General features: G+C 65.9%; 46 protein-coding genes, 2 pseudogenes and 1 riboswitch (1 of these 49 running past the window's edge). Of the genes and pseudogenes, 17 read left to right on the forward strand and 31 right to left on the reverse strand.

The window, feature by feature from the left end; translation table 11 throughout:
* Positions 1 to 173 (forward strand): annotated as a pseudogene (locus tag E3O45_RS09650) (IS3 family transposase); the annotation flags it as partial.
* Positions 174 to 665: 492 nt separating this feature from the next.
* On the opposite strand, the gene E3O45_RS09660 reads toward E3O45_RS09650, so the two are convergent.
* The 4 genes from E3O45_RS09660 to speB form a co-directional block, all read right to left on the reverse strand.
* Positions 666 to 1,250 (reverse strand): helix-turn-helix transcriptional regulator, encoded by a 585-nt coding sequence (locus E3O45_RS09660; protein ID WP_134443211.1) that lies wholly within the window; start codon positions 1,248 to 1,250, stop codon positions 666 to 668.
* A gap of 133 nt (positions 1,251 to 1,383) precedes the next feature.
* Complete coding sequence (locus tag E3O45_RS09665; protein ID WP_198418244.1) at positions 1,384 to 2,223, reverse strand: nitrilase-related carbon-nitrogen hydrolase; 840 nt, start codon at positions 2,221 to 2,223, stop codon at positions 1,384 to 1,386.
* 10 nt (positions 2,224 to 2,233) lie between these two features.
* Positions 2,234 to 3,703: a cytosine permease gene (locus E3O45_RS09670; protein ID WP_134443212.1), complete on the reverse strand. Its 1,470-nt coding sequence runs from the start codon at positions 3,701 to 3,703 to the stop codon at positions 2,234 to 2,236.
* A 45-nt stretch (positions 3,704 to 3,748) separates the two neighbouring features.
* Positions 3,749 to 4,699 (reverse strand): agmatinase, encoded by a 951-nt coding sequence (speB, locus tag E3O45_RS09675; protein WP_134443213.1) that lies wholly within the window; start codon positions 4,697 to 4,699, stop codon positions 3,749 to 3,751.
* A gap of 568 nt (positions 4,700 to 5,267) precedes the next feature.
* On the opposite strand from speB, the gene E3O45_RS09680 reads away from it, so the two are divergent.
* Entirely contained in the window at positions 5,268 to 6,227 is a 960-nt protein-coding gene (locus tag E3O45_RS09680; RefSeq protein ID WP_134443214.1) for a cytochrome b/b6 domain-containing protein, read from the forward strand.
* Positions 6,228 to 6,237: 10 nt separating this feature from the next.
* Here the strand turns inward: E3O45_RS09680 and E3O45_RS09685 are convergent, their stop codons facing one another.
* The 3 genes from E3O45_RS09685 to mmsB all read right to left on the reverse strand — a co-directional run bounded on the left by E3O45_RS09685 (position 6,238) and on the right by mmsB (position 9,501).
* Positions 6,238 to 6,996 (reverse strand): EI24 domain-containing protein, encoded by a 759-nt coding sequence (locus E3O45_RS09685; RefSeq protein ID WP_134443215.1) that lies wholly within the window; start codon positions 6,994 to 6,996, stop codon positions 6,238 to 6,240.
* A gap of 87 nt (positions 6,997 to 7,083) precedes the next feature.
* Positions 7,084 to 8,568, reverse strand: a complete 1,485-nt coding sequence (locus E3O45_RS09690; RefSeq protein ID WP_134443216.1) for a CoA-acylating methylmalonate-semialdehyde dehydrogenase — start codon at positions 8,566 to 8,568, stop codon at positions 7,084 to 7,086.
* 30 nt (positions 8,569 to 8,598) lie between these two features.
* A complete protein-coding gene (gene mmsB / locus E3O45_RS09695; RefSeq protein WP_134443217.1) occupies positions 8,599 to 9,501 on the reverse strand; it encodes a 3-hydroxyisobutyrate dehydrogenase in 903 nt (300 codons plus the stop codon).
* A 112-nt stretch (positions 9,502 to 9,613) separates the two neighbouring features.
* Between mmsB and E3O45_RS09700 the strand changes: the two genes are divergently transcribed.
* Positions 9,614 to 10,516 (forward strand): LysR family transcriptional regulator, encoded by a 903-nt coding sequence (locus E3O45_RS09700; protein WP_241978756.1) that lies wholly within the window; start codon positions 9,614 to 9,616, stop codon positions 10,514 to 10,516.
* 79 nt (positions 10,517 to 10,595) lie between these two features.
* Here E3O45_RS09700 and E3O45_RS09705 read toward each other — a convergent pair whose 3' ends face one another.
* A complete protein-coding gene (locus E3O45_RS09705) occupies positions 10,596 to 11,981 on the reverse strand; it encodes an MFS transporter (protein WP_134443219.1) in 1,386 nt (461 codons plus the stop codon).
* A gap of 180 nt (positions 11,982 to 12,161) precedes the next feature.
* Between E3O45_RS09705 and E3O45_RS09710 the strand changes: the two genes are divergently transcribed.
* Positions 12,162 to 12,815, forward strand: a complete 654-nt coding sequence (locus E3O45_RS09710; RefSeq protein WP_134443220.1) for a hypothetical protein — start codon at positions 12,162 to 12,164, stop codon at positions 12,813 to 12,815.
* Positions 12,816 to 12,846: 31 nt separating this feature from the next.
* On the opposite strand, the gene E3O45_RS09715 is transcribed toward E3O45_RS09710, so the two are convergent.
* From E3O45_RS09715 to E3O45_RS09745, 7 genes are all read right to left on the reverse strand, one after another.
* Entirely contained in the window at positions 12,847 to 14,304 is a 1,458-nt protein-coding gene (locus tag E3O45_RS09715; protein WP_134443221.1) for an MDR family MFS transporter, read from the reverse strand.
* 173 nt (positions 14,305 to 14,477) lie between these two features.
* Complete coding sequence (locus E3O45_RS09720) at positions 14,478 to 16,946, reverse strand: excinuclease ABC subunit UvrA (RefSeq protein ID WP_134443222.1); 2,469 nt, start codon at positions 16,944 to 16,946, stop codon at positions 14,478 to 14,480.
* Positions 16,947 to 16,985: 39 nt separating this feature from the next.
* Positions 16,986 to 18,041 (reverse strand): hemolysin family protein, encoded by a 1,056-nt coding sequence (locus E3O45_RS09725; RefSeq protein ID WP_134443223.1) that lies wholly within the window; start codon positions 18,039 to 18,041, stop codon positions 16,986 to 16,988.
* Positions 18,034 to 19,401 (reverse strand): hemolysin family protein, encoded by a 1,368-nt coding sequence (locus E3O45_RS09730; protein ID WP_134443224.1) that lies wholly within the window; start codon positions 19,399 to 19,401, stop codon positions 18,034 to 18,036. Before E3O45_RS09730 ends, E3O45_RS09725 begins: the two co-directional genes overlap by 8 nt.
* Before the next feature lie 289 nt (positions 19,402 to 19,690).
* Complete coding sequence (locus E3O45_RS17695; RefSeq protein WP_174843078.1) at positions 19,691 to 19,864, reverse strand: hypothetical protein; 174 nt, start codon at positions 19,862 to 19,864, stop codon at positions 19,691 to 19,693.
* Between the two features lie 39 nt (positions 19,865 to 19,903).
* Positions 19,904 to 21,088 (reverse strand): acyl-CoA dehydrogenase family protein, encoded by a 1,185-nt coding sequence (locus E3O45_RS09740; protein WP_134443225.1) that lies wholly within the window; start codon positions 21,086 to 21,088, stop codon positions 19,904 to 19,906.
* A gap of 71 nt (positions 21,089 to 21,159) precedes the next feature.
* Positions 21,160 to 21,891, reverse strand: coding sequence for a TetR/AcrR family transcriptional regulator (locus E3O45_RS09745; RefSeq protein WP_134443226.1), 732 nt, complete (start codon positions 21,889 to 21,891; stop codon positions 21,160 to 21,162).
* A gap of 1,800 nt (positions 21,892 to 23,691) precedes the next feature.
* Between E3O45_RS09745 and E3O45_RS18410 the strand changes: the two are divergent.
* The 4 genes and pseudogenes from E3O45_RS18410 to E3O45_RS09760 all read left to right on the forward strand — a co-directional run.
* Positions 23,692 to 25,398: pseudogene (locus E3O45_RS18410) on the forward strand (peroxidase family protein); the annotation flags it as partial.
* Between the two features lie 378 nt (positions 25,399 to 25,776).
* Complete coding sequence (locus E3O45_RS18415) at positions 25,777 to 28,029, forward strand: fibronectin type III domain-containing protein (RefSeq protein ID WP_370450361.1); 2,253 nt, start codon at positions 25,777 to 25,779, stop codon at positions 28,027 to 28,029.
* Positions 28,030 to 28,125: 96 nt separating this feature from the next.
* Positions 28,126 to 29,814 carry a multicopper oxidase family protein gene (locus E3O45_RS09755; RefSeq protein WP_134443228.1) on the forward strand — a complete coding sequence of 563 codons (1,689 nt, stop codon included), beginning with the start codon at positions 28,126 to 28,128 and terminating at the stop codon, positions 29,812 to 29,814.
* A 116-nt stretch (positions 29,815 to 29,930) separates the two neighbouring features.
* Positions 29,931 to 30,797: a hypothetical protein gene (locus E3O45_RS09760; protein ID WP_134443229.1), complete on the forward strand. Its 867-nt coding sequence runs from the start codon at positions 29,931 to 29,933 to the stop codon at positions 30,795 to 30,797.
* Here the strand turns inward: E3O45_RS09760 and E3O45_RS09765 are convergent.
* From E3O45_RS09765 to E3O45_RS09795, 7 genes are all read right to left on the reverse strand, one after another.
* Positions 30,754 to 32,100 (reverse strand): sensor histidine kinase, encoded by a 1,347-nt coding sequence (locus E3O45_RS09765; protein ID WP_134443230.1) that lies wholly within the window; start codon positions 32,098 to 32,100, stop codon positions 30,754 to 30,756. The two genes, E3O45_RS09760 and E3O45_RS09765, sit on opposite strands and share 44 nt — an antisense overlap.
* Positions 32,093 to 32,806, reverse strand: a complete 714-nt coding sequence (locus E3O45_RS09770) for a response regulator transcription factor (RefSeq protein ID WP_134443231.1) — start codon at positions 32,804 to 32,806, stop codon at positions 32,093 to 32,095. Before E3O45_RS09770 ends, E3O45_RS09765 begins: the two co-directional genes overlap by 8 nt.
* Positions 32,807 to 32,929: 123 nt before the next feature.
* A complete protein-coding gene (locus E3O45_RS09775; protein WP_134443232.1) occupies positions 32,930 to 33,913 on the reverse strand; it encodes a BTAD domain-containing putative transcriptional regulator in 984 nt (327 codons plus the stop codon).
* A 101-nt stretch (positions 33,914 to 34,014) separates the two neighbouring features.
* The gene (locus E3O45_RS09780) at positions 34,015 to 34,260 is read right to left on the reverse strand and encodes a hypothetical protein (RefSeq protein ID WP_134443233.1); all 246 of its coding nucleotides are present in this window, start codon (positions 34,258 to 34,260) and stop codon (positions 34,015 to 34,017) included.
* Positions 34,239 to 34,628: a hydroxyethylthiazole kinase gene (locus tag E3O45_RS18220; RefSeq protein WP_370450358.1), complete on the reverse strand. Its 390-nt coding sequence runs from the start codon at positions 34,626 to 34,628 to the stop codon at positions 34,239 to 34,241. The genes E3O45_RS09780 and E3O45_RS18220 overlap by 22 nt, the downstream gene beginning before the upstream one ends.
* 77 nt (positions 34,629 to 34,705) lie before the next feature.
* Complete coding sequence (gene thiC / locus E3O45_RS09790; RefSeq protein ID WP_134443234.1) at positions 34,706 to 36,361, reverse strand: phosphomethylpyrimidine synthase ThiC; 1,656 nt, start codon at positions 36,359 to 36,361, stop codon at positions 34,706 to 34,708.
* Positions 36,355 to 36,462: riboswitch (TPP riboswitch) on the reverse strand. Its footprint overlaps the gene before it by 7 nt.
* Positions 36,463 to 36,627: 165 nt before the next feature.
* The gene (locus E3O45_RS09795) at positions 36,628 to 37,599 is read right to left on the reverse strand and encodes a response regulator transcription factor family protein (protein ID WP_134443235.1); all 972 of its coding nucleotides are present in this window, start codon (positions 37,597 to 37,599) and stop codon (positions 36,628 to 36,630) included.
* A gap of 113 nt (positions 37,600 to 37,712) precedes the next feature.
* Between E3O45_RS09795 and hxlB the strand changes: the two genes are divergently transcribed.
* From hxlB to E3O45_RS09810, 3 genes are all read left to right on the forward strand, one after another.
* On the forward strand, positions 37,713 to 38,297 hold the full coding sequence (hxlB, locus tag E3O45_RS09800; protein WP_134443236.1) for a 6-phospho-3-hexuloisomerase: 585 nt from the start codon (positions 37,713 to 37,715) through the stop codon (positions 38,295 to 38,297).
* A gap of 111 nt (positions 38,298 to 38,408) precedes the next feature.
* The gene (gene hxlA / locus E3O45_RS09805; RefSeq protein ID WP_092448092.1) at positions 38,409 to 39,032 is read left to right on the forward strand and encodes a 3-hexulose-6-phosphate synthase; all 624 of its coding nucleotides are present in this window, start codon (positions 38,409 to 38,411) and stop codon (positions 39,030 to 39,032) included.
* Positions 39,033 to 39,063: 31 nt separating this feature from the next.
* The gene (locus E3O45_RS09810) at positions 39,064 to 40,533 is read left to right on the forward strand and encodes an FAD-binding oxidoreductase (RefSeq protein WP_134443237.1); all 1,470 of its coding nucleotides are present in this window, start codon (positions 39,064 to 39,066) and stop codon (positions 40,531 to 40,533) included.
* A gap of 4 nt (positions 40,534 to 40,537) precedes the next feature.
* Here the strand turns inward: E3O45_RS09810 and E3O45_RS09815 are convergent, their stop codons facing one another.
* Positions 40,538 to 41,206 carry an HAD hydrolase-like protein gene (locus E3O45_RS09815; protein WP_092448097.1) on the reverse strand — a complete coding sequence of 223 codons (669 nt, stop codon included), beginning with the start codon at positions 41,204 to 41,206 and terminating at the stop codon, positions 40,538 to 40,540.
* Between the two features lie 112 nt (positions 41,207 to 41,318).
* On the opposite strand from E3O45_RS09815, the gene E3O45_RS09820 reads away from it, so the two are divergent.
* Positions 41,319 to 42,254 carry an aldo/keto reductase family oxidoreductase gene (locus E3O45_RS09820; protein ID WP_241985310.1) on the forward strand — a complete coding sequence of 312 codons (936 nt, stop codon included), beginning with the start codon at positions 41,319 to 41,321 and terminating at the stop codon, positions 42,252 to 42,254.
* Here E3O45_RS09820 and nucS read toward each other — a convergent pair.
* The 7 genes from nucS to E3O45_RS09855 form a co-directional block, all read right to left on the reverse strand.
* Complete coding sequence (gene nucS, locus E3O45_RS09825) at positions 42,251 to 42,946, reverse strand: endonuclease NucS (RefSeq protein ID WP_092448099.1); 696 nt, start codon at positions 42,944 to 42,946, stop codon at positions 42,251 to 42,253. The genes E3O45_RS09820 and nucS overlap by 4 nt on opposite strands.
* Positions 42,947 to 43,022: 76 nt before the next feature.
* The gene (dhaK, locus tag E3O45_RS09830; protein WP_134443238.1) at positions 43,023 to 44,018 is read right to left on the reverse strand and encodes a dihydroxyacetone kinase subunit DhaK; all 996 of its coding nucleotides are present in this window, start codon (positions 44,016 to 44,018) and stop codon (positions 43,023 to 43,025) included.
* 43 nt (positions 44,019 to 44,061) lie between these two features.
* Positions 44,062 to 44,694 carry a dihydroxyacetone kinase subunit DhaL gene (dhaL, locus tag E3O45_RS09835; RefSeq protein WP_134443239.1) on the reverse strand — a complete coding sequence of 211 codons (633 nt, stop codon included), beginning with the start codon at positions 44,692 to 44,694 and terminating at the stop codon, positions 44,062 to 44,064.
* On the reverse strand, positions 44,691 to 45,482 hold the full coding sequence (locus E3O45_RS09840; protein WP_134443240.1) for an HAD-IA family hydrolase: 792 nt from the start codon (positions 45,480 to 45,482) through the stop codon (positions 44,691 to 44,693). Before E3O45_RS09840 ends, dhaL begins: the two co-directional genes overlap by 4 nt.
* A 3-nt stretch (positions 45,483 to 45,485) precedes the next feature.
* Complete coding sequence (locus E3O45_RS09845; RefSeq protein WP_134380629.1) at positions 45,486 to 46,346, reverse strand: class II fructose-bisphosphate aldolase; 861 nt, start codon at positions 46,344 to 46,346, stop codon at positions 45,486 to 45,488.
* Between the two features lie 110 nt (positions 46,347 to 46,456).
* Entirely contained in the window at positions 46,457 to 47,749 is a 1,293-nt protein-coding gene (locus E3O45_RS09850) for a GAF domain-containing protein (protein ID WP_134443241.1), read from the reverse strand.
* 145 nt (positions 47,750 to 47,894) lie between these two features.
* Positions 47,895 to 49,112: an MFS transporter gene (locus E3O45_RS09855; protein WP_134443242.1), complete on the reverse strand. Its 1,218-nt coding sequence runs from the start codon at positions 49,110 to 49,112 to the stop codon at positions 47,895 to 47,897.
* 288 nt (positions 49,113 to 49,400) lie between these two features.
* Between E3O45_RS09855 and E3O45_RS09860 the strand changes: the two genes are divergently transcribed.
* From E3O45_RS09860 to E3O45_RS09875, 4 genes are all read left to right on the forward strand, one after another.
* Positions 49,401 to 50,438, forward strand: a complete 1,038-nt coding sequence (locus tag E3O45_RS09860) for an extracellular solute-binding protein (RefSeq protein ID WP_134443243.1) — start codon at positions 49,401 to 49,403, stop codon at positions 50,436 to 50,438.
* Positions 50,439 to 50,612: 174 nt separating this feature from the next.
* On the forward strand, positions 50,613 to 52,184 hold the full coding sequence (locus E3O45_RS09865; protein ID WP_134443244.1) for an iron ABC transporter permease: 1,572 nt from the start codon (positions 50,613 to 50,615) through the stop codon (positions 52,182 to 52,184).
* Positions 52,184 to 53,413 carry an ABC transporter ATP-binding protein gene (locus tag E3O45_RS09870; protein WP_134443245.1) on the forward strand — a complete coding sequence of 410 codons (1,230 nt, stop codon included), beginning with the start codon at positions 52,184 to 52,186 and terminating at the stop codon, positions 53,411 to 53,413. Before E3O45_RS09865 ends, E3O45_RS09870 begins: the two co-directional genes overlap by 1 nt.
* Positions 53,414 to 53,582: 169 nt before the next feature.
* Positions 53,583 to 55,007, forward strand: coding sequence for an amino acid permease (locus E3O45_RS09875; protein WP_370450359.1), 1,425 nt, complete (start codon positions 53,583 to 53,585; stop codon positions 55,005 to 55,007).
* A 50-nt stretch (positions 55,008 to 55,057) separates the two neighbouring features.
* Here E3O45_RS09875 and E3O45_RS09880 read toward each other — a convergent pair whose 3' ends face one another.
* Positions 55,058 to 56,380, reverse strand: coding sequence for an MATE family efflux transporter (locus E3O45_RS09880; protein ID WP_134443247.1), 1,323 nt, complete (start codon positions 56,378 to 56,380; stop codon positions 55,058 to 55,060).
* 382 nt (positions 56,381 to 56,762) lie between these two features.
* Between E3O45_RS09880 and E3O45_RS09885 the strand changes: the two genes are divergently transcribed.
* On the forward strand, positions 56,763 to 57,671 hold the 5' portion of the coding sequence (locus E3O45_RS09885; RefSeq protein WP_134443248.1) for an NAD(P) transhydrogenase subunit alpha. 207 nt of this gene lie beyond the right edge of the window; the window shows 909 of its 1,116 coding nt (coding positions 1-909); it begins with the start codon at positions 56,763 to 56,765; the stop codon falls past the right edge of the window.

The following is a 57,671-nucleotide window of genomic DNA, read 5'->3' on the forward strand; positions in this document are numbered from 1 at the left end:
TCAAAAATGAGCGTGTTTACCGCACCGCGTATGCCACGAAATCCCAAGCTCGCAGCGACGTCATCCGATATATCGAAGGGTTTTACAACAGTCGACGCCGGCACTCCGCGCTCGGTTACCGCAGGCCTAATGAAGTCCACTATGGTTATCAGCAGCCAGCATTGGCAGCGTAGAAGAATCCACTAATTCCGCTGTCCGAAATGCCCACGGCAGGTCAGTGGTCCTCGGCGGCCATTCCTCGGTCATCGATCCCTGGGGAAATATCCTCCTGGAAGCAGGAGACCGTGAGGGGATCTTCAGCGTAGACGTATCCGACGACATCGTGAAGTCCGTCCGTAGTGAATTCCCGGTGCTCGGCGACCGTCGCCCGGTACTCCCCTGAAGAGCAAAGAAAGTAATCGAGGAAATTCCGGCCTCGCCAACCCTGCTGAGCGTAGCTCCGCCCAATTACACAGTTCCACGGGCACCGTCGTAGGCTCTGCCGAACGCGATCAGGCTGCCTTCGGTTTTTCACGGTGTTGACAGGGCTGATCGGCTTCGTTGAGGTCGTGCCGACAGGGCTACCGCGTTCAGTGGGGACACCGGAGAACCACTACCAGTGCTAGCTCGCATTTTGTCGTTTGGGGCCAACGTTGGCGGCCCCAAATCGATGGAGGGCAGAAGTGCTAGACCGTGCCTTCCCAGGCGGCCGGGGCCAGGATCCACAGGAGCTCGGTCTCGGCCTCGGGGTCGGCCTGCCAATTATGAGGCTCACGGCCGTCGAAAGTGAGCGAATCACCCGGAGCCAGGGTCAACGTGCGGTCGCTGAATTGCACGGTTATGGAACCGGCCAACACGTGCACGACGTCTACCGGCGAGTTGATCGTGTAGAGCCTTCCCCCACCCGACCCCCCAGGGCTCACGGTGGAACGAACGACTTGCAAACGACTCTCGCGACGCGGGGTGAGCAGCCTCTCGTTGGCGCCGTCCCCGCCGAGGTTGATGCGCGGGGCGCCCGCGGCGGTTACGAGTTCAACGTCAGAGGATGCGAACAGGTCGCCGATATTGACATGGAGCACTTCACAGAGGGCAACCAGCGTCGAGACGCTCGGCGATGTCATGTCGCGTTCGATGCGACTGATGAAGCCTTTGGTGAGGTCGGTGGCCGTGGCCAACTGATCAATGGTGAGTTGCTGAGAACGCCGCGCGGCGCGCAATCTGCTGCCGATGGCCGCCCGCTGATTCGGGGGGTCGACAGGCATCGGGCGCATGATCACTCCAGAGGGACGTGGGCGGAACAGGTATCTATTCTGTCAGGGTTGGCAACGCCGCCTTGTGTGAAGCAGCAGAAGATGCCCGCCGAGCAGCCATTCGTCAGCGCGCCAGCGAGGCGATAGGCGGGGCTTAGCTATCGGTGACCCGGCTGTAGAGCGACGGGCGCCGATCGGCATGCACATCGTTGCGCGCGCTGATGCCCTTGGCGCGAGCTTCGGCGAGGTCGATATCTGCCAGCAGCATCGTTTCATCGCCGAGAGTGATGTGCGTGAGCGGAAACCCGTAGGCGTCGACGACGACGCTGCCACCGAGCCAGTGCTGCCCGCGTTCCGGCCCGGTGCGATCGGCGACGGCGATGAACATACGGTTGACAGCAGCATTGGCCTGGACCTTGACGATTTCGCTGGGACGTTCACCCGCCGGGCGTGGATACAGCGGCCAGTTAACCGGGCAACAGAGCAGCTCGGCACCATCAAGGGCTGCTGAACGCACCCACTCTGGAAATTCGAGGTCGTAGCAGATGGCCACCCCGATACGGCCCCAGGGGGTCTCGACGACCGGCGGTGCAGCAGACCCGGCGGTGAAGAGGTTGTCTTTTTCACGGTCCCACAGGTGAGCCTTGCGGTAGACGGCACGACGCCCGGTCTTGTCGACGAGCACCGCGGAGTTGTAAATCAGCCCGTCGTCGCCGGCCTCGGCGAAACCGACCACGATCACGAGATCGCGCTCCTGGGCCAGCTGCTCCCATTCCCGAACGGATGGCCCGGTCGCGGGTTCCGCCACGGCTCGCAGCTCCGCCAGATCGGCGAACAGATAGCCCGAGTTCGCCAGTTCCGGCAGCACGATAATGCGTGCCCCAGCATCCGCTGCCGCCTCGATGGCAGCCCGCACCCTGGCGCGGTTGCCGAGAGTGTCACCCACGGTCACGGAGACTTGGCAGCAGCCGACTCGTACCGGGGAAGCGGTCACTGTGGTGTCGCTAATCAGCTGCGCCTTCCAGCTCAAGTTCGCTGCGGAGGCGAGCTTCGGCCTCGGCCGCGTGGTCGAGGTTGCGCGAGAACAGAAGGTAGAGCCCGCCAGAGACGACCAGACCCACGACGAAGGAGATGTCAGCCCCGCCCAGCGCCGCTGAGACCGGTCCGACGTAGAACGACGTGTAGAAGAACGGGATCATCGCAACGAAGCCGACAAGATAGGCGACCATTCCACGCCAGGCCCAGCGACCGTAAATGCCCCGCGGGTTGAAGATCTCGGCGATTGCGTACTTGCCGCGCCGCACGAGGTAAAAGTCGACGAGGTTGACGGCGGTCCACGGCACGAGGAAATAGAGCATCAGAAGTACGAAGTCGTTGAAGCTGCTCAGGTAGTCGTCGGGGATGAGCAGGGCGATCGCGAGGGTGACGAGACCGACGACGGTGAGCCCGATCACGCGAAGGCGCACGGTGGCTGAGACTTTGCGGAACCCGTCGACGGCGGTTGTTCCGGTGAGCATTGCCCCGTAGGCGTTGACGCCCATGATCGAAATCAGGGCCACCGTTGAGACCAGCACGGCAAAGGTGCCGAACCCGGGGAAGAGCATGTCGCCGACGGTCTTGATGGCGCCGATCGCGTCGGCATCGGGGATGTGGCTGCTGAGGAGGGCGCCGAGCGACATGAGCCAGGATGCCGACAGCGCTGCGCCGAGGTAGGTCCAGCCGATGAGTTTGGGCGCCGAAGCGTTCTGCGGGAGGTAGCGGCTGTAATCGGAGACATAGATGGCGTAGCTGATGTTGTAGCCGGCGGCCAGCGAGAACATCACCAGGAAGGACGCTCCATTCCAGCCTGCGGTGCTCGCGGTCTCGGTGACCGTCGTGGAGTCGAAGTGAACGATGGCCAGCACCGTGATGATGACGAAGACCACGACGAGCAGGCCGGTGAGCCAGCGCTGGATGAAGTGGAGCAGATCATGGCCCACGACGGCGATCAGGATGGAGAGCGCGATCAGGAATGGATACCAGAACAGCTTGTCGCCCGGAAAGGCCAGCAGAAGGCCCTGCGTTGCCAGAATCGTGTCGAAAACCATGAAGCCGATGTAGACGAAGACACTCGCCGCGAACGGCACGATGGCACCGCGACTGCCGAACTGGGCACGAGACTGGATCATCTGCGGCAGGCCGGTGCGAGGCCCCTGATTGGCATGAAAGGCCATAAAGAACGTTCCGAAGCAGGCGCCGGTGATGACCGCAAGAACGGTCCACCAGACACTGAGCCCGATGACCGGTCCGATGAAGCCGATCACCATGGTCGGCAGCACGAAGTTGCCGGTGAACCAGAACGGCCCCTGGTGCCAGACCTTTCCGTGCCGCTCGGACCTCGGCACGTAGTCGATCGAGCGCTGCTCGATGACAGGGCGCCGCTCCTCGGAGTCAGTGCTTGGAGGCGAAGCGGGGTTCGTCTTGTTGATCGACATCATCGTCCTTTTGGTGTGCGGTGACTGCGTGAGGTATTGCGTGTGTTAAGCGGAGGGAGTCATGGCCGAGATGATCTCGTAGGCCACGTGAGAGGCAGCGACGGCCGTGATCTGTGCGTGGTCGTAGGCCGGGGCAACTTCAACGACGTCGGCCCCGACCAAGTTCACGGCTCGCAGGGCGCGAATCATGGCCAGCAGTTCCCGGCTGGTCATGCCGCCGGCTTCGGGGGTGCCGGTGCCGGGGGCGTGGGCGGGGTCGAGTACGTCGATGTCGACAGAGAGATACACGGGGCGGTCACCGAGCCTGGCGAGCATCCGCTCGATTGCGCGGGCGAGCCCCTCGGTTTCGAACTCATGACTGGCGATGATCGCGAAACCCAGGCGTTCGTCGTCGCGGAGGTCGTCGCGGGAGTACAGCGGGCCGCGGATGCCCACGTGCATGCTGGCCTGCAGATCGATCAGGCCTTCCTCCGAGGCGCGCCGAAACGGCGTGCCGTGCGTGACCGGAGCCCCAAAATACGTGTCCCAGGTGTCGAGGTGGGCGTCGAAGTGCAGCACGGCGACGGGGCCATGGCGCTCAGCAACAACCCGAAGCAGGGGAAGTGCAATGGTGTGGTCGCCCCCGATGACGACAAGGCGTTTGCCGTCGGCCGACAGCTCGGAGGCTGCCTGCTGGATTTGGGCCACAGCCTCGGTGAGGTTGAACGGGTTTGCGGCGATGTCTCCGGCGTCGACGACCTGCTGAGTGGAGAACGGTTCGACGTCTTGCACGGGGTTATATGGACGGAGCAGTCGGGATGCCTCGCGCACGTGAGCTGGGCCGAAGCGGGCGCCCGGGCGGTAGCTCACCCCGCTGTCGAAGGGCACGCCCACAACGGCGATATCGGCCCGGCGAACATCCTCGAGCCGCGGCAGGCGGGCGAAGGTGGCGATTCCGGCGTAGCGCGGAGTCAGGCTGGCGTCCAGGGGGCCGATTGGCTGCTCATCGTTGGACATCAGCATCCTGCTTTCGTGTGAATCGGTATTTAGTTTTACTAATATGCAACAAAATTTGCTCTTTGTCCAACTATTCCGCGGACTCGCACCCTCGCCGCCGGCAAGCCGACCGAAAAGGCCACCAGTTACCTGCATCGACTGTTCGATCTGCTGAAAATATCGGGCGCAAGTCTCCCCGCGAATGGGACAGGTTCACTTTTTCTCTGGTGAATGGATTCGGTTGGGCCCAGGAAACACCCTGACAGGGCTTTGAGCGCGCGGTTCATATGTCACTTGGTCGCTGAAGGATGACCCGTGTCGCGACTGCAACGGCATGACCGGAGCCGACGCAAGGCCTCCCGAAACGGCAGAAACACCCACCGCGGATTGCTTGCGGTTAGCAGCTCCATCCACGCGACCAGTCAGGGCGTTCGGGAAATCGGAGGCCCTGTGTCGTTATGGAGCGGGGAATTCGGATACCATCACTGGGAATGTGACCTACCGCGTCACTGATCGACACCGTGGCTGGGCGGGCAAGTAGCCTTGCGGGGACGCTGCGGGATTTTCGCCCCGGCGAGAACGGATCGCGATGACGACGGGCACCTTCCGACGCAGTGCCTTCCGGTTGCGTACCGTGCGACCGAACCGGTGGTTGCGGCTTGCCTGGATCGTGCCTGCCGTGCTAGTTGCCCTGGTAGTTGTCGTGCTCGCGGCGAACGGGCTGCGCACTCTTCCGTGGGTGGGATCGTTCCTGCTGACGTACCCCGGAACCTCGACCCACCCGGTCGCCACCCCGATCGGAGTGCCGGCCTGGCTGGCCTGGCAGCACGGGCTCAACGCCTTCTTCATCCTGTTCGTCATTCGCACCGGCTGGCAGGTGCGCACGACCAAACGCCCGTCCATCTTCTGGACGCGCACCAACACCGGCTGGTTGCGCACCAGGAATCCGCCGATCCGCATCACCCTCGACCTGTGGCAGCACATCGTGTTCGACACGCTGTGGCTGGTGAACGGGATCGTGTTCTACGTTCTGTTGTTCGCGACCGGGCAATGGCTCAAAATTGTGCCCACTAGCTGGGACGTCTTTCCCAACGCCGTGTCTGCCGGCCTGCAATACGCCTCGCTGAACTGGCCGACCGACAACGGCTGGGCGTACTACAACGCCCTGCAACTGCTCAGTTACTTCACGGTCGTGTTCGTGGCAGCACCCATCGCGCTCGTCACCGGCCTGCGCATCTCTCCCGGATTCTCCGCCCGGTTTCGGCGATTTGATCGGGTCTTTCCCCTGCCCGTCGCACGCAAGCTGCACTTCGCGGCTCTCATCTTCTTCGTGGCATTTATTGTCGTGCACGTTCTGCTCGTGCTCACGACTGGTGCCCGCGCCAACCTCAACCACATGTATGCGGCACGCAGCGACACGGGCTGGCTCGGCGTCTGGATCTTCGTCGGCTCGATCCTGCTGACGGTTGCAGTCTGGGTCGGGGCGCGCCCGGTCGTGGTGCGCGCCATCGCCGCGCGCAGCGGGCGCATCATTCACCGCAAGCGCTAAACCGCAAGCTCTAGGCGGTCCGGGCCTCGGCCTCAAGAACGTCCCGGCTCAGCAGTGCGGCGCCGGCAACCGCAGCGGGCATCACGATGACCGCCGCGCCCGGAATCAGGAACAGCAGGTAGGTGAGTACGCCGAAACCGAGGCTGCGGGATCGGCGGGCGCGCAGCATCCGTCGTCGCTGGCTGAGGGTGAAGCCACGGGCGTCGAAGGCGAATCCGGTAAGTTCAAGCGCGAGGATCCAGCCGCCCAAAACGGCCCCGAGAACGAGCGCGAGCAGCTGACCGAGACCGGGAATCAGGCCGCAGATAAGCAGCAGCAGAGCGACCAATGCCGCGAGGGCGATGAGTCGCACTGCGTCACCGATCGACCATAGCAGGCCGCGCTTCGCTTCGACCGGCGCGTCGCCAAGGCTGGTCTCGACCGCGCGCCAGATGCGCTCGTAGAAGGGGTCGCCGACCAGCAGCGTCACGGCCACAAAGGTGTACGCGAGCAAGAGGATGCCGGCCGCCGCGACCGCAACGCCGGTCACGACCCGCATCCCCGTGCGCCACGGCTCATCCCACCCGCTCGCGAATGGACTGATAGCGACGGCAATCGTCTCGAGGTTGACCAGCAGCACCACGATCCCGGCCAGATAGACGAGGCCGACGATGAAGGCGGGCAGGGCGCCGAGCAGCATCAGGCGGGGCGAGGTAATCCACATTCTGAGGCCGCGACCGAGAAATGCGGCTCCGGCGAGCAACTCGCTCCTGGCGGGTGGACGGTTCATAGGTGTGGGCGTGGTTGAAGGCGGCACCCCCACACCCTAACCCGCCGCCGTGAAAGCCAGGCGGATCCCCGCGGGGACCCGCCTGGCTTAGGCCAGCTGCGGAAACCCGAGGTCGATCTCGGAGCTGGCCGGGTCAGGCCAGCGGGACGTGACTACCTTGCCCCTGGTATAAAAACGGATGCTGTCTGGCCCGTACATATGCGCGTCGCCGAACAGCGAGTTCTTCCAGCCGCCGAAGGAGAACGAACCGACCGGCACCGGGATGGGCACGTTGATGCCGACCATTCCGGCTTCGATCTCGAACTCGAACTGCCGGGCAGCCCCGCCGTCGCGCGTGAACAGGGCGACGCCGTTGCCGAACTCGTGCTCGTTGACGAGCGTAACGGCCTCGTCGAAGGTGTCAACGCGCACGACCGAGAGCACCGGGCCGAAGATCTCGTCGTCATAGACCTGCATTCCGGGGGTGACATGGTCGATCAGGCTGACGCCGAGAAAGAAGCCGTCGCTGTCGAAGTTCTGGGCGCGGCCGTCGACGACCATCGTGGCGCCGGCTGCCTCAGCACCGGCCAGGTAGGACGCGACCCGGTCGCGGTGTTCGCCGGTGATGAGCGGTCCCATTTGGGAGGCCGGGTCGGTCCCGGGGCCGACGGTGAGGGTCTTCATGCGCTTTTCGATCGCGGCGACGAGGTCGTCGGCGATGCCGCCGACGGCCACAAGCACGCTCACGGCCATGCAGCGCTCCCCGGCCGATCCGTACGCGGCGTTGATGGCGGCATCCGCTGCCATGTCGAGGTCGGCATCGGGCAACACGACCATGTGGTTCTTGGCCCCGCCGAGTGCCTGCACCCGCTTGCCGTTCTCGGCTGCCCGGCTGTAGATGGATTTCGCGATCGGAGTGGACCCGACAAAGCTGATCGCCCGGACTTCCGGGTTGTCGAGCAGCTCGTCGACGGCCTCCTTGTCCCCCTGCACGACGTTGAGCACCCCGGCGGGCAGCCCGGCTTCCGTGAAGATCTCGGCGATGAAAATAGCCGATGAGGGGTCTTTCTCGCTCGGCTTGAGCAGCACGGTGTTGCCGCAGGCGAGGGCGCTGCCGATCATCCAAAGCGGCACCATGGCTGGAAAGTTGAACGGGGTGACGCAGGCGACGACGCCGACGGGCTGGCGCACCGAGTGCACGTCGATCCCGTGCGAGACCTGCTGGGAGAAGTCGCCCTTGAGCATGTGGGCAAGCCCGGTCGCGAACTCGATGTTCTCGAGCCCGCGGGTGATCTCGCCGGCCGCGTCGGAGAGCACTTTGCCGTGCTCGCTCGTGAGAATCGCCGCGAGTTCACTGGTGCGCTCGGCGAGCAGCTCGCGCACCTTGAAGAAGATGGCGGTGCGCTTGGCCAGACTGCTGGCCCGCCACTCCGGCAGTGCCGCCCTGGCCGCCTCGATCGCCTCGACGACGACAGCGCGGGAGGCCAGGACCACCTGCTTCTCCTGCACGCCGGTTGCCGGGTTGAACACCGGGCCGAACCGTTCAGCCGACTCGACGCGCTGGCCGTTGATGTAGTGGGGAATCGTTTGCATGGGGGTGCTCTTTCTGGTGGACGACATGGTTCAGGCGCTCGGCTGCAGGCTGCCGTCGACGAGTTTGACGATCATTGAGCAGTCCTTGCCGCCCTCGCCCTCGTCGATCAGCCGCTGAAACAGCTCGGCAACGTGCTCGCCGATTTCGAGCGGGGTGTTGGTCGCACGGGCGGCCGCTATGGCGAGGCCGATGTCCTTGCTCGCGAGCGCGGTGGTGAATGTGGGGGCGAAATCCTGGTTGGACGCGGCCGTCGCGACGACATCCTTGATCGGATACCAGGTGCGCAGCGCCCAGCTGTCGCCAGAAGAAACGGATGCGATATCCCAGAACACCTGCTTGTCCAGTCCCAGCCGCTCGGCCAAAACGGCGCCCTCGGCGGTCGCGGCCAGGTTGATGAACAGCATCAGGTTGTTGCAGATCTTCGCGGCCTGACCGGTCGTTGCTGCCCCGGTGGGGATAATGTTAGCCGCCATCGGCTTGATAAACACGGTCGCGTCGGCCACCGCGCCGGCCTCGCCGCCGATCATGAAGGTCAGTGTTCCGGCCTTCGCACCGCTAATGCCGCCGGAGACCGGGGCATCGACGAACCGAGAGCCCGCCGCTGCTGCGGCATCGTGCAGCGCCTGGGCGGTCGCGATGTCGATGGTGGAGGAATCCACCAGCAGGGTTTTCGTGTCGGTGTTGGCCAGCACGCCGTCGGCGCCGAAATAGACCGAACGGGCATGCTCCCCCTTGGGCAGCATGGTGAAGACGACATCAGCCCCGGCCACGGCCTGGGCAATGCTGCCGACGGCGGTGACGCCCCCCGTCACTGCGGTGGCGACGGCATCCGGATTCAGATCGAACCCGCGTACCTCGTGGCCGGCGGCCACCATATTGGCTGACATGGGTCCACCCATGTTGCCCAGCCCGATCCAGGCGACTACTGACATGTGAAGCTCCTTTGCTTGTGTTCCTCCACCCTCGCAGCCGGATAGAGTGCAATCAAGGCAAAATTTCACAGGGGGTATGTGCGCAGATGCACAGACTCGAAGGGACCATTCCGTGAGTTCACACCAGCTTCCGAGCCCGAACGACCTGCTCGTACTGCTCACCGTGGCCCGGCTGGGCCGGTTCAACGCGGTCGCCGAGGCACTCGGCACCACCCACACGACGATTTCGCGGCGCATCCTCTCGCTCGATCGCGAACTGGGCGGTCGCACGCTCGAACGCAGCCCGCACGGCTGGGAGCTCACCGAGCTGGGGCGGCACGCGGTCAGCGCGGCCGAAGCGATCGAAGATCGGCTCGGCGCGCTCAGCACGGCGATCAGTCAGACAGATCCGCTTTCCGGGCTGCTGCGCATCAGCACGATCGACGGATTCGGGGCTGAGGTCGTCACGCCGGCGCTCGTGAAGCTGCAACAGAGTCACCCGCGCATCAACATTGAGATGTTCAGCGCCACCCGCAAGGTGAGCCAGAACCGGTCGGGGGTCGACCTGGAAATCGTGGCGGGGCGCAACGACGTCAACAATGCACAGGCGGTTTTTCTCACCAACTACTTTCTGCGGCTGTACGCGAGCCGCGGCTACCTGCTCGCCCGCGGTGTTCCCGCGTCGCTCGACGATATTCCGTCGCACGGTTTTGTGTCCTACGTCGAGAGCGCACTGCTCGTCACCGACCTCGGCTACCGGTCCTCTGAGCTGCCCGAACCCGCCACGACCTTTCAGGCGACCAGCCTGTTCGCGCAGCTGGAGGCAGTGCAGGCCGGCGCCGGGATCGGCCTGCTGCCCAATTTTCTCGTACACGACCGGCCCGAATTCGTGCCCGTCCTGCGCGACGATTTTCAGCGTCAGCTGCCGATTTGGGCCGTGGTGCGGGCCGAATCGCTGCGCTCCCCGGTGGTGCGCGCCGCGATCGAGGCCATCACGCTCGAGATCGCGGGTCGACCGGCGGCCTTCACCGACTGACCGGGCGAGCGGATGTTCGTCACTCGCGCAGCGAGATGGCCCGATCGACGAGATCGGGCCATCGCTTCGTTCCGCCGAGCTAGCGGCGACCGGCCCCAGCCAAATCGGCGGCGGCGCGATCGGCCGATTCGGCGGCATCCGCTGCATCAATGTCGTGCAGCGAAAGGCCGCGCGTCTCCTTGAGGGTCAGCACAACGAGGGCCGTCAGGAGGCAGGCTGCCGCGAGGTAGATGGCCACCGGCACCGAGGAATCGAAGGCGGAGAGCAGGCTCACGGCGATGATCGGGGCGATCGAGCCCGCGACGACCGAGGTGACCTGGTAGCCGAGCGAGACACCGGAGTAGCGCATGCGGGTGGGGAACATCTCCGCCATAATGGCGGGCTGGCCGGCATACATGAGGGCGTGGAACAGCAGACCCAACATAATCGCGACAATGATGATGAAGTCGTTCGCGGTATCCATCATGGGGAAGGCGAAGAAGCCCCAGGTGCCGGCGAGGACGGCACCGAGGAAGTACACCGGGCGGCGGCCGACTCGGTCGGACAGGTGGCCGACGAGCGGAATGACACTGAAGTGCAGGGCGTGGGCGAGGAGTAGAAGCAGCAGTACCCGCGAGGTGTCCATCTCGACGATGATCTTCAAGTAGGTGATCGAGAACACCACCACCAGGTAATAGAGGATGTTCTCGGCGAAACGCAGGCCCATTGCGGTGAAGACGCCGCGCGGGTAGCGACGGAAGACCTCGACGATGCCGAAGCCCTTGTCGCCCCCCATGACCTCTTTCTGCGCCTTGAGAAAGATCGGCGCATCGCTGACCTTGGTGCGAATGTAATACCCGACCAGCACGATCACGGCGGAGAGCCAGAACGCGACGCGCCAGCCCCAGCTCAGGAAGGCCTCATCGGAGAGGGTCGAGGCGAGTACGAACAGCACGCCGGTGGCCAGTAGGTTTCCACCGGGCACACCGGCCTGGGGCCAGCTGGCCCAGAATCCGCGCGACTTCTCCGGGCTGTGCTCGGCGACGAGCAGAACAGCGCCGCCCCATTCGCCGCCGACCGCGAAGCCCTGAATGAAGCGCAGGAGCACGAGCAGAACGGGCGCGAGGTAGCCGATCTGCTGGAAGGTCGGCAGACAGCCCATCAGGAAGGTGGCGACGCCGACGAGTACGAGGCTGAACTGCAGCAGTCGTTTGCGGCCGAACTTGTCGCCGAAGTGTCCGAACACGATGCCGCCGATGGGGCGGGCCAGGAATCCGACCGCGTAGGTGGCGAAGGCGGCGATGATGCCCTCGAGCTCACTGCCCGCGTTGGGAAAGAACAGGGTGCCGAAAACCAGGGTTGCCGCGGAGGCGTAGAGAAAGAACTCGTACCATTCCACGACCGTGCCGGCCATGGAGGCTGCCACGACTTTTTTCAGTCCGGACGTCTGTACGTCCTGTCGGGAATTGGATCTGGTCCTGCTCATGGGAGTCCCCCTCGTGTCGTCATTGACACAACGTGCGTGCACGTCGTCTGGCTCGTCTCAGCTTGCGCTTCGCACTGCTGACTGTCAAAGGCGATTCGCGCAGGGGCGCCGTGCAGAAATGCACACGTGGTCTGAGGGAACGAACTCGGCAACGGTATTCTCAAAGGAACAAACAGTGAGGTGGGAACAACGGTGACGCACGCGCATCCGCTGCACGTCGACGTGGAGGTGCCGTGCCTGTGCTGCCTCGCGCCGCAGCCGTTTCACTTCACCTCGCTGAGCGATCAGGTGGTCTGCGCGCAGTGCGTGCACCACATTGGGGCCGAGAAGAGTGAGCGTCGCGACGCTGAGCACGTCAAGCTGTGGGCCGCTCGCTGGGCGGTTTCCGAGTCCGCGCACGAAGAATATATCGCCGAAACGGATGCTCTCCTCGTCGCCCGCGACATTGATCTGACCGCCCTGCGCGCCCAGGTCACCGAGCTCAGTGCCGTCGTGGAAGGTCAGTTTGCGGACGGGATCGACGGGGTGCGTGCCCTGCTGCAGAATGATCTGGTCAAGCGGGCCGAACGCAATACCGAGCTGGCCCGGCGCCAGATTGACTGGGCGATGGGCGGCCTCTGGCGCATCGCTGGGCTGCACCACGACGACCCGGCTCAGCCGGCGAAGTGCTCCTGCGGACGCACAGCCGGCAGCTGCGCGGAGAGCAGCGCAATCGACGCGCTGAGGCAGGCGCTCGGCGACTGGGAGAAGAAGAACGTGCTGCTGCTGCAGGGTGGCCGCCGGCATGGACTGCCGGCGGACCACCCAGCGGTGCTGAACCAGCGCATCCGCTGAACCAGCGTGCTGCGCTGTGCAGGTGCGCGGGCTAGTGCCCGATCGGAACCGGCGCGCCGAGCGGCGGACGCCGTACCAGGAATGCTGCCGGAATGGCGAACAGCGAGATGATCGCGCCGCACAGGAACGCCCCGCGAATACCGGCGGCCGTCGCCGACACCTCGTTGACGCCCTGCGCGATCAGCGCGGCCGACTGCGAGGTCATCACGGCGATGAACAGGGCTGTGCCCATGGCGCCGGCGAGCTGCTGGACCGTGCCGACGACCGCGCTGCCGTGGGAGTACAGGCTGGGCCCCAGGGAGCCGAGACCCGAGGTGAACAGCGGTGTGAACAGCAGGGACAGGCCGGCGCTCATGCCGATGTGGGCGACCATGAGCATCCACGGTTCGGTGGTCTCGCCCATCCTGGTCATCGCCCAGAACGCCGCGCTGACCAGGATCGACCCGGGCACCAGCAGGATGGTCGGGCCGCGACGGTCGTAGATACGGCCGACGAACGGCGCGAGCAGGCCCATGGTCAGCCCTCCTGGCAGCAGCAGCAGCCCGGTAGCGAGGGCGGTCATGCCGAGCACGTTCTGCATGTACAGCGGCAGCAGAATAATGGTGCCGAACAGGGCCAGCATGCTGATGCTGAGCATGGAGATCGACAGGGTGAACGTGCGCGAGGTGAACACGCGCAGGTCGAGCAGGGCACGATCGGTGCGCTGCAACTGCAGTTGGCGCAGCACGAACAGGGCCAGGGCAACCAGGCCGACGCCGAGCGGCAGCCAGCCGGCCATTGCTGTGCCGCCCAGGTTGCTCAGACCGTAGACGAACCCGCCAAAGCCGAAGGCCGAGAGGATGACCGAGAGCACGTCGATCGGAATCTGGCGCGGCGTGGTCACGTTCTGGATCCGTGAGGCGCCGAGGACGAGGGCGCCGATGGCGATCGGCAAGACCAGGATGAACATCCAGCGCCAGTCGAGCACGCTGAGGATGATGCCCGAGATGGTCGGGCCGATCGCCGGGGCGACCGAGATGACGATGGAAATGTTTCCCATGGTCTTGCCGCGGGAGCTGGGTGCGACGAGGGTCATCACGGTCGTCATGAGCAGGGGCATCATGATGGCCGTTCCGCTGGCCTGCACGATGCGGCCGAGCAGCAGCACCTCAAAGCCGGGAGCGAGCGCGGCGATCAGGGTGCCGGTGCTGAACAGGGTCATCGCGGCGATGAACACCGGGCGGGTGTTGAAACGCTGAATGAGAAAACCGGTGATCGGAATGACCACGGCCATCGTGAGCATGAACGCCGTGGTCAGCCACTGCGCGGCGGTCGCCGTGATGCTGAGGTCGTCCATGAGGTGCGGCAGGGCCACACCCATGATGGTCTCGTTCAGAATGACCACGAACGCCGAGACCAGCAGCAGCCGAATCACCAGCTGGTTGCGCTTGGCATCGGCATCGGGGCGGCGGTCCACCGTGGTTGTGGGCACGCTGGCTGTTGTGGTCATAACTGGTCCTGACAGTGGTACGAAAAGGATATGCATAAAACGACATGCGGAAATGAGCGGCGGCCGCCCCCGAGCCGGCTCGCTGTGTACGCCTCTAGGTGCAGCGTTTTGCAGGGTGTGAATTATTCCTGGGCACGCGAATTATCCACCGAGAACCGGATGAGGCGCGCGATTTAGGCCAGGCGGGGCTTGAGATAGGGCGCGGTGCGGCTGGTCGGGTGGGCCGCCACGGTCGCGGGGGTGCCGGCCGCGATGATTTGGCCACCCTGGTCGCCACCGGACGGGCCGAGGTCGATCACCCAGTCGGCGGCGGCGACCACGTCCATCTCGTGTTCAACCACGACGACGGTGTTGCCGGCGTCGACCAGGCGTCCGAGCTGCTGCAGGAGCAGCTCGACGTCGGCCGGATGCAGCCCGGTCGTCGGCTCGTCGAGCAGATAGAGGGTGTGGCCGCGGCGGGCGCGCTGCAGCTCGGTCGCGAGCTTGATGCGCTGGGCCTCGCCGCCGGAAAGCTCGGTGGCCGGCTGCCCGAGTCGCAGATAGCCCAGGCCCACCTCGCGCAGGGTTTCGAGGCTGCGCGCGGCGACGGGGATGTCTTCGAGAAAGTCGAGCGCGGCATCCACTGTCAGGCCGAGTACCTGGGCGATGTTCTTGCCGCGGTAGGTTACCGCGAGGGTCTCGGGGTTGTAGCGCGAACCCCCGCAGTCCGGGCAGGGCGCGTAGCTGCCCGGTAGAAAGAGCAGTCCGACCGCCACGAAACCCTCACCGAGGCAGGTCTCGCAGCGGCCGCCGGCCACGTTGAACGAGAACCGTGACGCGGTGAAGCCGCGCGCCCTGGCGTCGTCGGTGGCGGCAAAGGTGGCTCGCACGGCATCGAACAGGCCGGTATAGGTGGCGAGGTTGGAGCGCGGGGTGCGGCCGATCGGCTTCTGGTCAACCTGCACCAGGCGATCCACGGCTTCGAGGCCGGTGACCGCGGCGACCGGGCTCGAGTCGAACTCGACTTCGGTATCGGGGTCGCCCAGATCGAGCACCGGAACGTCGTCGGGGTCGGGGTGCAGGTGTCGACCGACGGCCTCGGCGAGCACCTGGCTGACCAGGGTGGATTTGCCCGAGCCACTGACGCCGGTGACGGCCGTCAAAACCCCGAGCGGAATCTGCGCATTGAGACCCTGCAGGTTGTGCCGGGTCACGTCGTGCAGGCCCAACCAGCCAAGCGGATGCCGCAGCTCGCCCCGCGCCACCGGTTCCCGGTCCGCAGCAAACAGGTAGCGCCGCGTGACCGAGGCGTCGACCTCGGCCAGCCCCGCGGTCGGCCCGCTGTAGAGCACCTCGCCGCCACCCTCGCCGGCCCGAGGACCGACGTCGACGACCCAATCGGCGCGTCCGACGACGTCCATATTGTGTTCGACCACGAAGACGGAGTTGCCCGAGAGCTTGAGCTGCTCGAGCACGAGCAGCAGCGGCTCGGCGTCGGCCGGGTGCAGACCGGCCGAGGGCTCGTCGAGCACGTAGATCACCCCGAACAGGCCAGAGCGCAGTTGGGTGGCGATGCGCAGCCGCTGCATCTCGCCCGGCGAGAGCGTGGGGGTCGAGCGGCCGAGGGCCAGATAGCCGAGGCCCAGTTCGAGCAGCACATCGATGCGGCGCAGCAGGTCCCCGGCCAGGGTGACGGCCACCTCTGACACAGAGTCGCCCGACACAATCGGCCGCAGAACATCGGCCAGAGCCGTCATCGGCAGGGCGTTGAGCTCGGCGATCGAGTGACCGGCCACGGTGACGGCGAGGGCTTCCGGCTTCAGGCCACTGCCACCGCAGTCGGGGCACGGGCCGGTATCGACGTAGCGCAACACCCGCTGCCGCACGTTCGGGCTCTTGCTGTCGGCGAGGGTGTGCAGTACGAAACTCTTGGCGCTCCAGAACCGGCCCTGGTAGGGCTTGGCGATGCGGTCGCGCTGCGGCACGACCTCGACCACCGGCTGTTCCTCGGTAAACAGAATCCAGTCCCGGTCGGCTCTGGACAGGTCCTGCCAGGGCAGGTCGATGTCGTAGCCGAGCACCGCGACGATGTCGCGCAGGTTCTTGCCCTGCCAGGCACCGGGCCAGGCCGCGATGGCGCCGTCGCGAATGCTGAGGGTGGGATCGAGCACCATCGATGCTTCACTGACCGTGTGCGCCATACCCAGACCGTGGCAGCGCGGGCAGGCACCCATCGCGGTGTTCGGCGAAAAGGAGTCGGATTCGAGGCGACCGGCAGCATCCGCTGGATATATGCCGGCACGGGAATACATCATGCGGAGCGAGTTAGACAGCGTGGTGACCGTGCCGACGCTCGAACGGGAACTCGGTGTACCGCGTCGTTGCTGCAGGGCGACCGCCGGGGGCAGGCCGGTGATCTCATCGACGTGCGGGGTATGCCCTTGTTGAATGAGCCGACGGGCGTAGGGCGCTACCGACTCAAAGAAACGGCGCTGAGCCTCGGCAAAGATGGTGCCGAAGGCGAGCGAGGATTTGCCAGAGCCCGAAACGCCGGTGAAGGCCACGATGGCGTCGCGGGGCACATCGACGCTCACATTGCGCAGGTTGTTCTCGCGGGCACCGCGCACCCGCACGAAACCCTCGGATTGATTTTCACTAAGCATCCGAGCAAGTGTAGTTCGCTCGATTGGGAACCGCGCGGCTCAGATCGAGGTGGCGTCCTCGACCTGACCGACGAGCTCTTCGATGATGTCCTCCAGAAAGAGCACACCGGTCACGGTGCCGTTGGCGTCGAAGGACGTCGCTACGTGCGCTCCGAGGCGTCGCATCGACGCGAGCGCGTCTTCCAGCTCGCTGTCACACGAGACGGATGCGAGACGTCGCAGCCGTTTGCTCGGTACCGGCTGGGTGAAGGTGTCGCCGCTGGTGAGATCCATGACGTCCTTGAGGTGCAGGTAGCCGGTCGGCTGATCGTCGTCGTCGGTGAGGATGTACCGCGAGAATCCGTGCTGGCTGACGGCCCGCTGAATGTCGGCCGGTGAGGCCGTGGAGGGCAGGCAGACCATCGATTCGATCGGCACCTGCACGTCGGACACCTTTTTCGCCGTGAACTCGAACGCGGCTGTGAGCGTGCCGGAGGCATCCTGCAGCATGCCCTCGCGGGTGGACTGCTCCACGATGCTGGCGACCTCGTCGAGGGTGAACGCGCTCGTCGCCTCGTTTTTGGGCTCGACCTTGTACAGGCGGAGCACGCCGTTGGCTAGCCAGTTCAGGCTGAAGATGATCGGGTTGAACACCCGAGCCACGAACACGAGTGGCGGCGCCAGAATGAGGGCGGCCTTTTCGGGAACGGAGAACGAGATGTTCTTCGGAATCATCTCGCCGAAGACAACGTGCAGAAAGGTCACCAGAATCAGCGCGAAGCTGAAGGCGATCGTGCTGATCATGCCCTCGGAGAGGCCGGTGCCCGCGAGCGGGTATTCGAGCAGACCGTGAATGGCCGGCTCGGAGACGTTCAGAATGAGCAGTGAACACACCGTGATACCCAGCTGGCTGGTGGCGAGCATGAGCGTGGCGTGTTCCATGGCCCACAGGGTGGTCTTGGCGGCCTTGCTGCCCTGGGCGGCGAGCGGTTCAATCTGGGAGCGCCGGGCGGAGATGACGGCGAATTCGGCGCCGACGAAGAACGCGTTCACCACCAACAGCACGACGAGCCAGATCAGTCCGGGCAGGTACGCGGTTAAATCGGCGCTACTCATGGATCAGGTCTTTCTGAATTTTATTGACGATGCGGTCGTGCGGGGTGGCGAGGCTCGGATCGGTCTCGGGGTCGACGGGCGTGTAGCGGACGCGGTGAACGCGTACGCCGTCGACGCGGTCGATGCGCAGCACGCCGCCCTCGATGGCGACCTCGTCACCGAGTTCGGGAATGCGATCGAGCTGATCGGCGAGGAATCCGCCGACCGTGTCGTAGTCGCCGTCGGTCGGCACGGTGACGCCGGCCCGGTCGAACAGCTCGTCGGGGCGCCAGGCCGCGTCGAACACGACCGACCGGCCGGAGCGGATGACGCCGGCCTTGGCCCGGTCATGCTCGTCTTCCAGCTCGCCGACGAGTTCTTCGACGAGGTCTTCGAGGGTGACGATGCCGGCGGTTCCGCCGTATTCATCGGCGACCACGGCAATCTGGAACCCCTGCTGGCGCAGAGCGGCGAGCAGGGAATCTACGCCCATGGTCTCGGGAACGCGTAGCGCGGGGGCCTTCAGGTCGGCAGCGGTCACCGTGGCCCGCTCACCTAGTGCAACGGCGAAGGCCTGTTTCACGTGCAATACGCCCACGATGTCGTCGGCGTTCCTGTCGATCACGGGGAACCGTGAGTAGCCGGTGCTGGTCGCAAGACGCACAACGGCCTCGGCCGTGTCGGTGACATGAACAGAGGCCATGCGTACCCGCGGCGTCATGACATCGGCAGCAGAATGGTCGGAGAACCGCAGGGTGCGGTGCAGCATGGCGGCGTGGTCGTCGTCCAGCACCCCCTCGAGGGCTGAGCGGCGCACCAGAAAGCTCAGCTCTTCGGCGCTACGGGCGCCGGAGAGTTCTTCTTTCGGCTCGATGCCGAACCGGCGAATGATCGCGTTGGCCGTGTTGTTGAACAGCAGAATGACGGGTTTGAACACGGTCGTGAACACGGTTTGGGCCGGCACGACGATTTTCGCGGTTGCCAACGGCACGGCGAGGGCGAAGTTCTTGGGAACGAGCTCGCCGATCACCATGGAGAACAGCGTCGCGAGCGAGATCGCGATGATCGTTCCCAGCAGTGGCACGATGCCGGCCGGTACGCCCGCACTCGTCAGCGGCCCGCTAAGCAGGGATCGGATGGCCGGTTCGAAGGTGAATCCGGTCAGCAGCGTGGTGAGGGTGATGCCCAGTTGGGCGCTCGACAGGTGCGTCGAGGTGATCTTGAGCGCCTTGATAGTCGGACCGAGTCGCTTTTCGCCGCGATCGCGGCGAGCTTCGAGCTCATTGCGGTCGAGCGTAACCAAGGCGAACTCGGAGGCTACGAAAATTCCGGTTCCGACGGTGAGTAGGAGTCCTACGCCCACCATGATCCACTCATACATGTTGTGCTCCTCCCAGATCGAGAGGCATGTCGGTGGTGGCGGGCGAGGGTTTATGCGAGGGAGGGTCTTCCATTGTGCTCATAAACCTACAGACGGATGCTGACAAAACGCCGGTTCGCCGCGTTTCGGCCGTGACCGGGCCCGGGTGCCGGGGTGGTCACCTCGGGCCCGGCCAACCGGGAATTCAACGCGACGAACACCCGCCGGCCAGCGAAACGGCGTAGTGGGCGATTAGCATCTCGGGTATATTCGGCGCGAGGAATATAACCCGGTCGCCCGTCGTGATACGTCAGCGGATGGCGGGGGCCAGCTCCTCGGCGGCCTGCGCGAACTCTAGGTAGCTGTAGCGCCGAGCGCCGTAAACGATCGCATCCTTGTTTGGGAATACTTCGGCGCTGCGCTGCAGAAATCGCATCGGTGTGTGCGGTGAATCGTTGGGCGAGCTGGTCTTGGTGTCAATCACGCGGGACTCCTGTGTCCGGAAAGATGCACCGAAGTGGGGCTAGTGGAATGCGCTGACCCCGGTGAGGTCACGTCCGATGAGCAGCGACTGGATGCTCTCGGTGCCCTCATAGGTGTGGATTGACTCGATGTCAGCGAGGTGCCGAATAACGTGGTTTTCGAGCAGGATGCCGTTGCCCCCGAGCATGTCGCGGGCCAGCGACGCGAGCGAGCGCGCCGCCCGGGTGTTGTGGAATTTGGCCAGGCTGGCCTGGATCGGGCGCAGCGTTCCGGCCGCGTCGAGTTCGGCCAGGCGCATGCAGTGCAACTGCATCGAGGTGAGTTCGGAAAGCATGAGAGTGAGCCGTTCCTGCACGATCTGAAAACCGGCGATCGGCTTGCCGAACTGTACCCGCTGCTGGGCATAGTTGAGGGCCGCTTCGAACACCGCGGTGGCGTGTCCGAGAGCTGACCAGGCCACACCGAGCCGGGTCGCGAACAGTACGACAGCGGTGTCCTTGAAGGTATGGGTGCCCGGCAGGACGGCGTCCAGCGGAATGCGCACGTCGGTCAGCGTGATGCGGGCCTGGTGCACGGCGCGCAGAGAGCCTTTGCCGAGCATCGTCTCGCCGTGATACCCGGGCAGGGACTGGTCGACCAGAAATCCGCGCACGTTGCCGTCATCGTCGCGGGCCCAGACCACGGTCACATCGCCGACCGAGCCATTGCCGATCCACTTCTTCTCGCCGTTGATCACCCACTCGTCACCGTCTCGGTGGGCGGTGGTCTCCAAGGCCACCGAATCCGAGCCGTGGTCCGGTTCGGTCAGGGCGAAGGCGCCGAGCTTCTCGGCCCGGGCGAGTGGCACCAGCCAGGTGGCTTTCTGCTCGTCGCTGCCGAACATGGCGATGCTGCGCAGGGCGAGCCCGCCCTGCACGGCCACAACGGTGCCCATCGAACCATCGCCGCGGGAGATTTCCATGTTGACCAGGCCCGCCGCGAGCGGAGACATGGGAGTGAGGCCCGGACCTTCGACGCCGTCCGTGAGCAGGTCAAGCTCGCCGAGGCGGCGAGCCAGGTGCAGCGGGTACTCCGCTTTGTCCCAGGCTTCGCTCAGCTCGTCGAGCGTCTCCACCGCAAAGGTACGTGCCCGGCCCCAGAAGGCCCGATCCGCCTCGGGAACATCGGCGAAGACGCCGTAATAGTCGGTGTCAAGCGGGGCGGACACATCGTAATCGGGCATCATTGCCTTTCGCAGCAGCGGGTGTGACTACAGTTCTACCTGACACTGAGTTTCAGGTCAAGTGACACTTAGTGTCAGATGCCGCCTGATTGGTACCGGCCCGCGATCGCCCGGGCGACGTCGTCGGGCAGGGCGGAGGCCGGAAACACCGCGACCAGCAGCTCGCTGACCGGGGTGGCCGCGGCCACGCCTCCGGGGGCAAAGCGAGTGCGTACCGCCTGCAGGTGGGCGGCCAGTCCTGCCGAATCCAGCATCCGTTCTGTTCCGGCAGCGCGAATCATGCGGCGCAGCTCATAATTGTGCGTGGCCGTCACTGCCGCAGCGAATTGAATGGCCAGCACCGGGTCGACCTGCGGCAGCCGTCGCCGCAGATAGGCCGAGAAGGTCTTCTCGTAGCGCGACACCATGACCGTTTCCCGGTCGCGCAGAACGGATGTCTGGCGCACCACCCGGTCGCGCACCCGCACGACCTCGAGGCGCTCCCGAAATCGCTCGAACACGAGCGCGGCAGCGTCGCACACGGCCAGCCACGGGTCATCGTGTTCGCGGGTGAAATACTCGCCGATCTGCTCGAGCAGCTCATCATGATCGGCGAAGATCACGTCGTCCTTCGACCGGAACTGTCGAAAAAAGGTGCTGCGGGACACCCCGGCGGCGGCGGCGATCTGAGCCGCGCTGGTGGCCTCGTATCCCTGGGTGTGGAACAGGCCGACGGCGATGTCGGCGACGGCGACGCGGCTGCGGGCATCCGCTGGTCGCGAACTGGAAACCGGGGTGAGGGTGGCTGGTGCAGACGGATCAGACATGGTCTGGCGAAATTAGCACGGAACGGTGGCCGGCCGTCGCGCCGCCCTGCCCGCCAAAGGAATGCGACCGGGTCCGGGCCCGGTCGCTGGGCCCATGTTCTATCGTGGGCCCACTTGCCGGGCCCGGGCCCGGAAAGTGAAGGGGCGGGCCGGGGCAGATTGCGGCTCGGGTGGATGTACCGGCGAATGCACAAGGTTTCCATAAGGCCCGCGAAGCACGCTTGCACCATTCGCTCACCCTGAGGAGATAGGTGTGTCATGAGCAGGTTCGAAGGTAAGGGAATCGTCCGCAGCAACAGCAATTCCTCCGGAATGCGAGGTAGTCCACCTTCCCAGGACAGTGGAAGATCCAAGCGAGTCTTCGGCAAGCCCATGCGCATCCTCGCCGCCGGCATGGCGGCCGTACTCTACGCCGGACTCGGCCTGACGGCCGCACTCCCCGCGCAGGCGGTCGTTGCCCCAGTCGGTCAGGGCTTCGCCGTCACGGTTTCTGACCTCGCCTACATTCTCAAGCAGATCAAGATCGCCGAAGCCCACGTCGCCAACACCACCTCGGCTACCGGCCCGTGCGGCGCCCTGGTCGGAACGGGCGCCAACCAGATCGCTAGCCCGCTGCTCTCGCTCGGACTGCGCACCGTCGACGGTTCCTGCAACAACCTGCAGCCCGGCCAGGACCAGTTCGGCGCCGCCGACCAGGTCTTCCCGCGCCTGGCGACGCCGGTCTTCTCCGCAGCGGATGTCACTCCCTCCGGCTTCGGACCGCCGAACCCGACCTCCTACGCCCAGAAAAAGGGCCTCGTCTTCGACTCGGAGCCGCGCACGGTCAGCAATTTGATCGTCGATCAGACCTCGACCAACCCGGCCGCCATCGCTGCCGCCGGAAACCCGGTGCGGACCCAGGGCAATGAGGGCGTTGTGGCCTGCACGACCGACCCGAGCCCGGACGTGCCGTTCGGCGTTCCGGCCGGCTGTATCCCCTCCCACGAGACGCTGTTCATGCCGAATGTGACGACCGACGTCGGCCTCTCGCCGCCATACAACTCCTTGTTCACCTTGTTCGGCCAGTTCTTCGACCATGGCATTGACCAGACAGTCAAGGGCGGCGGCACCGTCTTCGTGCCCTTGCAGGCCGATGACCCGCTGGTCGCCGGGCCGGACCACGTGTTCGGCAACGCTGACGACCTCGACCCGAACCTGCGCTTTATGGTGCTGACCCGCGGCCAGAACCAGCCCGGAGCCGATGGCGTCGCGGGCGATAACCCGTCCACCCCGGCCGATGAGAGCGCCGACGACATTCGGGATGCCCTCAACACCAACTCGCCTTGGATCGACCAGAGCCAGACCTACTCCTCGCACGCCTCGCACCAAGTATTTCTGCGCGAGTACGTCACCGAGGGAAATCGACCGGTTGCCACCGGCAAGCTGCTCGGCGGACCGGCCGGACCCACAGCTGGCGGTATGGCCACCTGGGCGACCGCCAAGGCCCAGGCCGCGAACGTGCTCGGACTCCTGCTCGTCGACCAGAACGTCACCAACATTCCGATGTTGGCAGTGGATGCCTACGGCAAGTTCATCCCGGGACCGCTGCGCGGAATGCCGCAGTATGCCACCGCGACCGGCCTGGTCGAGGGTGACCCGGCGAACCCCGTGGCCGTTCCGAGCAACGTGCTGTACTTCAACACCCCGTTCCTCACCGACATCGCGCACAACGCGGAGCCGAAAGCCGGACTGACCCCGGACGGTAACTCGACTGCATCCGCTGACTTCGCCAGCCAGCCGGCCGGAACCTACGACGATGAAATGCTCAACGCGCACTTCATCGCCGGAGACGGTCGCGTCAACGAGAACATCGGCCTGACCGCCATTCACCAGGTCTTCCACTCGGAGCACGACCGTCTGGTGGACGATATCGAGAACACCCTGACCAACGACACTTCTGCCAAGGGTGTTGCGGCCCTGGCCGAGTGGAAGTTGGCCAGTGGGGCCGCCGGCTGGAACGGCGAGCGTCTGTTTCAGGCTGCTCGATTCATCACCGAGATGGAATACCAGCACCTCGTGTTCGAGGAATTCGCGCGCAAGGTGCAGCCGGGAATTAACCCGTTCGAACCGTTCGCGTTCACGCAGACCGAGATCAACCCCGCGGTCAAGGCGGAGTTCGCTCACGCCGTGTACCGCTTCGGGCACTCCATGTTGACCGAGACGATCTCGCGTACGAACGAGGGCAAGCCCGGCGCCGACGGCGAGTTCGGCACGAGTGACGACGTTCAGGGCAGCCTGAACGACATCTCCCTGCTCGAGGGGTTCCTCAACCCGCCTTCGTATACCGACGGTGGGCCCGATGGTCAGCTGACCTCCGAGGAGGCAGCCGGCAGCATCATCATGGGTATGAGCGACCAGGTTGGTAACGAACTCGACGAGTTCGTCACGGATACGCTGCGCAACGACCTGCTCGGCTTGCCGCTCGACCTGGCAGCGATCAACATGACTCGTGCGCGTTCTGAGGGCGTGCCGCGGTTGAACGTGTTCCGCCGCGACCTGTTCAACAAGACCAACGACGGGGCGCTCAAGCCCTACACGAACTGGATCGACTTCGGGGAGAACCTCAAGCACCCGGAATCGCTGATCAACTTCGTGGCCGCCTACGGTCAGTACCCCACCATCACGGGCGCGACCACGCTCGACGGCAAGCGTGACGCCGCACGACTGATCGTGAGCCCGGACGCCCTGGCCGGGGAGTTCTCTCCGGATGGCGCCATGGACTTCATGAACAGCACGGGAGCGTGGGCCAACTCGGGCACGCACTCGATCACCGGTCTCGACGAGGTCGACCTCTGGGTCGGCGGACTCGCAGAGATGACCACGCCGTTCGGTGGCCTGCTCGGCACGACGTTCAACTACGTGTTCGAGAACCAGATGACCGACCTGCAAAACGGTGACCGGCTGTACTACCTGGCCCGCACGCCCGGCATGAACCTGCGCACCCAGCTGGAGGGCAACTCGTTTGCCGAATTGATGATGCGCAACACGAACGCGCATTCGCTCAAAGCGGATCCCTTCGCCACGGCCGACTGCAAGTTCGAGCTGAAGAACCTGGCTGGAACCGTCGCAGGCTTCGCGGCTTCGGGCAACACCGTCGCCAACGACCCGCAGTCCGAGTGTGACGAGACAGCGCTGCTGATTCGCATGCCCGACGGCACGATCAAGTACCGTGCCCGCAACACGGTCGACCCGACCGGCATCAACGGCCAGGCGGTCTACAACGGCACCGCCCAGGTGGATCGGGTATTCGGCGGCAACGACAACGACACCTTTTGGGGTGGCCTCGGCAACGACGTCATCGAGGGTGGTGGCGGAGCCGACGTGGCTCTCGGCGGTGAAGGTGACGACATCATCACCGACCTTGCCGGAGACGACGTGCCCAAGGGTGGCCCCGGCAACGACGCGATCGACGCCGGTCCCGGACTCGACATCATCATGGGTGGCGAGGGCAAGGACTTCACCAACGGTGGAGCCAATGCCAACGAAACCTTCGGCGGCGCCGACGACGACTTCATCATTCTCGGTGAAAGCCTCGACGCGGCCTTCGGTGACGGTGGCGACGACTGGGAAGAGGGCGGCAACCAACCCGACCTCATGATCGGAGACAGTAGCAATCTGTTCTTCCTGGACGACTCACAGAAGCCCGGTCACGACTTCATGATCGGCCAGGGCGGCGATGACGACTACGACATGGAGGGTGGCGACGACATTGGCGTTGCCGGTCCGGGAATCGAAAAGAACGCTGGCGGGTCCGGCTACGACTGGTCGACCGGCCAGGGTGACCCGCAGGCGCAGGACGCCGATCTGGCCCTGCCGATCGCGCCCCTCGACATTCTGCAGGTCGGTGTGCGCGACAAGTTCAATGAAGTCGAGGCACTTTCCGGCTGGAAGCTGAATGACATCCTGCGTGGTGACGACCTTGTTCCCAGTGCTGTGGGTGGCGGCGGCTTCATCGGCTGTGACGTTCTGGACCAGGCCGGAGTTGACCGCATTGCGGGCTTCGACGCGCTGATTCCGGAATTCACGACCACGCTGGCATCCGTTGTCGCACTGTCGGCACAGGGTGACTGCCCGATCCTGACCGGCCCGAACGTCTGGGGCGCCGGCAACGTGCTCCTCGGCGGCGGCGGCAGCGACCTGATCGAGGGACGAGGAGCCGACGACATCATCGACGGTGACGCGTACCTCAGCCTTCGACTGAGCGTGCGGACCAACCCGAACGATCCGGCGACGGAGATCGGCAGTGCCAGCATCAACGGCACGAACCAGAGTGCCATGACCAGCCAGTACCTGTCTGACGGCGCCGGTGGACTCACCGGACCGACCCTGCAGGAGGCTGTCTTCGCCGGCGCGGTCAACCCGGGCAACATCGTGGCTGTCCGCGAGATCCTCTACGGAACGGGTGGTATCGACAGCGCGCAGTTCTCTGGTCTGACCAGCGACTACGAGGTGACGACGACCGGCGGCGACGGCACTCTCGGTTCTGCGGGCTCGGTCACCACGGTGATCGACAACCGCGGCACCGACGGTACAGACACCCTGCGCAACATCGAGCGCCTGCAGTTCAGCGACACCGTGGCTCCGGGAACCCCGACCATCGGTGCGGCCATTGCCGGCAACGGGCAGGCAACCGTGGACTGGACCGCGTCGCCGACCGGCATCGCCACCAGCTTCTCGGTGAGGGTGCTCGACTCGTTCGGAGACCAATTCGGTGCACTCCGCACCGCAGCCGGAACCGCGTTCAACCTGGTGGTCACCGGGCTGGACAACGGCTCCAGCTACACCTTCCAGGTATCGGCGACCAACGCGGAGGGGACGAGCGCATTCTCGGCACAGTCCAACGCGGTGACTCCGTCGGCACCGGTGGTCGCGGGAGCTCCGACGATCGGAACCCCGGTCGCCGGTGACGCCCAGGTGAGCGTGAACTGGACGGCCCCGACGCCGGTGGCCAACCAGGCGACAATCACGGGCTACCGGGTTCGCACCTACGAAGGAACGAGCGCCACGGTGTTCCGAACCTCGCTGGTCGCTGACGTCTCTACCGTCACGATTACCGCTCTGACCAACGGAACCGGGTACACCTTCGACGTGGCCGCGATCAACGCGGTCGGCACCGGAGCGGCCTCGGCCCGGTCAGTGGTAGTCACCCCGACCGCCCCGGTGGTGCAGGTGGTCGCTGGAGCTCCCGTGATCGGAACCCCGGTTGCCGGTAACGCATCGGCGACAGTGAACTGGGCCGCCCCGGAACCGGTGGCCAACCAGGCACCGATCACGGGCTACCGGGTGCGCACCTTCGTCGGAACGGGAGCAACGGCTGCTGCCACCGCGACGGTGGCCAACGTCACCAGCACGGTGATCGGGTCGCTGACGAACCGTACCGGGTACACCTTCGATGTCTCCGCGATCAACGCGGTCGGCATCGGAGCGGCATCCGCTCGTTCGGTTGCGGTCACGCCGCGCACGGAGTTCGTGCTCCCGACGGTGATCGCACGCACGCCGGCGTCCGGTGCTCGCTCGGTCAGCCAGACCGGCAATCTGACGGCGACGTTCAGTGAACCTGTTGCCGGGGTCAGCGGAACGACGTTCGTGCTGCGGCTCGGGACGACGGTGATCGCAGCTGCGGTCAGCTACAACGCCACGACTCGAGTCGCGACGTTGAACCCGAGTGCGACTTTGCTCGCCGACCGCAGCTACACGGCTACTCTGTCGGGCATTCGGGACGCGGCGGGAAATACGATGGTGGCCAGTTCCTGGTCATTCATCACCGGTCCGGCTCCGAGGATCACCACGAGAACTCCCGCTTCGGGAGCCACCGGGGTGCGCCGGAACGCCAACGTGCTCGCGACCTTCAGCGAAGACATCACCGGAGTCAGCGCGACCACGGTTCAGATCACCCGGGTCTCCACCGGCGCGGTCGTCACCACCTCGTCGGCGTTCAACGCCACCACCAACGTGTTGACGATCAACCCCTCGGTGACCCTGACCTCCAATGTTCAATACCGGGTGACCATCATCGGTGGCACCGCGAGCGTTCGAGATCTGATCGGGAACCCGTTCGTGACGAGCACCTGGACGTTCACGACCGGCGCCCTGCTCTAGGAAATACCTGATCCGCTTCACCCGGCCGGCGACTGAATCCAGTCGCCGGCCGGTCCCACCACTACAGCTGAACAGCACAAAGCCTTGAGGAGAGAAATGACATCACGCAGGGAAGTTCTCCAGCTCGGCGCCTTCGGTGCGCTTGGTCTGGCCAGCATGGAAGGGAATGACAATGACGTTCCGACCGTGCCGCTGCCCACTCAAAGCCAGCTCGCCCCCGCGAACATGCCGGTGCCCTACGCCGGCGTCTTTCGCCGCCCGCCGGTGCTGGCCCCGTACCAAACCGGTTTCGACGAGGGTGACCCCGACCGCCCATTCGCCCGGTACGCACTCACCCAAAAACTTGGCCAGGCGCAGTTTGTGCCGGGCCTGTCGACCACGATCGCCGGCTACAACGGCATTTTCCCAGGGCCGACCATTCGGGCTAGGCAGGGCACCCGGTGCGAGGTGCGCATTCGCAACGCACTGCCGGCCAAAGGCCTGCTGCATCCCAGCGCCTTCCGCACCGTGACCCACCTGCACGGCTCGGCGTCGCTGCCGCAGTACGACGGCTATGCGAACGACTCGACGGCGCCCGGCAACGTCAAGACCTACCGATATCCGAATTGGCAGAATGCCCGCACTTTGTGGTACCACGACCATAATCAGCACCTCACCGCCCAGAACGTCTATTCGGGACTGGCCGCGTTCTATCCCCTGACCGACAGCTATGAGAGTGCGCAACTCCCCCAGGGGGAGTTCGACGTACCGCTGATGATCTCCGACGCCATGTTCAACGCCGACGGATCGCTTGGATACAACGACCGGCTACACAGCGGCCTCTACGGCGACATCATCCTGGTCAACGGGGTGCCGTGGCCGACCATGAAGGTCAAGCCACGCATCTACCGCTTTCGCGTGCTGGTCGCCTCCATTTCGCGGTCCTATCGCCCAACTTTGTCGACCGGCGACCCGGTCTACATCGTCGCGACTGATGGCGGGATGGTACCCATCGTGCAGCCCGTCGCCTCCTGGCGCCACGGCACGGCAGAGCGGTACGAGATCCTGATCGACTTTCGCAAGTATCGGGTCGGGCAAAAGATCGGCCTGCTGAATCTGAGCAATAAAAACAACGCCAACTTCGTGAATACCAACAAGATCATGCGGTTCGAGGTCGTTGCCGATTCCGGTTCCAGCCTGGGCAGTATCTCGGCGATTCCAGCGACGCTGGATGACGGCGGCTCTGTCAACCCGCACCAGGGCGGGATCGCCACGATGAGCCTCACCCCTGCCATGGCCAAAGTCAAACGCAGCCTCAAGGTGGAGAAGGTGAATGGCGTCTGGAAGATCAATGGCACGACTTGGGACGACGTCGTGGCCTCCCGCTTCACCCAGTTGTTCGCGAACCCGCAGCCTTACGACGTCGAGCAGTGGACCATCACCAACGGCTCCGGCGGCTGGTTCCACCCGGTGCACATTCACCTGATCGATGCCAAGATCGTCGGCCGAAACACCAACGGCGGCAAGCCGTTCGTCTGGGAAAATGGGCCGAAGGACGTCTTCTACGTCGGCGAGAACGAGTCGATCACGGTACTCATGCAGTTCGACACCGGGCCGGAGGCCGGCGGCCGCTACATGATTCACTGCCACAACCTGGTGCACGAGGACCATGACATGATGGTGCAATTCGCGGTGGGAGACTCCCGGGTGAACGACCCGATCTACTCCGATCCCGCCTATTGGGACACGATGCCGATGAATGCCTACCCGCCGGTGTACCTGCCGGGGCTGCCAGCCGGCACCTGATGGTTCACGCGACCCGTCCGACCTCGGCGGTGCGGCTTCTCGCTCTGCTCAGCGCTGGTTTACTGGCGGCTGGAGTGCTGAGTGGCTGCACCGCTTGGGCCTCCGCCCCGCCTGGCATGACCAGCACCTCGACTACGCCAGCCGCGGCATCCGCTTCACGCAGCGAAATTGGCAATGGCCGACCCCTGGTCAACTACGACGGACCACTGGTGCAACGCCGGGTCGTACTCGCGATACATACGAGAGCGGATGCCGATCTGCCCACGTTGCGCGCCGGCGTGGACCAGCGTGCCGACGGTGCCAACCTCAGGCTCGCCGATATTCCCCCCGATGTGTTGCCGGCCGGGGTGCTGGAGCAGGCCGTGCCCCAGCTGACCCTGCTGCTGCCGGCGGGGTCGACCGAAGACGACGCGCGCGGCCTTATCGATGCATCGACGGCCACCCAACCCGCGCAGTACTTCGTGCTGACCGTTCTGGTGCACGATCTCGTCTTCGAGGTGGACGCGACCGACCCGGGGGCGTTGGCCGATGCTATTGCGCGTGAAGGCATCCTCTCTGATGCTCTGGGAAACTACGAGACCACGGCTGGCACCGACACCTTGGGCGTGAGCTACCTCGGGACACTATTGGGCGACGAAATGGTGGATTCCGTGCGCAGCGCGATGGCACGCCCGGCCGGCACCACACCCCGGCGGGTGGCTGTCCTGGCCGGCACGCCCGGCGGGACGGGCGTTGACGTCGCCGCCGAACCGATCCCACAGCCGGTGGTCTTGGCTGGCGGAACCGCGCATGAGGTGGTGAGCGATGCGCCGGTGGCCGAGGCCGAGGTTGACTCGACACCGGTGGGACCGTGGCTGGCCTACTGGATCGGACTCGCGGTGGTGCTGGGCGTGACGGTGCTGTTCGCCGGTTGGAGTCTGGTGCGGCGCAAGCCTCGGGCTAGCGCGTTCGAACCGGAACGACCCGATCCAGAGTCGCCATGACGGAAGTGCCGCCGCCCACCCAGGAGCGCACCTCGAGGGTACCGCCGGCGACCTCGATGGTGTCGCGCATGATGCGCAGACCCATGTGATTCTCGGGTGCGTCCGCGGCCATGTCGAAGCCGCAGCCGTTGTCATGGATGAGCAGGATGGTGCGATCGGTATCTTGCATGAGCGTCAGCTCGACGGTGCCGGCCTTGGCATGTTTCACGGTGTTGGCGAGCACCTCGCGGGCCACCCGATAGAACATCGCCGAGCGGTCCCGGTCGAGATCACAGTCGGGGGGAATATGCAGTTTGACCTCGATGTCGTGCTCGAGCAGCGGGGCGGCCAGCCGGGTGAGGGCGGCCGGCAGTCCGAGTTCGGCCAGATCGGGTGGGTAGAGCTCGGTCGTCATAGCGCGCAGGGTGCGCACGTTCTTTTGCAGGATGGCCTTGGCCTGGCCGAAGAGCGCCCGATTCTCGGGGGTGGAATGCATTTCCTCGGCTTCGAGGGCGTAGGACAGGCCGGCCAGATCTTGAATGACTTCGTCGTGCAGATCACGGGCAATGCGCTGGCGTTCCAGGTCGGAGGCGTCGATCGCGTGCTGCAGGAGGCGGCGTTTCGTTGACTGGTGACCCTGGATGCGCCGGGCCAGCTGGATCGCCGGCACGAGCTGGGCCATTTGAAGGGCTCCAAGGGACAGCAGGAAGGTGGGAATCAGCCCGACCACGAGTGCGTTTTGCTCGTCACGGACCCCGTCGTCATTGAAGTACGCCTCCAAAATTACGACCTGACCGTTGGCCGCCGTGGTGCGCACGTGCACCTCGACCAATTCGCCGGCCTGGGACTCGTGCACGTCGTCGGCGCCGTCCTGCACGCCGAGGTTTGCATGCCCCTTGCCTCCGGCCAGGAGTTCAGGGGCAAAGCTCGGCAGGTCGAAGACCTGGCCGATCAGGGACGGAAGGTCGGAGTACACGATTCGCCCCCCGGAGTCCCAGACCTTGATGCGCACAATCGATCCGTCGGAGATGCGGGGAGCCAGGCGGTCGTCCAGTTGACGGGTCGATCCGGGCAACCCCGCGAGGAGGTCGTCGGTAATGAGCGGTCCGATGGAATAGTCGGCGAGGCGTTGAGCCTGTTGGATGGCGTTGTCCATGGCGTTGCTCTTGGATTCAGCGCGGACCCAGAGTGCGGCCGGTACGGCGATGATCATCATGGCGATGACGCCGACGGTGATGAACCGGCCCACCGCCGAGCGCACCTCGGAACGTTCGTCCGACCGGGTTCGGTCGAGGCGGCTGGGCTTCGCCGCCGAGTTAGACATGCTGGGCGGGAACCAAACCCAGGCGAGTGGCGATCACGACGGCTTCGAGCTGGGAGTGTGCGCCAAGCTTGCCGAGGATGGACTTGACGTAACCCCGGCAGGTGTTCTCCGAGATGCCGAGGGTCTTGGCGTTGGCCCGCACGTCGGAACCCTCCCCCATGAGGCGGAGCACCGCGAGCTCGCGCTTGGTCAGCTCGGGAAACGGAACCTCCTCGTTGTGCTGTCGGCGTCGGGCGCTGAGCAGGCCCACGAGCGACGGATGCACAATGAAACCGCCAATCCGAGCATGGCGGAGCGTGTCGAGCACCGTGGCGAGCGAACCATCCTTGGGCAGGAAGGCGCAGACGCCGATCGCCGCGGCCTGTTCGAGGGCCTCGAGGGCCGGGTCGCCGGTGAGGATCACGATGCGGGTCTGCGGGGCGCGGGCCAGAATAGCGGCGGCCGCGACGAGCCCGCTGCCGTCGGGCAGGTGGTAGTCCATGACGACAACGTCGGGGACCAGCTCCAGACATGCGGCGATGCCGCTTGCGACGTTGTTGGCTGAGCCAACGCTGCACAGGTCGGGCTCGCGGTTAAGGGAACCGGTGAGCAACTCGGCAAAGGTCGTGTGGTCGTCGACGATGAGAATGCGAATCTGTGCAATGGCGGGCGAGTAAAGCGCCGTCCCCTGAATGCTGGGTTCAAGGGGGGACATCTGCGTGGTCATCTGCGGCGACCTCTCTGCCCTGTCGCGAGCTGCGTTAGCTCCATAAACCAAACCAGTGTCTGCAGAACATGAGATTTTGTCGAGTCCTGTTGTTTTTGTCCCCCATATGGTATGACTCGGGAATCAGGCGCGAGCGACGGCGCGGCGCAGGAATGAGGTGATGACATCAGTGGCCTCTCGGAGGGAATCCGCGACCGGCTCTGGTCGCGGAAGTGTGCTCGGTCGGGGGCGCGAATCGGGTGCTGGCACTCCCAGCTGTTCGTGCAGCACGAGAAAGGCCGAGAGCACGTCGGCAAGGTCACCGTCTTCGGCGGCCGTCGCGTGCAGCAGACGCAGCTGGGCTGAGCGCAGAATCTGGCCGGGTGCGCAGCCCAGTTCGCTCTGCATGGCATGGCGGCACCGGTCATAGGCCTGCAGGCCCTGGGCGTGGCGTCCGGCAGCCTCCAGCCCGAGGATGAGGGCCGTCCAGGCTCGTTCATTGAGCGGGTCATCGGCAATCGCGAGGGTGGCGAGATCGACGGAATCGTCGATCCGGTGCAGGGCAGCGGCGGTTTCGGACGCCAGAACGCGGGCTGCGGTCAGCCGGGACGCGTGCAGGTCACGTGCCTCCGATGCCCACGCTGCGACCAGTTCATCGCAGAGCAGTGGGGCTTCGGCGAGGTCGAGGGCGCGAAGTAAGAAGGGGTAAGCCAGCTCGGGATTGGTTTTCTGGGCTCGTTGCAGCAGATGGTCGAACTGGTCAAGGTCGACATCGACCAGGTCGCGGTCCAACACATAGCCGCCGGTCGTTGTCTGCAACGGCCCGAACTTTCCCGCACCGGGCTGCAGGTGGCGGCGCAGCACGCTGACATAACTTTCCAGGGTGGGCAGGGCTTCGACCGGCGGGTTTGCTCCCCAGAGCAATTCGATCAGGTGGTCTTTCGATACCGGGAGGCCAACGTGTACGAGAAGAATCTCCAGGATCTGGCGTGGTTTCGGTCCGCCGAGTTGGTGGGCGTGCAGAACAACGGGGCCGCGTCGAATGGTCAGGTTGCCGAAGAGTTGAACGTTGAGGTGTGCGAAGGGCGCGCTGGCTGGCTGCACTCGGGTGTCCGATTCCATTGTCATGAAGACCTCCACTGTTGGAATGCGACAATGGTGCCCGTTTGCCCAAGCCCGGGGTAAGCCGCGGGTGGACTAGGGAACTACCCCCAATTTCGGGGACCATTTCAGGAGTTGGTATGGTGCCCGGTTCCGAGGGACAGGCTGGCCCCCTGAGGCCTATCCAGGACGAGGGCAATGACCTGATTGGGGATTTCGAAAACGAGGGTCGCTTGAACGGATGCTCCGCTCTGCTCCGCCGGGTCGACCCAGAGCGCGGCGGACCGCGCGCCGAGTCCGGATAGGGAGTAGTCGGCGGCGCGAAAGGCGAGGCCGGAGGCATCCGTTTCGGTCAGTTCGAGCAGAATGCGCACGCGGTGGACCCCGGGCTACACCGGGCTGGAGAGCAGATCGGCGGCGGTCGCCGGCACCCAGCCATCACGAGCCAGGCGATGGCCAATGGGATCAGAATTTCGCGGCGGCGTTGGAACAGGGAGCTCATCCAGCAGGGCCACGGCGAAGCTGCCCGGGTCATGATCTCGTGCCCGGTGTGCACGGCGAAGGTGCCCAGGTCGACCAGAATAGCGCCGGCCATGGCGGCGAATTCGGCCGATTCCTCCGTGTTGTCGACCATCGCCGGCGCAGCCCCAACCGCGAGCAGCACGTTGGCGGTGAAGCCGGCGACGACGGTATTCATGAGCCACTGCACGAGCGGATGGTGCCGGCGGAGTGCCGCCAGCACGCGAATGGCCTAACCAGCGGATGCCGGGGTGACCGTGGGAGTGTCGGTGGGCATCCGCTTGTCGAAAATGACCGTCATTAGAGCACCCGCAGCGGTAGATAGACCGAGCTGCCCAGACGGGTGAACTCGGCCGACTTCTCGGCCATTCCCGCCTCGATGGCCTCGAGACTGGTGAGGCCGTTCTCTTCGGCGTACACCCGAACATCCGCTGAAATACGCATGGAACAGAACTTGGGACCGCACATGCTGCAGAAGTGGGCGGCCTTGGCGGGGCCGGCCGGCAGCGTCTCGTCGTGAAAGCTCTGCGCGGTGTCCGGGTCAAGCGAGAGCGCGAACTGGTCGGTCCAACGAAATTCGAACCGGGCCCGACTGAGGGCGTCGTCGCGTTCCTGGGCGCGCGGATGCTGTTTGGCCAGGTCGGCGGAGTGCGCGGCGATCTTGTAGGTGATCACGCCGGTTTTCACGTCGTCGCGGTTGGGGAGGCCGAGGTGTTCCTTGGGCGTGACGTAGCAGAGCATGGCGGTGCCGGCCTGGGCGATGATGGCCGCGCCGATCGCGCTCGTGATGTGGTCGTAGGCCGGTGCGATATCGGTGGCGAGCGGGCCGAGCGTGTAGAACGGGGCCTCCTCGCAGAGTTCCTCTTCGAGCGCCACGTTTTCGACGATCTTGTGCATCGGAACGTGGCCGGGGCCCTCGATCATCACCTGCACGCCGTGCGACTTCGCGACCTTCGTCAGCTCACCGAGGGTGCGCAGCTCCGCGAACTGGGCCTCGTCGTTCGCGTCGGCGATCGAGCCGGGGCGCAAGCCGTCGCCGAGCGAGAAGGTCACGTCGTAGCGGCGCAAAATCTCGCACAGCTCCACGAAGTGGGTGTAGAGAAAACTCTCCTGGTGGTGCGCGAGGCACCAGGCGGCCATGATCGAGCCGCCGCGCGAGACGATTCCGGTCACCCGGTTGGCGGTCAGCGGCACGTAGCGCAGCAGCACGCCGGCGTGCACGGTCATGTAGTCGACGCCCTGCTCGCACTGCTCGATCACGGTGTCGCGGTAGATCTCCCAGGTGAGCAGCGACGGGTCGCCGTTGACCTTTTCAACGGCCTGGTAGAGCGGAACGGTGCCCACCGGAATGGGCGAGTTGCGCATGATCCACTCCCGAGTGAGGTGAATGTCCTTGCCGGTGGAGAGATCCATCAGGGTGTCGGCGCCCCAGCGGGCCGCCCAGACCATCTTCTCGACCTCTTCGGCGATCGACGAGGTCACCGCCGAGTTGCCGATGTTCGCGTTGATCTTCACGGTGAAGGCCTTGCCGATAATCATCGGCTCGCTCTCCGGATGCTTGTGGTTGGCCGGAATGACGGCCCGGCCGCGCGCCACCTCGTCGCGGACGAGCTCGACCGAGACGCCCTCGCGCGCGGCGATGTAGGCCATCTCCGGCGTGACAATGCCGGCGCGGGCCCAGACCAGCTGGGTGGCAGCGCCGTCGATGGGCAGCGGATGCTCCCACCCGGCCCGAGTCTGCGGCAGCCCCTTCTCGAGATCGATTGTGGCCGTCTCGTCGGTGTACGGGCCGGACGTGTCGTACAGGTCGAAGTGTTCGCCGTTGCTGAGGTTCACCCGGCGAACGGGAATTTCGAGCCCGGGCCAGCCTTCTATCGGTTCGTAGCGTTTGCTGCTGCCCTGGATCGGGCCCGTTGTGACGGTTTCGGACATAGTTGTGTCGTCAATTGTGCGCATGTTCTCGAACTTCCTACGCCGGCATTACCCGGACAGGTTCAACGGTCGACGGCCCTGGCCGTCCTCTCAGCTCGCTGGTGCGCGCTCCCGTGGTTGGTGTGTCTTCTGACTTCTTTACCCTAGCGCTGGTTGCGCGCTCGGGGCCTACCGGGGTCGCGGTCACCGCGCCCGGTGGGGGCCATCGCGCCGGGCATCGCTGGCGCGATGACCGGGAGCTGGCGCCCGAGCCTGCGGCGGGCCAGGCATAGCTGGCGCTGGGCATCCGCTTAGCGAGCGAGGGCGGCCAGCTCGGCGCGGGTCGAGGCGCCGACCTTGCGCAGCAGGTTGGCCACGTGAAACTTCACTGTGTTCTCGCTGATGGTCAGGGCCTGTGCGATGGCCTTATTGCGCGCCCCAGAGGCGACGAGTTCGAGCACGCCGCGTTCGCGTGGGCTGAGGCCCCAGGCCGCGGCGGCGGTGACGGATGCCGTGGGCGCGTCGAGCGGCAGCGACACGGCCATCTCGGAGCCCCAGCCGGCGGTGGCCTCCACGTTGAGGGTGCCGCTGAGCGCGACGACGCGGGCGGCGAGCTGGCGCACGCTCGGAACCTCGGCATCGAGGTTGCCCGGACCGTCGTCCCGAATGTGGATGAGCAGGTTACTTCCGTCGCAGTCCCACTGCACGCGCACCCGCGCGACCCCGGCCTGTTCGACGAGGGCGAGTACGGCGCCGCGCACGATGGCGCGGGCTTCGTGGGCGACCTCGCCGGGCAATGCCCGACCGTTCACCGGCGGCTCGATGAACTGCACGTCGAGGTCGCCGAAACGCACGAGCGGGCGCAGGTCGTTCCTGAGGCGTTCGAAGGCGCGGGCGACGGGTTCCTCGGTGAGACTGCGATCGAGGTCGCTCACCGCGCGCAGGGCGACCATCGCGGCGGCGGCGAGTTCGGTGGCCTTCTGTCGGGCGGCGGTGTCACTCGTGCTGCCGGAGCGCAGCACAGCGAGCAGGGATTCCAGCGTGGTGGCGTGTGCGTCGGTGAGGTCGGCGATGAGTTTGGAGCGTTCGGCGGCTGCGCTGCGCGCTGTTTGAACCGGGGAGTTTGCGGGGAGCGTCGAGCGTTTTGCGGTCGTGGCGGATGACGCGGCCGGTTCGGCTGCTCCGGTAGCAGCATCAGACCGGAGGGCGGCGGCGGCCGTGCTGCGCGCAGCGGCCTCAGTGGCGGTGGCGCGCACGCCGGGGTTAGATGAAGCGGAAGTCATGCCCCCAGCCTACCCGGGCCATCCTCGGAGCCCACCCAGAGCCATCCGTTTGGGTAGGAAAACCGCTCGTTTGGCGGGCAGCATTCCCACTCGAAGGAGTGGAACATTGAATCATGACCGAAACGACAACCACCCCACTGGCAGCGGATGCCCTCGGCCTCATTTTCGCCGAGAACGGCCGCGTCGTCGAGGCGCTGCAATCGGCATCCGCTTCAGTACTGGATGCGGCGGCAACCCTGCTCGCCGCGGCACCCCGGGTATTTGTGCTCGGTGCTGGCCGCTCCGGGCTGGCACTGAAGATGACCGCGATGCGACTCATGCACCTCGGCCTCGACGTGCACGTGGTGGGCGAGGTGACCAGCCCGGCGATTGTGTCGGGTGACGTGCTGCTGGTGGCGAGCGGATCCGGAACGACGGGCGCCATTGTGCGTGCCTCCGAGACGGCTCACGGCGTGGGGGCGAGCATTCTCGCGCTGACCACGGCGCCCGAGTCGCCGCTCGGGCGGCTCGCCGCGGTGAGCGTGGTCATTCCCGCGGCTGCCAAGCAGGACCACGCCGGGCAGGTGTCGGCCCAGTATTCGGGCGGCCTGTTCGAGCAGTCGGTGTTGTTCGTCGGCGACGCCCTGTTTCACATGCTCTGGAAGGCGAGCGGTTCCACGGCCGAACAGCTCTGGCCGCGTCACGCCAACCTCGAGTAATGCCGACCGGGCCCGGGCCCGGAAACCGGGCCCATGTTAGATCATGGGCCCACCGACCGGGCCCGGGCCCGGTCGCAAGAAACACGTACCCCAACAGAAAGAAGAACCCCCATGAAGCTTCAGGTAGCTATGGACGTACTGACCACCGAAGCGGCGCTCACGCTGGCTGCTCAGGTTGCACCGCACGTCGACATCATCGAGCTCGGCACCCCGCTGATCAAGGCAGAGGGCCTGCGCGCCGTCACCGCGATCAAGAACGCGCACCCCGACAAGATCGTCTTCGCCGACCTCAAGACGATGGATGCCGGCGAGCTCGAAGCCGACATCGCCTTCGCCGCCGGTGCAGACCTCGTCACCGTGCTCGGCACGGCTGGGGACAGCACCATTATCGGAGCCGTCGCCGCCGCGACCAAGCACGGCAAGGGCATCGTCGTTGACCTCATCGGCGTTGCCGACAAGGTCACCCGCGCCCGCGAGGTCACCGCGCTCGGTGCCCAGTTCGTCGAGATGCACGCTGGACTCGACGAGCAGGCCGAGCCCGGCTTCTCGCTCGCCACACTGCTCAACCAGGGCGAGACCGCCAAGGTTCCGTTCTCCCTTGCCGGCGGCGTGAACCTGTCGACCATCTCTTCGGTGCAGCGCGCCGGAGCAACGGTCGCCGTTGCCGGCGGAGCAATCTACGGCGCCGAAGACCCGGCCGCAGCTGCTGCCGCCCTTCGCGCCGCGATTATCTAGCCCAAGCGCTTGATCTGGTGCCGTCCCGCTTCTGCGGGGCGGCACTTTTGCGTTCAGCGGATGTCCCTGCCCGGGTGACGAGAAATCCGACCGGGCCCGGCCAGCGGCATCCGTTGTTAAAGCCTCGCTCACGGGAACACGCCAGGGCTCGTTTTGGCTCGAGGAGCTCGAGCCGCGTACCGGCTATCCAGCGCTCACCGGCGACCTGCGCTGCAACCTCGCGATCGTTGGCGGCGGCTACCTCGGACTGTGGAGTGCGGTGCTGGCCAAGCAGCAAAACCCTGATGCGAGGGTGCTTTTGTTGGAGGCGCGCACGGTCGGCTGGGCGGCATCCGGTCGCAACGGCGGCTTCTGCGAGGCGAGCCTGACCCACGGTGACGACAACGGGCGCAGTCGCTGGCCGAAAGAGATCGACCGACTGACCGAACTGGGCAACGAGAACCTCGACGAGATCGAACGAGCGGTGGCTGACCTCGGCATCGACTGCGATTTTGAACGCACCGGATCCATCGACCTCGCCATCGAAGAGCATCAGATTGAGTGGCTGCGCGAAGAGACGATCGGCGAAAACGTGGTGTTTCTCGACGAGTCCGCAGTGCGGGCCGAGGTCGCGTCGCCGACCTATCTCGCCGGCGTCTGGCACCGGGGCAGCACCGCCCTCGTGCATCCGGGCAAGCTCGCTGCCGAACTGGCGCGCGTGGCGACCGACCTTGGAGTGGAGATCTTCGAGCACTCGCTCGTGCAGAGCGTGGACACGGCCCGACGTCGGCCGGCCCAGGGCGCCCGGGTAGTGACCACGGGCGGCACCGTGACCGCGCAGAAGGTCGCGCTCGCCACCAATGTCTTTCCCTCGCTGCTCAAACGCAACAAACTCGCGACCGTTCCGGTCTACGACTACGTGCTAATGACCGAACCGCTCGATGCGAGCCAGCTCGCCGCGATCGGCTGGCAGAATCGGCAGGGCCTGAGCGACCTCGCCAACCAGTTTCACTACTACCGGCTGAGCGCCGACAACCGCATTCTGTTTGGCGGCTACGACGCCGTGTACCACTACGGGCGAAAGGTGCGCAGCGGCTACGAGAACCGACCGGAGACCTTCGAGAAGCTCAGCAGCCACTTCTTCACGACGTTTCCGCAGCTGGCCGGCGTGCGCTTCAGCCACAAATGGGCGGGCGCGATCGACACGTCCACGCAGTTCTGCGCCTTCTTCGGGCAGGCTCGCGGCGGGCGCATCAGTTATGCGGCCGGCTTCACCGGCCTCGGTGTTGGTGCCACGCACTTCGCCGCCCAGGTCATGCTGGACCAGCTGGCCGGCCGCAGTACGGAGCGCACTGAACTGGCCATGGTGCGGGGCCGTCCGCTTTCGTTCCCACCGGAGCCGCTCGCATCCGCTGGAATTCAGGCCACGCGCTGGGCACTCAATCGTGCCGACCACAATCGGGGCCGCCGCAACGTGCTGCTCAAGGGGCTCGATGCCGTGGGGCTGGGCTTCGACTCGTAGTGCTTCAGCCGAGCAGCAGCTTGCGGAGCTGGTCGGTCGAGTGCACGACCGCGGTCGCCGCCTCGGCCTCGGCCGGCGAGCCGTAGCCCCACTCCACCAGAATCGCCGGAATGCCATTCGCCTGCGCGCCGATGGCGTCGTAGCTGCGGTCGCCGACCAGGACGGCGCCGCCGGTGTCTACGCCGGTCGCGGCCAGGCGGGCGAGCGCCTCTGCGACGATGTCGGCCTTGTTGCTGCGGGTGTCGTCGGCGGAAGCACCGACGGTGGCCGTGAAGTACTTGGCGAGGTCGAAGTGCGTGAGAATGGCGATCGCACTGAGCTCGGGCTTGCTGGTGGCCAGGGCGAGCGGAATTCCGGCCGCGTGGATACGTTCGAGCAGGCCGGCGACGCCGGGAAAGACAGCCGTGTCGAGCGCGGCGGCGCCGTGGTACTCGGCGCGGTAGACGGCGATGGCTTCGACGGCTTCGGCGGGGGTCATGCCGGCGTATTCCTGAAAGGCGTCGAACATGGGCGGGCCGACGTAGGCGAGCAGTTGGGCAGCGGAGGGCACCGGGCGGCCGAGCAGCGTAAACGTGCGGGCCAGAGAGCTGGTGATGGCCGGGGCGGAATCCGTGATGGTTCCGTCAAGGTCGAAGAGAATGGCGCTCCAGGTGCGCGTCAATGTTGCGTTCATTCGGCATAGCCTAGGCGGTCAGCCGAAAAAGTGTCCCATTTACCCATTTTCTCAGCATTCGTACGGTTAGCGAGGCGCTAGCCTTTTTGTTCCCCCTCACAAAGGAATCCGTATGACGTCGTCTCCGCCCGCCCGCCTGATCTACGGATGCATGGGACTCGGCGGCGACTGGAGCCCCGCTCCTTACGTCGCGGCCGATATCGACCACGCCGCCGCCGCGATCGAGGCCGCGCTGGCGATCGGCGTGACCGTGTTCGACCACGCCGACATCTACCGCTTCGGCAAGGCGGAGCAGGTATTCGGCGAGGTTCTGAAACGCGCGCCGGGACTGCGCGAGCGCATCGAGATTCAGACCAAGTGCGGCATCCGCTTGGATGCAGAGCACGCTCCTTACGACCTCGGGGCGATCGTGGCGCGCGTCGACGACAGCCTCGCGCGCCTGGGCGTTGACTACGTCGACACCTTGCTGCTGCACCGGCCCGACCCGCTGATGGAACCCGCCGTTGTCGCCGCAGCGGTGGCCGACCTGCACGCCGCCGGTAAGATTCGCGCCCTCGGCGTCTCGAACATGTCGGGCGCGCAGATCGCGTTCCTCCAGCGCGAGATCGACCTGCCGATCGTGGTGAACCAGCTTGAGATGAGCCTGCTCAAGCGCGACTGGGTCGACAGCACGGTGCTGGTCAACCACCCGGAGGGCGCCGACAATACCTTCCCGCACGGCACGCTGGAGCACTGCGCGAGTAATGGGGTGCGGCTGCAGGCCTGGGGCGCGCTCGCGCAGGGCCGGTATTCCGGGGCGACGGGCGCGGCGGCCGAGGAGGCGGCATCCGCTTTGGTGCAGACGCTGGCCGAGGCGAAGAACACGACCCGCGAGGCCATCGTTCTCGGCTGGCTGATGCGACACCCCGCGCACATCGACCCCGTCCTCGGATCGAGCGATCCGGCGCGCATTCGGGCTTGCGGGGATGCAGCCGCGCAGGCAGCGGCGATGACCCGCGACGAGTGGTTCGCGCTGTACCTTGCGGCCCGCGGGCGCCCGTTGCCCTAAAAGAGTTTCGAGGCCGTGTCGTCGAGGCCGCGCATGGCGTCGTAGTCGAGGAGCAGACAGCGGATGCCGCGATCCTCGGCCAGCTTGCGAGCCTGCGGTTTGATCGTCTGCGCGGCAAAAACCCCACTGACCGGCGCCAAATGCGGGTCGCGATTCATGAGTTCGAGGTAGCGCGTGAGCTGTTCCACCCCGTCGATATCACCATTTCGCTTGAGTTCTACCGCGACCGATCGGCCGGCGGCATCCTGCGCGAGGATATCGACCGGCCCGATGGCGGTCATGTACTCGCGGCGCACGAAGGTGAAACCCTCGCCCAGCAGATGAATGTGCTCGGCCAACAGCTTCTGCAGGTGCGACTCCGCGCCGTCCTTGATCAGGCCGGGGTCGATGCCGAGCTCGTGCGCCGAGTCGTGCTGCACCTCGTACACGCTGACCACGAGCTGGTCGGCGGTTTTGCCGTGGGTGACCGTCCAGAGGGCGGTGATTCCGGCATCCGCTTGATCGCCGTCGGGCTCGGAGATGGCGATCGAGCAGGGTGGGCTCATCCAGTTCAGCGGTTTGTAGGAGCCGCCGTCGGAGTGCACGAGCACGCTGCCATCGGACTTGATCATCAGCAGGCGGGTGGCCAGCGGCAGGTGCGCGCTGAGACGCCCGGCATAGTCAACGGAACATTTCGCAATTACAAGGCGCACTGAACGAGTTTATCCTGGTCGCCTTCGGCCTCTCATCGGCACGGGCCTCGGCGACCGCGCTCACGGGCCGGGCGGCTCAGAAAACTCGCATTGCGATCTCGGCCGGGGCGGCGAGTAGTGCCGCTATCTCGTCGTCGAGTCGCACCAGCGTGATCGAAGCACCGGCCATGTCGAGCGAGGTGCAGTACTCGCCGACATAGTTACGTCCCACGGTCATGCCCAGCGCGGTGAGCCGCTTGTGGATGATCCCGTAGAGAATGTACAGCTCACTGATCGGCGTGCCGCCGAGGCCGTTCACCATCACGGCGACCCGGTCCCCGCTGACGAATGGCAAGTCGGGAACGATCGCGCTGAGCAGCTCGTCCACGATTTCGTCGGCGGGCATCCATTTGGCCCGGCGTCGCCCCGGTTCGCCGTGGATGCCGACGCCGATCTCGATCTCGTCGTCGCCGAGGGCAAACAGGGGTTCCCCCCGGGCGGGCGGAGTGCAGGCCGTCAGCGCGACACCCATGGTGCGGGTGACGGAGTTGACCTTTTCGCCGATGCGCACCAGCTCGTCGAGGTCGGCACCGGACTCCGCCGCGGCTCCAACGGCCTTCATCACGAAGAAGTTGCCGGCCACGCCGCGGCGGCCGACGGTGTAGGTGGAGTCCTGCACCGACACGTCATCGTCGATGAACAGCGTGCGCACCTGGATGCCGTCGGCGTTGGATGCCTCCTCGGCCATCTCGAACGCCATCCGGTCTCCGGTGTAGTTGTTGACCAGGAGCAGCACCCCCTTGTCGGAGGCGAGGAGCTTGGTGGACTCGATAATGAAGTCGATCGGCGGGGCGGCAAAGACGTCTCCAGGGCACGCGCCGTCCAGCATCCCCTTACCGACCGTCATCACGTGGGCTGGCTCATGGCCGGAGCCGGAGCCCTGAATGATGGTGACCTTGTCGTGGTTGGGGGCATCCGCTCGGTGGATGAGGTGATATTCGGGAACGTAGCGCAGGGTGTCGGGGTTCGCGAGCGCGATGCCCTCGAGCATCTCGGGAACGAACTGCTGGGGGTCGTTGATGAACTTCTTCATGATGTCTCCACGTCGTTGTCGGGATCGGATGGTTATCGGTGGGCTAGTTGGCCCAGGTTCGGGCGAGGCGCTCGACCAGCACCGCAATGGCGATCGCGCCGGCGTCGGGCGATCCCACGCTGCGCTCGCCGGTGTAGCTCGCGCGCCCGCGCCGGGCCTGGAGCAGGCTCGTGGCTTGTGCGGCCTCCCGAGCGGAGACCGCCATCTTGCCCAGAGCAGTCTTGGCGTCGTCGCCGGCCGCAAATGCGGCCTCGAGCGTGTCGACGGCGGGCACGAAAGCATCGAGCAGGGTTTTGTCACCGACGTCGGACTTACCGCGGTACTTGATCCCTTCGATGGCTGCGCGCAGCGCGGTGATGGTGTCCGCCGGGCTGATCACGTTTCGGCCCTTGAGCGCGGTGCCGGCGCGCAGGAATGCCGTTCCCCAGAGCGGCCCCGACGTTCCCCCGATGGTGCTGGTGATGACGATCGCGATCTTGCTCAGGAACACCCCGGGGTCCGTGCGGTCAACGCCGTCCCAGCCGGAGAGCACAACCTCGAAACCGCGGGCCAGGGAGTAGCCGAAGTCCCCGTCACCGACAACTGAGTCAAGTTCGCCGAAGTATTTTTCGTTGACGAGGGCCTCCTCGGCGATGGAGCGCACCACGAATTCAGTCGCGTTCAGGGAACTGGTCATGATTCTTCCTCCTGGTTGGGGGCGCGCAGCAGCATCGAAAGGTCGCCCAGCGTCACGAAACCGTTCGGCACCACGCCGGCAGGAGAGCCCAGCACGGTTGCGAGTTCGCCATCCGGGTCGCCGAGCGAGGTGACGACGAGGGCGGCACCGTCAAAGTTCTCATCGACGGTGTAACTGCTCACTGTGACGAGGGTGCGCAACCCGGCAGCGCGGGCGGCGCGCAGGCCGTTGTTACTGTCCTCGATGACGATCGCCCCGTCGGTGCTCACGCCGAGGTGCTCCAAGGCATAGGCGTAGATGTCCGGCGCAGGTTTCTTGGCGGCCACGATGTCTCCCGCGAATACCTGGAACTGTGCGGCCAGGGACTCGCCCACCGCGTGGGTCAGCACTGCCCGCACGGAGGGTTCGGCCGAGGTTGAGGCGACCGCGAGCATCCAGCCGGCAGCAGCCGCCTCGGCGACGATCCGGGCGATCCCCGGGCGGGCGGGCAGCGCTCCGACAGCGATCAGGTCGGTGTAAATCTGGGTCTTGCGCCGATGCCAGGTGGCGACGGTTTCTTGTTGCCGGGCCGGATCGGCGGGAAGATGGGCCGCCTGAACGAAGTCCGGCGTGAGCAGGCTCGTAAGGCGTTCCTTGCCACCGCCGATCAGCAACTTCGCGGCGTAATCCTCCTCGCTCCAGTGCACGGGCAGTCCGAACTCCGCGAAGCTGGCGTTGAAGGCGGGCAGGTGTCCGTGGCGTTCGGTGTCGGCGAGTACGCCGTCGCAGTCGAAGATCAGTGCCGGCATCGCTTACCAGGCCTGGCCGGCCGAGCCGAACGTGCGGGCCAGGCCCGTTGTGAGGTCGACGACATCGCCACTCACAGCGCGAAAAAGCGTCGGCGGGTCCCATTTGTCGGCCTCTTCGGCGAACCGCAGGTTAGCCAGGGTGGATTGCAGATAGGTCACCTTGAGGGCGGTAGAGATGTTCACCTTGGAACAGCCGCGCTGGATCAGGTCGTGGAATTGGGCGTCCGTCATTCCGGTGCCGCCGTGCAGGGCGATGGGTATTGGATGCGCCGCCACCAGATCGCTGACCCGGTCGAAGTCCAAAACGGGTTTCGATTTGTAGACGCCGTGGGCGTTGCCGATGGACGGAGCGAAGACATCGACGCCGGTCGCTTCAATGAACGCGAGGGATACGTCAAGGGTCTGCCGCGCCGCGGTCTGATCGGAGCCGACACCGTCTTCGACGCCGGTGATGGATTCAATCTCACCCTCGACATGGGCTCCGTAGCCTCGGGCCTCCTTGACCACCTCAATGGTTTGGCGCTGGTTCTCGGCCACGGGCAGCTGGGACGCGTCGAAGAGCACCGAGTTCCAGCCGATGGCCAGGCACTCGCTGATCACGTCACGGTCGGGGCAGTGGTCGAGGTGCAGGGCGACGGGCACGTCGATGTCGGCGGTCATGGATTGCCACATAGCGAACAGCACCTTCGCGCCGATCGAGCGCACGGTCTTGACCGACGTCTGCACGATGATCGGCGAGCGAACTTCGACTGCGGCAGCCAGCACCCCCTGCATGGTGAGGTCGTTGAACACGTTGACAGCAGGCACGCCGTAGCGGGCATCGAACGCCCGGTCGACGATTTCCTTCAGGGAAACAACTGGCACGACGGCCTCCTTTGGCTTCGTCCCACGTTAAACCGGCACGCGCATCGCGCGCTATCGGGGAGTCCCCCCATTCGCTTTGGGGGAAATCCCTGGTCGTCGTCGGCATCCGTTCAGGAATGATGCGGATGGGCCAGCCCGGCCAGCATTGTGCGGTTGGCTGCTCCCGTCTTCCTGAGGATCGTGCCGACGTGTTTTTCGACGGTTTTTACCGAGATGCCAAGCTCCGTACCGATCTGCTTGTCCCGGAGTCCGCCCTCCACCAGCCGGCGCACCTCCCGCTCACGGGACGTGAGGAGGGCGGGATCGGCCGGTTCGCCCCACATTTCCAGTAGGGAGCGCGACAGAACAGCATCGCCGGCAACGGCCGAGTCGACCGCTCGCACGAGCGAATGCCCCTCGGTGGATCGGTTCAGGAACCCGCGGGCGCCAGAGTGGGCCGCGCGCCGGATTCGTTCGTCGTGTGGGTCTCCGACCAGGAGCACGACGGCCGTGCCCGGACTGGTGCGAGCCAGCGCCTCGATTAGGTCGGCGCCTGGCAGGTCGACCAGATCGATGTCAGTGACCACGACGTCGGGCTGCAGATACCGTGCCGCAGCGAGGGCGCCGGCAGCGTCGTCGCACTCGGCGATCACCTGGATGCCCGTCCCCTCCTGCGTGAGCAGGTGCACCAAGCCGGCGCGGATCACCGGTCGTTCGTGCATGACGAGCACCCGATGGGGGTGTGTCTCGCTCAGGCGCCCGATCGATACGTGCGTCGGTCTGCACGGATCGTCGCCGCCCGGCAGCCCGAATCTGTGGGCCAGCGCGGCGCGCTCGGACGTGTGAAACTCGGCCAGATTGATGTTGACCTCGATGGCCACGGTGTGCAGACGGAAGTCGGCGATGGCGGCGGCCGCCTGAGCGGCGAAACGTTCGAGTATCCGGGCGTCCTGGCTAGTGAAGAGGCGCTCTGAGGTATTGGCAAAGACCACGCAGGCGCCGATGACCCCGGAAGGAAGCCTGATCGGCACGCCGATGACCGGGCGCTGGTAGCGGGCGTCGTCCCGGCCGAGATGACCGCCCGGCACTTTGGAGTACTCACTGAACACAACGGATCCACCGGCTCGCACGACTGCTCCGGTGACGCCTTCATCCAGTGAGAAGACTTGGCCAGCCCGGCATTCGTCGCCGAGGTCGACCTCTTTGCGGTAGACCTGAGCGGTCTCATCGATAGTGCAGATCGATCCCATGGCGCATCCCAGCAACTGGGCGGCGCGCAGCAGGATCCGTTCCAGCAGAGGTCCGAGCCCCGTATCACCGGCCGGCCCCGTAGCCAGGAACAGGGCTACTTCATCGCCGGGCTCATCGGTCTGCGATCGAGGGGCATTACGAGGGGTCGGCAGGTGAGTCGGGGTCGGGCCCATCGTCTTCTCGTCTCTGAGTGTGCAAGCCAGCCTGGTTCCGTAGATAGCACTTCACCCTATGGGTCTGTCCCCCCTTGGCGCTAGCGGCGGGTGCTTCGATGTGGCGAGGAACCACACCAGCCGACGTAGCCTTCTGTGCCGTGACTCATGCGGCGTGGGGCCGCGCCGCCGGGGCCGCCAGCCCGGCCAGCACCATCAGCACCAAAACCAGGTACAGCGCGTTGAGGATTCCCCAGGCGTCGCCGAGCAGTCCGAGCACGGGCGGTCCGACCAGAAAAGCACCGTAGCCGATGATGGCGACGGCGCTCACCCGCGCCGCAGCGTTCTTGGTGTCGTCCGCGGCCGCCGACATGCCCACCGGAAAACCGAGCGAGGCGCCGATACCCCAGAGGATTGTGCCGACAAAAACGAGCGGGGTGTTCGGCGCGAGGATGAACAGTACGAGCCCCGCGATGCCGATTCCGGCGCAGGCCCGCAGCACGAGCACCCGGCCGAACCGGTCGAGCAGGGGGCCACCGATCACGCGGCCCACGGTCATCGCGGCCACGAACACTCCAAACACGATGGCGCCGTCGGTGTTGCTGAGACCGTGTCCATCGACCGAGGCGAGGGCCAGCCAATCGTTCGCCGAGCCCTCGGCGAACGTCATGCCGAGCACGATCAGCCCGATCAGCAGCAGTTTGCGATCACGCCAGACGGCGAGGCTGCCCTGCAGGCGCTCGCGCCAGGCGAGGCGCGGGGCATCCGCTTCAGTATCGATTTCGATGGCGGCCGGCAGGAACCGCACGGCCACGAGAACGGTGCCCAGAACGAGCGCCGCCATGACCAGCAGATGCCAGAATACCGAGATCTCCAACGCGGATGCCGCGGCGCCGCCGAGCGCGCCGACCACCGTGCCGAGGCTGAAGCAGGCGTGCATGAGTGGCATCAGAGTGCGGCCGATGGCCCGCTCGGCGGCCGCGCCCTCGACGTTCATCATGACGTCGAGGGATCCCATGCCCATGCCGAACACGGCGAGGGCCGCGAACACGAACGGGGCCGAGGGCGCGAGGCTGACGCCGACGCCCATGAACACGAGTCCGGTCGCCGACAGCGAGATGCTGACCAGCATGGCGCGGCGTGCGCCGAGGCGGGCGAGCAGTCCGGCGGCGATCAGCAGTCCGACGACCGAACCGGCCGAGAGACCGAAGATGAGGATGCCGACCTGCGCGGTATCGAGGCCCAGGCCGTCGCGGACGGCGGGAACCCGCGCCATCCAGCTGGCCAGGCCCAGTCCGGAGACGAAGAACGCTGCGAACACGGCGTTGCGCCAGCCGATCAGGCCCGAGCGTGTGGCGGTGGTAATCACGGGGGAGTTGGTCATCGGGCTCCTCAAGTGGCGGGCGGGAGGCCTCGACAGCGGGTGGGTGGGAACCTTAACGCTACAACGAGAAGTTCCCACAGGGGGTGGAGACGGCACTGAATGCTCAGGGTCACCTCGCGGCGTGGGGTGGGCCCGCCTGACGCGGCAGATCGACTGCAATTGCGGTGGTTCTCGCTCAAGACCTGCCTGACACCGGCGCATGACGCCCGAAGACCCCGCCGATTGGCGTCGGTCAGCGAGTTAGCGTAGCCTTACCTTATCCAATCAAACCCCTGTCCTTGGAGTCCCATGCGCATCCCGCTCTCCCTCGCCGCCCTCGTTGCCGGCGCCACCGTTCTTGCCCTAGCCGGGTGCACCCAAGCCGCCGAGCCAACGACAGCAGAGGCCACGAGCGACGGAGCCTTCACTCTCTACTCCGGTCGCGACGAAGCGCTCATCCAGCCGCTCATCGACCAGTTCGAAGAGACCAGCGGCATCAGCGTCGAGGTGCGTTACGGCAACACCGCCGAGCTCGGCGCGTTGCTGCTCGAGGAGGGCGACGCCACGCCCGCCCAGGTCTTCCTCGCGCAGGACGCCGGAGCGCTCGGTGCCCTCGCCAACGCCGACCTGTTTGCCACGCTGCCCGCCGAGACGACCGACGCGGTCCCGGTCGGATTCACCTCGACCGACGGCACCTGGGTCGGCGTCACCGGCCGGGCCCGCGTGATCGCCTACGACAGCGAGGCGATGAGCGCGGCCGAGGTGCCAACATCCGTTGACGCCTTCACCGACCCGGCGTGGGCCGGAAAATTCGGAATCGCGCCGACCAATGCGAGCTTCCAGGCCTTCGTCACCGCCTACCGCGTGCTGAACGGCGAAGAAGCCGCCGATGAGTGGGTCGCCGCCATCGCTGCGAACAGCCCGGTCATCTTCGACAACAACCGCGCAATTCTCGCCGCCGTCAATGACGGTGTGATCGAGGCCGGACTGCTCAATCACTACTACTGGTTTGCCATGGCCGCCGAGACCGGCGAAGAAAACATGCGTGCTCAGCTCTCCTACCCCGAAGCTGGAGACGCTGGATCCATCGTGAACGTGGCCGGCGCCGGCCTGCTGGCCGGAGCAGCCGAAGACGCCGACGCGCTCGAATTCATCGACTACCTGGTCGGCGCGAAGGCACAGCAGTACTTCGTGGATGAGACATTCGAGTACCCGTTGATCGCTGGCATCGACGCCCCGGCTGGCCTGCCGGCGCTCGACTCGCTGGTCAACCCCGACCTCGACCTCGCCGACCTCGACACCCTCGAAGACACCCAGACCCTGCTGGGCAAGCACGGCCTGATCTAATATTAAAGCAGTGAAGGCGCGGTTGCGGGCTCAGGTCGGCAGCCGCGCCCTACCCTTTACCAAAGCGGATGCCCCGGCGCCTGCCCGGCCTCGGAGCGCCAGTCGCTGCGGAGAGCTGCGCCCGACCCCACCGGTGGCCGCTCCCCGAGCCGCCCGATCACCCGGGCCGCGCGCATGACCGAACTACTGATCCCGCCGCCGGAAACGGCCGCGACCCGCGCGCCAGCCCGGTACCGCTTCGGTGCCCCGCCCTGGCTGCTGGCCGTCGCTGCGCTCTGCGCCGCAACTGCCGCCATCCCGCTGGTCTACCTGGTGGTGCGCACGACCGAGGCCGGTCTGACCGAACTTCTCGATACCCTCGTGCGCCCGCGAGTGCTGCAGCTCACGATCAACACCGCGCTGCTCGCCGCCGCCGTCACCGTGTCCGCTCTCGTGCTCGGCACGATCTGCGCCTGGATCCTCACTCGCATTCGCTTGCCGTTCCAGCGCACCCTCCTGCTGGTCTCGGCGCTGCCGCTCGCGGTGCCGAGCTACCTCGCCGCCTACGGCTGGCTGGTGTGGTTTCCGCACCTTAACGGCTTCTGGGCCAGCTGGTTCGTCATGACCATGGTCTGCACCCCGTACGTGACGCTGCCGGTCGCGGCGGCGCTGCGCGGGGCATCCGCTGATCTGGAATTGGTGGCCCGCACCCTGGGTCGCGGTCCGCTGCGGGCCTTTGCGGCGGCGACCTGGCCGCAGATTCGCCCGGCCGCGATTGCCGGCGCGCTGTTGGTCTGCCTCTACTCGCTGAGCGATTTCGGGCTCGTCTCGATGCTGCGGTTGCAGACGCTGACCTGGGGAATCAACGCCGCCTACGGCGCAAGCTTCGACCGTAACCAGGCCGCGCTGCTCGCCCTCGTGCTCGTGGTGCTCGCCCTCGTGGTCGTGGCCGGCGAACGCCGCAGCCGCCGTCAGGTCGCCAGCGTTCCCGGTCGCAGCACCATGCCGGCCCGCGCGCCCGGCCGCAAGGGGCCCTTCTACGTTGCAGTGCTCGTTGCCGCGCCGCTGGCCGGGGTCGTGGTTCCCGTGGTCGGGCTGCTCAGCCGGCTGATCGAGGCCGAAACCCTGCGCGCCATCGACGTTCCCCGGCTACTCGAGGCGGTCGGTTCGACCCTCGGGATCGCCCTCGCCGCCGCCGTGGTCGCCGTGCTCGTGGCGCTGCCGATCGCGGCGCTCGCGGCCCGTTACTCCGGTCGCCTGGTCGCCGTGATCGAGGCCGTTGGGTTTCTCGGCCACGCCCTGCCCGGCATCGTCGTGGGTCTCTCGCTCGTATTCTTCGCGCTCGCCGCGGTTCCGATGTTCTACCAAACCTCCGTCGTGCTCGTCTTTGCCTACGTCGTTCTGTTCATGCCGCGGGCGATCGGCAGCGTGCGCAGCGGCATCGCGGCGGTGCCGACGAGCCTCGGCGACGTCTCCCGCATGCTCGGCCTGTCACCGTTTCAGGCCTGGTGGCGGGTCACCGCGCGCCTCGCCCTGCCCGGCATCGCGATCGGTGCACTGCTTGTGGCCATCTCGGCCATGAAAGAATTACCAGCGACGCTGCTGCTGCGGCCGACGGGCGTGTCCACGCTCGCCACCGAGTTGTGGAGTCGCACGGCACTGTTCGAGTTCGGCGCTGCGGCGCCGTACGCTGCGGCGCTCGTGCTCGTGGCGATGGTGCCCGCGGTGCTGCTTAGCGGCATCCGCGGCACAGCAAGGGAGAACTAGTGGGCTGGGTAACGATCGAGGCGCTCCGCGTCGCCTACGGTGACCGCCGAGTGCTTGACGACGTCAGTTTGCGCATTCCGCGCGGCTCGCTCGTGGCCGTTCTCGGTCCAAGCGGATGCGGCAAGACCACGCTCCTGCGCGCCGTCGCGGGTTTGTTGCCGGTCGCCTCCGGCACCATCAGCGTCGGTGGACGCCTCGTCACCGGCCCCGGCGTGCAGCGGGCGCCGGAGAAACGCGGAATGGGCTGGGTCCCGCAGGATGCCTCGCTGTTTCCGCACCTCACGGTCGGCGAGAACATCGGCTTCGGGCTGCCGCGCACTCAACGGAGCGACGATCTGTACTGCGAACCAGGCGAGGTCCCCGGCGGTGTGGTCGGATTGCTGGCCGGCCTCACCCGCAGTGGACGAGCAGCCCGCGCGCGCCCCTCCTCGCCGCATTCGACCCACCTCAAAGCAGCGCCGATCAGCCCGGACCGGAGCCGGCAGATGAGTCGCTCGGCCCGCATCGCCGAGCTCGCCACCCTGGTCGGCCTGTCCGAACTCGTCGATCGTGCCCCCTCGCAGCTCTCCGGCGGCCAGGCCCAGCGGGTCTCGCTGGCCCGCGCGCTCGCCCCGCGGCCCGACCTCATGCTGCTCGACGAACCATTCGCCGCCCTCGACCCCCTGCTGCGCTCCGCCCTGCGCACCGAGGTCGCTGCGCTGCTGCGCGGCCAGCACAACACGAGTCTGCTCGTGACGCACGACCAGGAAGAAGCGCTTTCCCTCGCCGATTTCGTCGCCGTGATGCGCGGCGGCGAAATTCTGCAGTTTGGCACCCCCGCCGACGTCTACGAACGCCCGGTGGACCCCTGGGTAGCCGGTTTCGTCGGTGACACCGTCGAGCTCGACGGACACTGGCATGGCGGCCGCGTCGACTGCGCCCTCGGCTCGCTCGCAGCGGACTGGACGGGCGCAGCATCCGCTCCCGCCGACGGAACGCCGGTGCTCGTGCTGCTACGTCCGGAATGGCTGACGTCTACGTCAAGCGACGCGGCCGAGTCCGCGACCGAGCAGGGGACGCATGCCGTCACCACGGCCATCGCCTACGCCGGCCACGACGCTCTGGTCACTTTCACCGTCGCCGGAGGCCTCGTCGTGCGCGCACGCGTCGCGGCGCCCGACCTGCCGCGCATCGGCGACCGGGTTACCCTCGGGGTACGCCAGAACGCCCTCGCCTACCCGCTGGGCTAGCAACGAGAATGTTCAGCGAGTCGCCTGGCGCGAGCTCGCGATCGTGCCAACCTTAGAAGAGGTAAAAGCTGCGGGAGGTGCGTTCCCACAGTAGGCACGTAAACCTGCAGTCAATAGTTGTAGCCAAGCCAATGGAGGCCTGATGAACGAGCGCAATCCTAATTCGATCATGAGGCGTAAACCCATTACCGACATCGGCGATGAGGCCGCCAAGAACGGTCTCTTCAAGAGCCTCGGGCTCTGGCAGCTCACCGCGATCGGCGTCGGTGGCATCATCGGAATTGGCATTTTCACCCTCGCTGGACTCGTTGCCAACGGCGGCCCGGACGGCGAAGGCGCGGGACCGGCCGTGCTCATCTCGTTCCTGATCGCCGGACTCGCGAGCGCGGCTGCCGCCCTCAGCTACGCGGAGTTCGCCGGGATGATCCCTCGAGCCGGCTCCGCGTACACCTACGGCTATGTCGCCCTGGGTGAGATCGTCGGCTGGTTCATCGGCTGGGACCTGCTGCTCGAGTACATCGCGATCGTCGCCGTCGTGGCGATCGGCATCTCGGGGTATTTCACCGAGTTCATGAGTGGCATCGGTATCGAAGTTCCGACCTGGATGCAGGGCACCCCCGATACCCTGGACGGCGGCCTGATCAACCTGCCCGCCATCGTGGTGTGCGTGCTCGTGACCTTCATCCTCAGCCGTGGAACGCAGACCTTCGGCCGCTTCGAACTCGTCGCCGTCGGGCTCAAGGTGCTGTCGATCCTCGCCATCATCGTGCTGGGATTCTTCTACATCAACACCCAGAACTACGTTCCGTTCTTGCCCAACGGGTTCGGCGCGGTCTTCACCGGCGCAGCCACTGTCTTCTTCGCCGTCTTCGGCTATGACGCCATGAGCACCGCCGCCGAAGAGGCCAAAGATGGCAAGAAGCACATGCCGAAGGCAATTTTGCTCTCGCTCGCTATCGCCATGGTGCTCTACGTGCTCGCCACTCTCGTTCTCACTGGTATGCAGAATTGGCAGGATATCGACCCGACCGCCGCCTTTGCCGTCGCGTTCCAGTCCGTCGGGCTTCCGGTCGTCGCGACCGTGCTCTCGGCCTTCGCTGTCATCTCGATCCTCACCGTCATGCTGACCTTTCTGCTCGGCGTCAGTCGGGTCTGGTTCTCGATGAGCCGCGATGGCTTGCTTCCCAAGTGGTTCTCCGGCACCGATAAAAAGGGAACTCCCGCCCGCGTGACCTGGATCGCCGGCCTGGCCGCGGCCGTACTGGCCGGGGTCTTCCCGATCCGTCTGATTGCCGACCTCACCAACATCGGGATTCTTGCTGCCTTCGTTGTGGTCTGCGTTGCAGTGATTGTGCTGCGACGGACCCGTCCCGATGTTCCTCGCACCTTCAGGCTGCCATTCATGCCCTGGGTGCCCGTGTTCGGGGTGCTCTCTTCTGCTTTCCTTATTACGCAGCTGCACTGGGAGACCTGGCTGCGCTTCGGCATCTGGCTCGTCATCGGTTTGGCCATCTACTTCTTATATGGTCGCCGTAACTCGGTCATGAACCCGAAAAGTCCGCGCTACATCGAGCATCCGGTCGATCCGCACTAGCCTCGCACGGGCAACGGATGCGCGGCCTGGCGCGGCATCCGCTCAGCTGATCAGCGCGCGCCGACGACCATCCAGGCCAGACCGCGGGCGCGCAGCGACAGCGTCACGGCACGGGCACCGAGGTAGCCGAACGCGAACGCGGCCATGAGCAGCGCGAGCCCGGCCTCGCCCGCCGGCGCCCAGACCAGTACAGCCAAGGCCAGTGGCACGAACACGGCGAAGTTGAGCAGCCCGGTCAGGGCGAGATAGCGGGCGTCGCCGGCGCCGATGAGCACGCCGTCCAGCACGAACACGACCGCACCCAGGGGAACGGATGCCCCCAGCACGATGAGGGTCAGCGGCAACAGCTGCGTCACGGCTGAGGCATTGGTGAACGCGTGCCCGAGCACCCCGCTCGTGCCGATGACGCCCAAGGCGAGGACGAGTCCGGCCAACACGCCCCACTCCAGGCAGCGGCGCAGCACGGCGCGAACCTGTGCCACATCCCCGGCACCGAGGCCGCGGCCGACGAGGGCCTGGGCCGCGATCGCGAGGGCGTCGAGGGCGAAGGCCAGGGTCGCGAACAGCGTCATCGCAATCTGAAAGGCCGCGAGCTCGGGGGAGCCGAGCTGGGCGGCAACGAACACGGCGAGCAGCATGGCGGCGCGCAGGCTGAGGGTGCGCACGAACAGCCAGCCGCCGCTCCTGGCACCGAGCAGCAGCCCGGCCCGGTGCGGGCGCAGCGGGGCGCTGTGACGCCTGGCATGCCGGGTGACCACGACGAGATAGACGACGACCATGCCCCACTGCGCCACAACGGTGCCGACGGCTGACCCGGCGATGCCCCAGCCGAGCAGGTAGATGAACACGTAGTTCAGTGCGATGTTCGCGCCGAAACCGATGCCGGCCACGTAGAGCGGGGTGCGGGTGTCCTGCAGGCCGCGCAGCAGGCCGGTTGCCGCGAACACCAGCAGCATGGCGGGCAGGCCGAACATGGAGATGCCGAGGTAGGTCGCGGCATCCGCTGTCACGGCGGATTCAGCGCCGAACGCCCCGACCAGCGCCGGGGTGGCGAGCAGGCCGCCAGCCGCGAGCACGACGCCGAGGCCGAGGGCGAGCCAGAGCCCGTCGATGCCGACCGACACCGCCCTCTTGGAATCGCCCGCACCGAGCCAGCGAGCCACGGCCGGGGTCGTGCTGTAGGCGAGAAAAACCATGAGACCGATGATGGTCTGCAGCACCGCGCTGGCCAGGCCGAGTCCGGCCAGCGGAGTGGTGCCGAGGTGCCCGACCATCGCCGAATCCGCCAGCAGAAACAGCGGCTCGGCCACGAGCGCGCCGAGCGCGGGTACGGCGAGACGCAAAATGTCCCGGTCGATGGGCTGCGTGCGCAAAATATTGATGCTTCGACTCTACGGCGGCCCTGCGCTCCGTATCACGGCCCAGCCACCTCATGACCCAGCCAGATCGGGCGCCGTCATCCCGGCCACCTCCAAGAATGCCAAACGGATGCGACCGCTAAGACCCGAAATCGCTTCAGCCGACCCGCGAAATTGTTAAGAATTTAGAATCTTTCATCAACGACGTCCCCGAATCCCGCCCATCCCACCTCCCCTGCAGATAGGTTCGTCCTGAAGCCTCCGCTGATCGTGGATGCTCCGGGCACACTTTGCTCTGTCGGCGCCACCATCACCGGTCCGAGGTGTTCTTTTATCCCGCAAGGGTGTTCGCCGCCTCAGGCCGAGCGTGCGGACATCCGCTTCGAAAGGCCCCACCATGCCGGACCCCCAACCGCACCCCGAAACACCCAGTATCGGCGTCGTCCGCGAGAGCGGGGCGGATGAGCGGCGAGTTGCCCTCGTGCCGCGCGCCGTCGCGTCCCTCGTCGCGAAGGGACTCGACGTTGTCGTCGAATCCGGCGCGGGAGCAGAGGCCCTCATGGGTGACGACCTCTACCTCGAAGCCGGCGCCAGCATCGGCGATGCCTGGAGCGCCGACATCGTGCTCAAGGTCGCCCCGCCCACCGACGCCGAGATCGCCCGCCTCGAGCCGGGCGCGACCCTGATCGGGTTCCTGGCACCGCGCAACACGGAGAACAAAATCGCCGCCCTGCAGAACGCCGGCATCATCGGCTACGCGGTCGAGGCGATCCCGCGCATCTCCCGGGCTCAGGTCATGGACGCCCTCTCGTCGCAGGCGAACGTTGCCGGGTACAAATCCGTCATCCTCGCGGCGTCGCTCTCCACGCGGTTCTTCCCGATGCTCACCACGGCCGCCGGCACGGTCAAGCCGGCGAGCGTGCTCGTGCTCGGCGTTGGCGTGGCCGGGCTGCAGGCTCTCGCCACCGCGAGAAGGCTCGGCGGTCGCGCAACCGGCTATGACGTGCGTCCGGAGGTCGCCGACCAGGTGCGGTCGGTAGGAGCCCAGTGGCTCGACGTTGGCATCGATGCTGCCGGAGACGGCGGCTATGCCCGCGAACTCACCGCCGACGAGCGCGCCGAGCAGCAAAAGGCGCTCGAGGCCGCGATTTCCACGTTCGACGTCGTGATCACGACGTCGCTGGTTCCGGGACGCCCGGCACCGCGGCTCGTGACCGCTGCGGCCGTGCACGGCATGAAACCCGGCAGTGTCGTCATCGACATGGCCGGGGAGACCGGCGGCAACTGCGAGCTCACCGTTCCCGGC

It is taken from the genome of Cryobacterium sp. TMS1-20-1 (assembly GCF_004402355.1).
GTDB lineage: Bacteria > Actinomycetota > Actinomycetes > Actinomycetales > Microbacteriaceae > Cryobacterium > Cryobacterium levicorallinum.

Bases quoted from the DNA above. Each gene is read 5' to 3' on its own strand.
- E3O45_RS09660 (WP_134443211.1), bottom strand. From the start codon at position 1,250: ATGCGCCCGATGCCTGTCGACCCCCCGAATCAGCGGGCGGCCATCGGC.
- E3O45_RS09670 (WP_134443212.1), bottom strand. From the start codon at position 3,703: ATGTCGATCAACAAGACGAACCCCGCTTCGCCTCCAAGCACTGACTCC.
- speB (WP_134443213.1), bottom strand. From the start codon at position 4,699: ATGTCCAACGATGAGCAGCCAATCGGCCCCCTGGACGCCAGCCTGACT.
- E3O45_RS09680 (WP_134443214.1), top strand. From the start codon at position 5,268: ATGACGACGGGCACCTTCCGACGCAGTGCCTTCCGGTTGCGTACCGTG.
- E3O45_RS09685 (WP_134443215.1), bottom strand. From the start codon at position 6,996: ATGAACCGTCCACCCGCCAGGAGCGAGTTGCTCGCCGGAGCCGCATTT.
- E3O45_RS09690 (WP_134443216.1), bottom strand. From the start codon at position 8,568: ATGCAAACGATTCCCCACTACATCAACGGCCAGCGCGTCGAGTCGGCT.
- mmsB (WP_134443217.1), bottom strand. From the start codon at position 9,501: ATGTCAGTAGTCGCCTGGATCGGGCTGGGCAACATGGGTGGACCCATG.
- E3O45_RS09705 (WP_134443219.1), bottom strand. From the start codon at position 11,981: ATGAGCAGGACCAGATCCAATTCCCGACAGGACGTACAGACGTCCGGA.
- E3O45_RS09715 (WP_134443221.1), bottom strand. From the start codon at position 14,304: ATGACCACAACAGCCAGCGTGCCCACAACCACGGTGGACCGCCGCCCC.
- E3O45_RS09720 (WP_134443222.1), bottom strand. From the start codon at position 16,946: ATGCTTAGTGAAAATCAATCCGAGGGTTTCGTGCGGGTGCGCGGTGCC.
- E3O45_RS09725 (WP_134443223.1), bottom strand. From the start codon at position 18,041: ATGAGTAGCGCCGATTTAACCGCGTACCTGCCCGGACTGATCTGGCTC.
- E3O45_RS09730 (WP_134443224.1), bottom strand. From the start codon at position 19,401: ATGTATGAGTGGATCATGGTGGGCGTAGGACTCCTACTCACCGTCGGA.
- E3O45_RS09740 (WP_134443225.1), bottom strand. From the start codon at position 21,088: ATGATGCCCGATTACGATGTGTCCGCCCCGCTTGACACCGACTATTAC.
- E3O45_RS09745 (WP_134443226.1), bottom strand. From the start codon at position 21,891: ATGTCTGATCCGTCTGCACCAGCCACCCTCACCCCGGTTTCCAGTTCG.
- E3O45_RS09755 (WP_134443228.1), top strand. From the start codon at position 28,126: ATGACATCACGCAGGGAAGTTCTCCAGCTCGGCGCCTTCGGTGCGCTT.
- E3O45_RS09760 (WP_134443229.1), top strand. From the start codon at position 29,931: ATGACCAGCACCTCGACTACGCCAGCCGCGGCATCCGCTTCACGCAGC.
- E3O45_RS09765 (WP_134443230.1), bottom strand. From the start codon at position 32,100: ATGTCTAACTCGGCGGCGAAGCCCAGCCGCCTCGACCGAACCCGGTCG.
- E3O45_RS09770 (WP_134443231.1), bottom strand. From the start codon at position 32,806: ATGACCACGCAGATGTCCCCCCTTGAACCCAGCATTCAGGGGACGGCG.
- E3O45_RS09775 (WP_134443232.1), bottom strand. From the start codon at position 33,913: ATGACAATGGAATCGGACACCCGAGTGCAGCCAGCCAGCGCGCCCTTC.
- thiC (WP_134443234.1), bottom strand. From the start codon at position 36,361: ATGCGCACAATTGACGACACAACTATGTCCGAAACCGTCACAACGGGC.
- E3O45_RS09795 (WP_134443235.1), bottom strand. From the start codon at position 37,599: ATGACTTCCGCTTCATCTAACCCCGGCGTGCGCGCCACCGCCACTGAG.
- hxlB (WP_134443236.1), top strand. From the start codon at position 37,713: ATGACCGAAACGACAACCACCCCACTGGCAGCGGATGCCCTCGGCCTC.
- hxlA (WP_092448092.1), top strand. From the start codon at position 38,409: ATGAAGCTTCAGGTAGCTATGGACGTACTGACCACCGAAGCGGCGCTC.
- E3O45_RS09815 (WP_092448097.1), bottom strand. From the start codon at position 41,206: ATGAACGCAACATTGACGCGCACCTGGAGCGCCATTCTCTTCGACCTT.
- E3O45_RS09820 (WP_241985310.1), top strand. From the start codon at position 41,319: ATGACGTCGTCTCCGCCCGCCCGCCTGATCTACGGATGCATGGGACTC.
- dhaK (WP_134443238.1), bottom strand. From the start codon at position 44,018: ATGAAGAAGTTCATCAACGACCCCCAGCAGTTCGTTCCCGAGATGCTC.
- dhaL (WP_134443239.1), bottom strand. From the start codon at position 44,694: ATGACCAGTTCCCTGAACGCGACTGAATTCGTGGTGCGCTCCATCGCC.
- E3O45_RS09840 (WP_134443240.1), bottom strand. From the start codon at position 45,482: ATGCCGGCACTGATCTTCGACTGCGACGGCGTACTCGCCGACACCGAA.
- E3O45_RS09850 (WP_134443241.1), bottom strand. From the start codon at position 47,749: ATGGGCCCGACCCCGACTCACCTGCCGACCCCTCGTAATGCCCCTCGA.
- E3O45_RS09855 (WP_134443242.1), bottom strand. From the start codon at position 49,112: ATGACCAACTCCCCCGTGATTACCACCGCCACACGCTCGGGCCTGATC.
- E3O45_RS09860 (WP_134443243.1), top strand. From the start codon at position 49,401: ATGCGCATCCCGCTCTCCCTCGCCGCCCTCGTTGCCGGCGCCACCGTT.
- E3O45_RS09865 (WP_134443244.1), top strand. From the start codon at position 50,613: ATGACCGAACTACTGATCCCGCCGCCGGAAACGGCCGCGACCCGCGCG.
- E3O45_RS09875 (WP_370450359.1), top strand. From the start codon at position 53,583: ATGAGGCGTAAACCCATTACCGACATCGGCGATGAGGCCGCCAAGAAC.